Source organism: Nocardiopsis synnemataformans, from assembly GCF_965343085.1.
Lineage (GTDB): Bacteria > Actinomycetota > Actinomycetes > Streptosporangiales > Streptosporangiaceae > Nocardiopsis > Nocardiopsis alborubida.
In genome coordinates this window covers 1-43,892 of record NZ_CBDRFA010000070.1, presented here as the reverse complement: position 1 = coordinate 43,892, position 43,892 = coordinate 1, and the positions used below count along the sequence as shown (strand labels likewise).

Below are 43,892 nucleotides of genomic sequence, written 5' to 3'. Positions count from 1 at the left end.
CCTGCGCCGGACCGCGCCCTCCGGCGGAACGCGCTCCCGGCCGGACCGCGCCCACCAGGCGCACCGCCGCGACCGGGTGGCACACGGTCGCCGGGCACGCGCGGGGGCACCCGCGCGCCCGGCGCCGCCGCGCCTCACCAGTCGTGCATGGAGCCGTCGAGCCTGCGGTTGACCGGCAGGTACCGGGCCTCGTAGGGATAGCGGGCCGCGGCCTCCTCGTCGATCTCCACCCCCAGACCCGGCGCGTCGCCCGGGTGCATGTAACCGTCCGCGAAGGTGTAGGAGGTCCGGAACACCTCGCTCGCGGGCTCCAGATGCCCCATGTACTCCTGGATGCCGAAGTTGGGCACGGTCAGGTCCAGGTGCAGGGCCGCGGCGAACGACACCGGCGACAGGTCCCCCGCGCCGTGCGAGCCGGTGCGCACCCCGTACAGGTCGGCCAGGTCGAAGATCCGGCGCAGGTGCGTGATGCCCCCGCTGTGCGAGACCGACATGCGGATGTAGTCGATGAGCCGTTCGGTGATCAGGTGCTGGCAGTCCCAGATCGTGTTGAAGACCTCCCCCACCGCCAGCGGGGTCGTGGTGTGCTGGCGGATCGTGCGGAACGCCTCCTGGTCCTCGGCCGGGGTGGGGTCCTCGATCCAGAACATGCGGTAGGGCTCCAGCGCCCTGCCCAGCTGGGCGGCCTCCAGCGGGGAGAGCCGGTGGTGCACGTCGTGCAGCAGGTGGAAGCCGTAGCCGAACCTCTCCCGGACCGCCTCCATCATCCGGGGCGCGAAGTCCAGGTAGGCGGGGGTGTGCCAGGCGTTGTCGGTGGGCATGGCCGCGTCGGCGGGCTCGTAGGTGTGACCGGTGCCGGGGTGGTGCAGCCCGTAGGTGCTCTCCAGGCCCGGGACGGCGGCCTGCACGCGCACCGCCCGGTACCCCTGGTCCAGGAAACCGCCGACCGAGTCCAGGAGGGCGTCCACCGACTGGCCGCTGGCGTGGCCGTAGACCATGACGCCGTCGCGGGCGGCACCGCCGAGCAGCTGGTGGACGGGCTTGCCGACCTGTTTGCCGAGGATGTCCCACAGGGCGCAGTCCACGGCGGCGATCGCGGTCATGGTGACGGGGCCGCGCCGCCAGTAGGCGCCGCGGTACAGGTACTGCCAGATGTCGTTGATCCGGCCGGAGTCGCGGCCGACGAGCAGGGGGCAGACGTGGTCGCGCAGGTAGGAGGCGACGGAGAGTTCGCGGCCGTTCAGGGTGGCGTCGCCGAGGCCGGTGGTTCCGTCCTCGGTGGTGATCTTGAGGGTGACGTAGTTGCGTCCCGGACACGTCACGATGACGTCGGCGGAGGTGATCCTCATGGGTGCTTCCTCGTGGGTGGGTGTGTACCGCGACGCCCGGCGGAACCGGGCCGCGGAGGCGGCCGGACGGTGGCGCGCCCCCGCGGACCGGGGCAGTGGTGAGCCCGGCGGAGTCGCGCCGCGCTTCCGGCAACTCCCCGCGCTGTGCCTGACGTCGTAGGTATATCGTTTTCCCAGCCGGGTGTCGAGACCTGGAAAAACCGCTTCTTCTGCGGTATGGTCCGCCGACACACGAGATCCATCGTTTTCCTGAGGGCGTCCCGGACACGGACCGAGGAGCCCTCCACACACCCACGGGTACCCTGTCCGCGCCCCGGCCCCGCCCGGCCCGCAACACCCGGGAACGGCGGCGCGAGCGCGGGGGAACCCGCGACAGCGAAGGGAGCGGCACTGGTGCGCGAGCAAGCCCCCGGCGCCCCGTCCGGCCGGGAGGCGCCATGACGACCGTCCGCGGATCCACCGGCCGCCCCACGATCTCCGACGTCGCCGCGCTGGCGGGGGTGTCGGTCTCGGCCGTGTCGAAGGTGGTCAACAACAAGGGCCGCATCGCCGAACCCACCCGCCAGCGGGTCCTCGACGCGGTGCACAAGCTCCAGTGGTCGCCCTCGGCCGCGGCCGTGGCACTGCGCGGAGCGCGCACCCGGGCCATCGGCATGGTCTCGCGCCGTTCCCCCGACCTCCTGTCCTACGACCCGCACTTCGGCGTGCTGATCTCTGGCATCGAGCGCGAGCTCGCTCCCCTGGACTACGGCCTGCTGCTGCACATCGTGGGTGAGGAGGAGGACGCCGAACGGCGCGCCTACCGGCGTCTGGCCGAGGAGCGCCGGGTCGACGGCGTCATCCTCACCGAGAGCCTGGTCAACGACCCCCGGTTCGACCTGCTGCGGCGGCTCGGGCTCCCCTCGGTGCTGATCGGCATGCCCTGGCGCGACGACCCGGTTCCCGCGGTGCTGGCCCCCGACCAGGAACGGGGGCTGGTCGAGGCGGTCCGGCACCTGGCCTCGCTGGGGCATCGGCGCGTGGCCTACGTCTGCGGTCCCGAGGACCGCGTGCACACCGGCTTCCGCCGCCGGATCGTGGAGGAGCAGGTGCGGCGGCACGGACTGTCCGCCGTCGTGCTGGCGGTCCCCGACTTCACCACCGAGGGGGCGGCCGCGGCCACCGACGAGGCGCTGTCGGCGGCCGAGCGGCCCACCGCGATCCTGTTCGCCAACGACATGATGGCGATCGCCGGGATCAGCGCCGCGCGCAGGCGGGGGCTGGAGGTGCCCCGGGACCTGTCCGTCATCGGCCACGACGGCCTGCCCCTGGGCGCGCTCGTGCAGCCGCGGCTGACCACGGTCGGCCACGACCTGGTGGGGCTCGGGCGGGCCGCCGCGCTGACGCTCGTCGCCGCGCTGGACGGGGCACCGGACGACGTGCCCGCGATCGCCCCTCCCGGGCTCGTGGTGCGCGAGTCCACGGCACCGCCCGGAACCTGAGCGCGGACGGAGCCGACCCCCACCTGCCCCGGACTGCCTCGACCGCGCCTGGCGGGAGCGCTCGCATCCGCCTGGGGCGTGTGCCGGGGAGCCGGGCGGCTCCGGTCCACGGCGGGAGGGCCTTCCTCGCGGGCGGCCCCGGGGGCGAACCGCTCCGCGTGCCGCCTTCGACGGCGGGAGGTTGCTTTTCCCAGGCAGATGAGATTCAAACCACCAAAACCGTCCATGTTGTCCAAAACGTTACTTCTTCGCCTACTCTGATGCCCGACGTGACGTCAAACGGATGTCAACGCAGCTCAGAGGAGTTTCCTTGACCCCTGGACGACAAGCCGGCCTCACACCGCGCTGGCGCTCCCGGTGGGTGGCCGCGGCCGCCGCGTCGGGGCTCATGATCTCCGGATACGCCCTCGTCGGCGCCGCCCACTCCCCCTCCGGCACCTTCCCCGGTCCCGGTGCGGCCGGATGCGAGGCCGCCCAGGACAAGCGGCAGATGCGCGGGGCGTGGCTGACCACCGTCGGCAACATCGACTGGCCCTCCGAGCCGGGCCTGTCCGCCGAGGACCAGAAGGCGGAGATGGACCAGCGCCTGGACGAGGCGGTGGAGCTCGGCCTGAACACCGTGTTCCTGCACGTGCGCCCCACCGCCGACGCCGTCTACGAGTCGGACCTGGAGCCGTGGTCGAAGTACCTCACCGGAGAGCAGGGCGGCGACCCCGGCTACGACCCGCTGGAGTACGCGGTGGCCGAGGCGCACGAGCGCGGCCTGGAGCTGCACGCCTGGTTCAACCCCTACCGGGTCGGCATGGACTCCGACATCGAGGAGCTGTCCGAGGACCACCCGGTCAGGGAGCACCCCGACTGGCTGGTGCGCTACGGCGGCGAGGGCTTCCTCGACCCCGGCAGGCCCGAGGTCCAGGAGTGGGTGACCCGCGTGATCATGGACGTGGTGGAGCGCTACGACATCGACGGCGTGCACTTCGACGACTTCTTCTACCCCTACCCCAAGGACGGCGAGGAGTTCGACGACGACCAGACGTGGGAGGAGCACGGCGAGGGCTTCGACGACCGCGAGGACTGGCGGCGCGACAACGTCAACGAGTTCGTCAGCGGCGTGCACGAGCGCATCGAGGAGGCCAAGCCCTGGGTGCGCTTCGGGATCTCCCCGTTCGGCATCTGGCGCAACGCCGAGAACGACCCCGCCGGGTCCGACACCTCGGGCCTGGAGTCCTACGAGGCCCAGCACGCCGACACCCGCGCCTGGATCCAGGAGGGGATGGTCGACTACGTCGTCCCGCAGCTGTACTGGGAGCGGGGCTTCGACGCCGCCGACTACGAGGAGCTGGTGCCGTGGTGGGCCGAGCAGGTCGAGGGCACCGGCGTGGACCTGTACGTCGGCCAGGGCGCGTACCGGGCCGGTGACCGCCACTGGACCGACGAGGACGCGCTGAGCACCCAGCTGGACTACTCCTCCGACTACCCCGAGGTCGACGGCGACGTCTACTTCTCCTTCAAATCCCTCACGGGTGTGGCCGAGGACGCCTACGCGCACCTGGCCGACGAGCACTACGGCGACCCCGCCCTGCCGCCCCTGGCGGGAGGGGACCGCGGGGGCGAGTCCCTGGCGGGCGCCGTGGAGGACGTGAGCGCCGAGGTCACCGACGAGCACACCGCGGTGGAGTGGGAGCGGGTGGAGGACGCGCGCTTCTACGCCGTCTACCGCCTGGACCAGCAGGAGGCCGCGCGGGCGGACTCGGGCGACCCGGAGGAGTACTGCGACGCGCTCTCCTCCGACAACCTCGTGGGCGTGACCGGCGGGACCTCGCTGGAGGACTCCGGCCACACCGCCGAGGACGCCGCGAAGGCCGAGGACGGCGGCGAGGAGTCCGGTTCCGCGTACGTGGTCACCGCGCTGGACGACTACCGCGTGGAGGGCCCGGTCGGTGAGATCGCCGACCCGCGCGGCTGACCCCGGCGCGCGGAGGGCGGCTCACACCAGACGGGGTCAGCTCACACCAGGGGAGCCCGGTCAGCGTCCAGTACGTTGACGCCCTCCGCCTCCAGGACCTCCTCGAAGGCGTCGAGCGACTCGGCCGCGACGAAGGCGGCCTCGCTCCGGTGGACCGGGAGCAGCCACAGGAACCTCGCTCCCCCGGCCTCGGCGGGCGCCCACTCCAGCGCGGGGCCGTAGGGGTAGGGCAGGCTCACCAGGAGGTGGTCCATGCGCGAGCCCTCCGTCCACGGGCCGCCCACGTCGATCACCGAGCCCACGCCGAGCCGGTACTCCTCGAAGGAGTGCAGGTGGCTGACCATGGCCAGGGTCTCGGCGTGGGCCCGCGTCCCGGTGGGCGACATGAGGAAGAACTCGGTGCCGCCCCGCGCCTCGTGGACGGACGAGCCCACCGTGACGTGGACCCAGCCCTCGCCCTCGCTCCTGGGCGCCACCCGGTAGGTGGCGAAGCCCGGGACCCGGTCCAGGAGCGGGGCGTGCTCCCAGGTGGCGGGCTCCACGGCGTGCCCCTGCCAGAACTCCCGGACGTGGCGTTCGAGCGCGCGGATCCGCGCGTCCTCCCCGGTCGTCAACGAACCCGACCCCTCGCTGTGCCTTCGGCCGCCAGGGGGTGTCGCTCTCCCCGAAGCGCCCGGTATACGGACATCTGAAACGGCCAGACTACGGCTTCCCGACGCCGTCCGGGATGGAGGAGTCCGTCCCGTCCGCGTTCCGGTGCGCGTGCCGTTCGGGGCGCCCCGGCAGCGCCGCGTAGACGGGCCGGCGGGGACGCGGCCCACCCCGCGGCGCGCGACGGGGCGATCTCAGATCGTGACGGGGCCGTAGGAGTTCAGGGCCTCCACGATCTGGCGCTCCTCGTAGTCCAGGTGCGCCTCCACCTCGGTGGCCAGGCGCTCGACCTCGTCGCGGACCCCGACCGCGTCGTCGCCGTCCAGGAGCGCGCGGATGCGGTCCAGCGACCGGCTGACGACCACGTGTTCCCGGGTCAGGCGCTCCAGGACGGGCGCGAGCCCGGGATGACTCTTCGCCAGTCCGGGCAGCACGCCCTCGTCCTCGGCGGTGTGGTGGCCGTGCAGGAAGTCGCAGAAGGACAGGCACTTCTTGCGCAGCTGCTGGTCCAGGGGCGCCGGGACGCCCGAGGGGCCGCCTCCCTCGGCGAGGTCGCGGCGCAGCGAGGCGAGTTCGCCCCGCAGCATGTCGTGGATCTTGACGAGCTGGTCGCCCAACGCCTCGATGCGCTGTCCCTCGGGGACGGGGGCGGCGGTCTGGTCGCTCATGTGCTCTCTCTCGGTGGAGGGGCGGAGGTATCCGAAAAAATGCCAGTGATGGCATACTGCCAGTGACTGGCATATTTAGGCAACGGGTTTTTCCCGACCCCGACGGGCCCGCCGTATCCTGGCCCGATGACCGCCGAACCCTTCCGGAACGAGGAGTCCGCGCTCCCCCTGCGCGAGCGCAAGAAGCTGCGCACGCGGCGCGTGCTCGCCGACACCGCCCTGCGGATGTTCCTGGAACAGGGCTTCGACGAGACCACGCTGGACGACCTGGTGGCCACGGCCGAGGTGTCGGTGCGCACCTTCTTCCGCTACTACTCCTCCAAGGAGGAGGTGGCCATGGCCGCCGAGGGCGAGCTGTGGCAGGCCTACGCCGCCGAGGTGGAGCGCCTGAGCGTCACCGGCCCCGTTCTGCCCCACCTGCGCGACTGCTACGTGGACGCGGTCCGAAGCCTGTCCGAGGACTGGACCGACCGCTACCTGGGCACCCGGGGGCTGGCCGCGCGCACCCCGGCCCTGCGTGTGTACCACGCGGGCACCACCCAGGACCTCCAGGTGCGGCTGGTCGAACTGCTGGAGGCCAAGCTGGGCGTCGACAGCCGCGAGGACGTTCGGCTGCGGCTGATCGCGGAGATGGCCACGGCCGCGATCAGGTACGGCAGCAAGAACTGGATCCGCGCCTACCGCCACAGCGAGCGCACCGGCGACGCCGGGACGCTCATCGCCGAGGTCACCGCGGCCTTCGACGCCCTGCCCAGCGCGCTGACGCTGTCACCGGACACGCTCACGCGGCACGGCTGAACCACTGGCGCCGAGAGCCCCGCCCGCATACCCGAGGCCGTCCGGGGTAGGCGAGGATCCGTCCCACCAGGCGCCGTTCCGCCACGACCGGAGGAGGGTGTACGCGATGGCACGCCGTTTCGACGTCGGTGACCATGTGAGCTGGAACTCCGAGGCCGGACGGGTGTCCGGCACGATCACCAGGGTCCACACCAGCGACTTCTCCTTCAGGGGCCGTACGCGCCGCGCCTCCGAGGAGGAGCCGCAGTACGAGATCAAGAGCGACAGGACCGACCACGTCGCGGCGCACAAGGACGGGGCCCTGACCCGGATCTCCGGCGACAGCTAGCCGCGATGGCGCCGCCGTTCCTCACCGTCGGCCACTCCGACCGCACGTTCGAGGAGTTCGCCGCACTCTTGCACGAGAACGACGTGCACGTGGTGGTCGACGTGCGCAAGCTCCCGGGTTCGCGCCGCAACCCGCAGTTCGACGAGGACACCCTTTCCGGGGCCCTACGCAAAGTCGGCGTACGTTACCTGCGCGTCGCGGAACTCGGCGGACGGCGCCCAGTCGCCAAGGACGTCTCCCCGGAGGTCAACGGGTTCTGGCGGAACCGCAGCTTCCACAACTACGCCGACTACGCGCTTTCAGCCGGGTTCGGATCGGGGCTCGCCCGGTTGCGTGAGGCGGGCGCGGGGCACCGCGCCGCCGTGATGTGTTCGGAGGCGGTGTGGTGGCGGTGCCACCGGCGCATCATCGCCGACCACCTGCTCGCCCACGGCCACGAGGTCCTCCACGTCATGGCCGGCCACCGCGCCGACGCCGCCCGGCTCACACCGGGGGCCGTCGTGCACGCCGACCGCACCGTCACCTATCCGGCGCGATCGGCGGACGCGAACGGCGACGGGGCCACCCGGACGGACGCCTCTCCCCGGGTGTGACGCGTGCTCGAACCCCCGGACGGGTCGGGTCCACCGGGCCGGGGCGTCACCGGCGCACGCGCACGCGGACCGACCTGCTCAGGCACGCGGCTCCGCCCCGGTGCGAGGCCCCGGCGCACGCGGACCGGCCGCACCGGCGGTCGGCTCAGAGCAGGCGCGCGAAGGCCGCGTCCACGCAGCCGGGCAGGCGTCGGGGATCGTCTCCCGTCTCCGCGCGGCCCGCGTAGAAGCAGGCGAGTCCGATCTCGGCCGCCAGCACCGACGTCCCCCGGTCGGCTCCCCGCTCACCGAGCAGCCCGACCATCAGATCGACGTAGCGGCGCTGCTTGGCCACGCTGCGGTCCAGTAGCTCGGGGTTGCGCGCGACCAGGCGCTCGTGTGCGAGGTAGGCGTCGGGGTCCTGGACCAGCCCCTCGACCAGCAGGGACACCGCCCGGCGCAGGTAGGCCAGCGCGGCGGGCAGCGAGTCCCCGATCGGCGCGTCCGCGGGGATCCGTTCCGCCGCCTCCAGCAGCTCCGCCTCGCCGCGGGGATCGGCGCTGAAGACCACCTCGCGTTTGTCCCCGAAGTACCGGAAGAACGTGGCCCTGCCGACCTCCGCGCGCTCGGCGATGTCGGTCACGGTGACCCGGTCGAACCCCCGCTCCTCGAAGAGCGCGTGGGCGGCCTCGATGATCGCCTGGCGTGCTCGGCGCTGCTTGCGTTCGCGCAGGGAGTCCTGCGGCGGGAGCGGTCGTTCCATCCCGCCATCCTAGACATCCTGGACCCCATCTCGTACGATACAAAATATCCCTTGAGACCGAGTCTCAAGAACGGGAGAGAGGACTCCGATGACCGCCGCATCCGACCGCACCACCGCCCAGGACGCCACCCGGGACGGCACGCGCACACTCCTGTCGGCCCTGGAGGCCGGGGACCTGGCCGCCCTCACCGCCCTGGTCCACCCCGAGGCCGTCCTGGTCCAGCCCTTCTCCTTCTCCGGAGCCCAGGAACCCGAGGCCCGCCTGGAGGGCGCCGAGGAGGTGCTGGGGTACCTGAGGCAGGTGACGGAGAACTTCGCACACGTCAGGTTCCGCGAGGTGGACGTGAGCGTGACCGACGACGGCACCACCGCCTTCGTCCAGGCCGACGGCGACTTCACCACCGCGGACGGCCGCCCCTACCGCAACGTGTACGTGCTGCGCGTGGACTGGCGGGAGGGCTTGGTCGCCCACATCGACGAGTACGCCAACCCGGTCACGTTCTGCACGACCTTCGGGCTTCCCGTGGGCTGAACGGCGCCGGGGCGGCCCGCGAACGCCCGCCCGGAACGCGTGCGGGACCGCACCGGAGGTCGCGCACCGGTCGTGGACGGGAATCCGCCCCGCGCGACACGCGGGCGGCCCGCGAACGCCCGCCGGGAGCCGTACTCAGCGCGAAGGACGGCCCCGGTGGGTTCTACCGAACCCTCTTCTGGTTAACGTACGGGTGTTCCATCCGGCCGCGGGCCCCGGCGACGCTGCCGGTCCTTCCGCCCCGGCACCACGCCTGACCGACCAGGAGGAGTGCGCCATGTTCCGTAAAGTGCTCGTGGCCAACCGGGGCGAGATCGCCATCCGCGCGCTGCGCGCCGGTTACGAGTTGGGCGCCCGCACCGTCGCCGTCTTCCCCCACGAGGACCGCGGCTCCCTGCACCGGCTCAAGGCCGACGAGGCCTACCAGATCGGCGAACCCGGCCACCCGGTGCGCGCCTACCTGTCCGTGGACGAGATCGTGGGCGCCGCCCGCCGGGCCGGGGCCGACGCCGTCTACCCCGGCTACGGCTTCCTGTCGGAGAACCCCGAACTGGCCCGCGCGTGCGAGCGCGCCGGGATCACCTTCGTGGGCCCGCCCGCCGACGTGCTGGAACTGACCGGTAACAAGGCCAGCGCCGTGGCCGCCGCCAGGGAGGCGGGCGTGCCCGTCCTGGAGTCCAGCGAGCCCTCCGACGACGTGGAGGCCCTGGTGGCCGCCGCGGAGCGGATCGGCTTCCCGCTCTTCGTCAAGGCCGTGGCCGGAGGGGGCGGGCGGGGCATGCGCCGCGTCCAGGAGCCCGAGCGGCTGCGCGAGTCGGTGGAGGCCGCCATGCGCGAGGCCTCCGCCGCGTTCGGCGACGCCACCGTGTTCCTGGAACGCGCCGTGGTCGACCCCCGCCACATCGAGGTGCAGATCCTCGCCGACGGCGAGGGCGGCGTCGTGCACCTCTACGAGCGCGACTGCTCCCTCCAGCGGCGCCACCAGAAGGTCATCGAGCTGGCCCCCGCGCCCAACCTCGACCCGGACCTGCGCGACCGCATCTGCGCGGACGCGGTGCGCTTCGCCCGCCGGATCGGCTACCGCAACGCGGGCACGGTCGAGTTCCTGGTCGGCGCGGACGGCAGCCACGTCTTCATCGAGATGAACCCGCGCATCCAGGTCGAGCACACGGTGACCGAGGAGATCACCGACGTGGACCTGGTGCAGTCCCAGCTGCGGATCGCCTCCGGCGAGACCCTGTCCGACCTGGGCATCTCCCAGGAGGGCGTCTACGTGCGCGGCGCCGCGCTCCAGTGCCGCATCACCACCGAGGACCCCGCCAACGGCTTCCGCCCCGACACCGGGACCATCAGCGCCTACCGCTCCCCCGGCGGCTCGGGCATCCGCCTGGACGGCGGCACCTCCGCGGCGGGCACCGAGATCAGTCCGCACTTCGACTCGCTGCTGGTCAAGCTCACCTGCCGGGGCCGCGACCTGGCCACCGCGGTCAGCCGGGCGCGCCGGGCCGTGGCCGAGTTCCGCATCCGCAGCATCGCCACCAACATCCCCTTCCTCCAGGCGGTGCTGGACGACCCCGACTTCCAGGCCGGGCGGATCACCACCTCCTTCATCGAGGAGCGCCCGCACCTGCTGACCGCGCGGCCCTCCGCCGACCGCGGCACGCGCCTGCTCACCTACCTGGCCGACGTCACGGTGAACAAGCCGCACGGGGAGCGCCCCCAACTGGTGGACCCCGCCACCAAGCTGCCGCCGCTGCCCGAGGCCGCCGGGTCGCCGCCCCCGGGTTCGCGCCAGCGTCTGGCGGAACTGGGCCCGGAGGGGTTCGCGCGGTGGCTGCGCGAGTCACCGAACCTGGGCGTCACCGACACCACCTTCCGCGACGCCCACCAGTCCCTGCTGGCCACCCGGGTGCGCACCCGCGACCTGCTGGCCGCGGCGCCCGCGGTCGCGCACACACTGCCCGAGCTGCTGTCCCTGGAGTGCTGGGGCGGCGCCACCTACGACGTGGCGCTGCGCTTCCTGGCCGAGGACCCCTGGGAGCGGCTGGCCGCGCTGCGCGAGGCGGTGCCCAACATCTGCCTCCAGATGCTGCTGCGCGGGCGCAACACCGTGGGCTACACCCCCTACCCCACCGAGGTGACCGACGCGTTCGTGCGCGAGGCCGCCGAGACGGGCGTGGACGTCTTCCGGATCTTCGACGCGCTCAACGACGTCGAGCAGATGCGCCCGGCCATCGAGGCCGTGCGCGCGACCGGGACCTCGGTGGCCGAGGTGGCGCTGTGCTACACCTCGGACCTGTCCGACCCCGGCGAGAGGCTCTACACGCTGGACTACTACCTCAAGCTGGCCGAGCGGATCGTGGACGCGGGCGCGCACGTGCTCGCGATCAAGGACATGGCCGGTCTGCTGCGCGCTCCGGCCGCCGCGAAGCTGGTCACGGCGCTGCGCAGCGAGTTCGACCTGCCGGTGCACGTGCACACCCACGACACCCCGGGCGGGCAGTTGGCCACCTACCTGGCGGCGGTGAACGCCGGGGCGGACGCGGTGGACGGCGCGGTGGCGTCCATGGCGGGCACCACCTCCCAGCCGTCGCTGTCGGCGATCGTGGCCGCCTTCGACCACTCCGAGCACGCCACGGGCCTGAGCCTGGACGCGGTCAACGAACTGGAGCCGTACTGGGAGTCGGTGCGCCGGGTCTACGCGCCCTTCGAGGCCGGGCTGTCCTCCCCCACGGGCCGGGTGTACCACCACGAGATCCCGGGCGGGCAGCTGTCCAACCTGCGCACGCAGGCGGTCGCGCTGGGGCTGGGCGAGCACTTCGAGGAGGTCGAGGCGATGTACGGCGCCGCCGACCGGATGCTCGGGCGCCTGGTGAAGGTCACCCCCTCCTCCAAGGTCGTGGGCGACTTGGCGCTGCACCTGGTCGGCGCGGGGGTCTCCCCGGCCGACTTCGAGGCCGACCCCGGGCGCTTCGACGTCCCGGAGTCGGTGGTGGGGTTCCTGCGCGGTGAGCTGGGCGTCCCGCCGGGCGGGTGGCCCGAGCCCTTCCGCACGCGGGCGCTCCAGGGGCGGTCCGAGGCGCGGCCCGCGCAGGAGCTGGGCGAACAGGACCGCGCGGGGCTGGCCGAGGACCGGCGGGCCACGCTCAACCGGCTGCTCTTCCCCGGGCCGACGCGGGAGTTCGAGGAGCACCGGGCCGCCTACGGCGACACCAGCGTGCTCTCCAGCGCGGACTTCTTCTACGGCCTGCGCGCGGGCGAGGAGTACTCGGTGGACCTGTCGCCGGGTGTGCGGCTGCTCATCCAGCTGGAGGCGGTGGGCGAGGCCGACGAGCGCGGTGTGCGCACGGTGATGGCCACGCTCAACGACCAGCTGCGCCCGCTCCAGATCCGCGACCGGGCCCTGGCCTCGCAGGTGCGGGCCGCCGAGAAGGCGGACCGCAACGACCCCGGGCAGGTCGCGGCGCCCTTCGCGGGCGCGGTGACCCTGACGGTTGCCGAGGGCGACGCGGTGGAGGCCGGTGCGACGGTGGCCACCATCGAGGCGATGAAGATGGAGGCCGCGATCACCGCGTCCGTGTCGGGGACGGTCACGCGGGTGGCGGTCGACCGGGTGCAGAAGGTGGAGGGCGGCGACCTGCTGGTCTGCCTCGGCTGAGCCCGGCACCAGGACGGCGGGACGACCGTTCGTCCGGTGCGTTCGGGCCCGGCGGGCACCTGCGGGTGTCCGCCGGGCCCTTCCGCCGTCCGGCGGGCCCGGCTTCGGCCAGGGGAGGGCGGTTTCGGCGGGAGCGCGGCCGGGGGCTTCGGCAGGGGACTCGGCCGAAGGGGACGGGGGCTCGACCGGGTTCGGCCAGGGGAGAACGGGAACCTCACGTGTTCCGGCGGCGTCGGAACGTGTCGGTACACCGCTGACACGACGACGAAAGTTCCCCCTTTGGCTTCCCTGCACCGCCACGGCGCCCTGACCCTCCTCGCGGCCCTGGTCCTGACCACCGGCTGCGGCCCCCAGCTCGACCTCCGGAGCAGCTCACGCCTGGAGGCCCTGCTGCCGTCCTCGAACGCCTACCCCGACGGGTTCGACGTCGACGAGCTGGACGTCGAGGAGATCGAGGGGGTGGACTTCGGCGGAACGGACACCGACGACTTCGGCGACGTGGAACCGGCCGAGTGCGAAGCCGTCCTCAACGGGGGCACCGGGCGGTTGCCCGCGGGGGCCGTCGAGGGGGCGGCCCAGACCGCGACCCCGTCCGGTTCCTCTCCGGGGGCGGCAACCTACGGCTACGTCCTGGTCTCGGGGGACTTCGGCGACGCTCCGGTCGAGGGCACCGGGTTCGGGCACCTGCTGAACACCTGCTCCCGGATGAGCGTGTCCATGAACGGCGGAATCGAGGGCGCTCTCGTCTCCAGGGACTCGCCCGCCCTCCCCGAGGGCGGCGGCATGTTCTCCGTGACCCTGTACGGCGAGCGCTCGCACATGGCGGCGAGGACCGCGTGGGGCCAGGTCGGAGAGGTGTACTTCGTCCTCGTGGGGATGCGCACGAGCGGCTACTCGGACGTGTCGTCCATGGAGCTCATGGAGGCGTGCCGGGAAGACGACTTCAGTGAGGAGTGCCGGGACGCCCACCGGGCCCAGGTGGACAGGGAGAAGGACGCCCTGATGGAGGAGGAGTTCGAGGAGGTCCTGACCCGCGCCGTGGAGAAGCTGGAGCGCGCCGCCTGACCCTGCGGGCGGCTCCCCCGGGGCCGCCCCGCTCTCCGCCCCCAGCTCCGTTGACCGTCTACCCCGGGCTGCGGTCATAGCTCCAAGACCTGCCTGTCCCCCGGTACTCCTCCACAGGGATGGGCGCCACCCCCTCAGCCATCCGGGCCTTGTACGTCATGCCGTGTAGATGGTCCACCTCGTGCGCCACCAAGCGGGCCAGGGCGTCCGCGAACACAGTGATGGCGGTGGCCCCGTCGACCAGGGTGTGTTCGACCTCGATACGGCGTGAACGTGGAACGAGCCCCCGCACGTCGAAGAAGCTCAGACAGCCCTCGTACTGGGAATCGGCCTCGCCGGACTCACTGATGACCGTCGGGTTGAGCAGAACCACTGGAGCGGCGTCGGGGTCCGGTGGAAGCACGATGGCCACCGCCCGGTCGATGCCGATCTGCGGCGCTGCCAGTCCCATGCCCTTACCGAAGTGGTGGTGGTCGCGTACACGCTGCACAGCGCGGTGCAGTTGGTCGACGACCTCCACGGCCTGTTGCGCTTCCTCGGGAAGACAGAAAGGCCTCGCGGACCGTGTGAGTATCTCCTCGCCCTCTTGGACGATCCCCGCTGCCCGCATGCGGTCACTGGCGGTACGGAGCGAGGGACGCGTGTCGGTTTCCTGTGCGGTGCTGTCGCGCCAGCGCCATTCCAACCGGTACCGGGCTCCGATCGGCGGGTCGTTCGTGTGCCAGGTGAAGGACACCTCGTCCTCCTCTTCCCTGCGCTGCACGGCCGACCGCAGCGGTACGGCCGCGACCGTGGTCGAGGTCTCCGTGCCCCAGACGCCGGGTTCCAGCGAAGCCGGGAAGCGCAGTTCCACGCTCACCGCCCGGGTGGGCAGTCGGATGGCGCGCTGGAACCACTGCCCCCACTGGTCGGAGCCGACGACGTAGGAGTATTCGAGCAGGGCGGACTGCCCCGGGTAGAGGGGGAACATCGAGTGCTCGTTCTCGAAGCTCAGCCAGACTTCCTTGAAGGAGTCCCGGTCGTGCTTGGGTACCCACGTCATGGGGTCGCCGTCGCAGAAGGCGGTCAGGTTCAACCGCTCCCACGTGAGTGGATGGTTGCGGTAGAGCTCGTTCGACAGCTCAGGACGGCCCGGGTAGCGATCGACACTGATGCGTATCAGGTAACGGGTCACCGGTTCGTTGCCGCCGTTGACCACACGGCGCCGCATGGAAGCGGTGTAGGTCCCCTCGTGGTAACGCAGTTCGGCGTGGTCGAGGTCGACGAACAACTCACTGCTTCCGACGGAAGCGGGCTGCGCGTCGGGAGTCCCTTGCCAGAACCGCCAGAGATCTCCACCGGTGGACAGCTTCTGCTCCGCCAGACGCGCGAACTCCTCACTGGCGGGGTAGCGCCCGGACTCGACGTGGCTGATGTAGGAGGGGTCGAAGCCCATCGCACCGGCGAGGGCCTTCTTCGTCAGGCGACGCAGTTTGCGCCAGTGGGCGAGCGCGGTACGGAAATCGGCGGGGGGAGGGGTGGTCATGCTCCCGATTATCGCGCACACGGAGCGTGAGCGGCTGAGTGAATCATGACTGAGCCGGTCTCATTCTGGCCTCACGCCGTCAGTCCGAGGTCTCCTCGAAGTACCGTCGCCGCCCCGACCGGGCTCCGCCCTGCCGGAACACGGCGGGGTTCCCCGATCGAGGAGGTTTCCGTTGACCGTGTTCGCCACCGGGCACAAGTCCGCTCCCGGCTATCTGGACGTCGCAGCGAACACCCATGGTGAGGAGAAGGGGTTCCTCGTGCTGCGGGCGTTGGAACAGGTGGGAGCGCAGCCTCCCCACGTGGTCGAGATCGGCCCCGGCGGAGGAGCCGCGGTGAGCTTCCTGGCCTCCCGGCTGCGGCAGAACCGGAGTCGAGCGGGTTCCGTGGACCTGACCCTGATCGAGGTTCCCGGCGTCACCTCCCACGCGCTGTCACAGGCCGTCTCCGAGTTCAACGAGGTCGGCACCTGCGAACTCGCCCACGGCTTCGCCCGGGACTTGGAGTCGCTCCTGCCGCGTCCCGCCGACGTCGTCAGCGCCTCGGCGCTGGTGCACGAGGTCTACTCCTACGGGGGCGGTTACGGCGGGCTGCACGCGCTCATACGCGTGCTCGGCTCGGTGATCGAACCCTACGGGTACTTCGTCTACAGGGACCTGTTCTCCGTACGCGACAGGAGTCTGCACGAACGGGTCACACACGCCTATGACGCGCCTTCCTGGCTGCGGTTCCTGCGCATGTTCACTCCGCACTACCTCGACCACGGCAGGCACCCGTACCACCACATTCACGACCAAGCGGTGGCCCGCCAAAACTCACGTCTCGTGGACGTCGCGGATCTGAGCGTGGGGGCCTGCGCCGTGATCAGCGCCCCCATCGGTCTGTTCCGCGAGGTCCAGCGCCACTACATCACCTTCCGTGACCACGTGTGGCGTTCCGGAGCCCTGGGTTTCATCCCCGTGTTGGAGGGACAACTGTCTGCGGAATGGCTGGACACACGCACCGGACACAAGCTCGTGCACTACACGCTCGTCGGCACTGAGTGGCTGCCCAAGACCTACCAGGACATGTTGGACGCACTCAGCGAGCCCTACGCTGACCACCGCACCGTTGACGGGGACATCTTCGACACGTGCACCGATGTGGCCCTGAACGCCTTCCTGGCCGCCGTGGAAGAGGGCGACACGGAATGTTCCCAGGTTTGGAACGAGTGGAGCGCCCGCGAAGGGCGTGAGACCTACGCCTACCTGACGACCGACGAACTGCTCAGCGAGTTCGCGGTCCACTCCGCCCAGGCCGATCCTGATCGTCCAACCGTGCTCCTGCCCTCCGGAGCCGAGGACATCGTGGTCAGGCAGCGCCACTACTACAACCGGTATCTGACCAAACGACTCGCCAACCCTCTGTGGGACGCCAAACAGCTCGTGCTGTTCCGTAACATCCCGGTGTCGGATGCCCGGATGTTGGCCGATGCGCTGACCGGTGTAAGAGAGTCGTTGAGCAAACACAACCTCGCCCGCGTGTACGCGGCCCTCGCCCCTGGAAGGGAATGAGATCCTCGATGACCCTGGTCGAGATCGAACGCAAACGTGCGTTGGAAAGTCGAAAGCCCCTGGAGCGACGGCTGGTGGAGCTGGGATTCGCCGCCACGGGGCCGACGGTGGAGGTCGACACCTACTACAGCAGGCCCGACGTCGACTTCCTGGAGACGGTCGAGTGTCTGCGGGTCCGTGAACGGGACGGTGGATGCGAGGTCACCTACAAACCCGCTTCCGATGACACCACTCACAGCTCGGGCGGTGTCATCGCCAAGCAGGAAACGAACGTCGTGCTGGCGGACGCCGCCCAGGCCATGCACGCCCACGGTCTGTTGGGGGCGCTGGGCATGGTCCTACTGGTCCGTGTGGAGAAGTCGCGTGTCTGCTACCGCGATCCCAATCGGCCGGAGCTGTCGGTGGTGGTGGACACGATCGCGGACCTGGGAGCGTTCGTCGAGACCGAGATCGTCTCGGAACGGCCTCGCGAGGAGGTCATCGACCAGCTGAACGAGGTCGAACGGCTCCTGGACCTGATCCCCTGCCCGGTGGCTTCCCTTCCGTACCGGGATCTGGTCCTGAGGACAAAGCGAACCTTGACATCACCAACCCCTGGAGTATCGCAGTGACCGTGATGGCGATGCCCGACTTCCTCCGCACCTTCGACGACTTCCGAAGCCAGGTCTTCCGGATGGAGACCCTGGACTTCTACGACTCCAAGAGCGAACGTGCCCCTCTGAAGAACTTCCGGGAGGGCCGCCCCCAGGACCCGTCCTGGGTCGCCTCCTGGGCGGAACGGGTGCGCTCTGCCAGGGACAGGGGCGCCCTGTTCCGTCGCGTACACGTGGTGGACGAGCCCCTATCGGAATACCTCGTTTTCGAGATGACCTGCGCCTATCCCTCGAACCTCAGGGCGGGAGAAGAGATCGGAATCCTGCCCCGCGCGGTCGCGAAGGAGCTGGAGGTACCCGACGAGGACTACTGGCTCTTCGACGACGACCGTACGGGGACCATGGTCTACGACGACGACGGCGCGCTCAGGCATGTGGAGGTCAACACGGATCCTGTGACCGTCCGGGAGCACGTGCGCCGCCGCGAAGCCGTCTTGGGCCATGCGATCCCCCTGCACCAGTACATGTCCGAGGCAGGTCTCACGCCGCAGATCTGACATGGTCAGTGTGATTCAGGAGGCAGAAGTTCGTAAGGCGTTCGGCCCTGGCTGCTGGTTCACAACAGCCAGGGCCGAAAAGCGGTCTTCGTTGCTCTATCGGAGGTCGTCCCGAGCGGTACCGACGAAGGCGCGCCACTCGTCGGCACCGAAGAAGAGCGCGCCGAGATCTCGGTGCTTGGTGTCCCGCACTCCGGTGACCAGACCCTCCGAGACCTCCACGCAGTTAGCTGAACCAGTGCTGTAGCTGGCCTTGTGCCACGATCGGACGGGCGCGCGTGCGACCTCCACGCAGTTGTTGTCCCCTCCGCTGTAACTGGACTTGAACCACTGGATCACCGGAACTCCCTTGTCAACGAGTCGATGAAGTCCATCGTGTCAGATGGTGACAGAGCGGACTGACGCAGGCTTTCGAACGCGTCCCTGTAGCGGCTCACGCTCTCGGCACTCTCCAGATACAGGTCACCCATCATGCCCTCGACGTAGACCACATCGGGGTACAGCTTTGCCGGAAACGAGAAGACCGTGAAGGCGCCCTCCATGGCCGCGTGCGTACCAGCCTGGAAGGGAAGCAAGCGCAGGGTCGCTGCCTGGGTTCCCGCGATCTCGTGCAAAGTGCCGAGCTGTTCGGCCATCACCTCTTTGCCGCCCACGCTGCGCCTGATCACAGCTTCGTTGAGGATGAAGTCCAGGTGCAGGGGCTTTTCCCGTTCGAGGATCTTCTTACGGGCCATGCGAGCGGAGACTCGGCGTTCCACGCTCTGCATGTCGTAACCGGGGCGCAACGCCTGAATCACGGCACGTGCGTACGCCTCGGTTTGAAACAGGCCCGGAACCAGCTCTGAGGAGTAGTACCGGATGAAGTGGGTCTCGTCTTCCAAAGCGACGAATGAGCCGGTGAAGACGTCCTGGTAGGTGGTCCACCAGCCGCGCTTCTTGGAGTCCTTCGCCAACTGGATGAGGGCTTCTCGCTGAGGGCTGGCCACTCCGTACAGGTCGAGTAGCCCCTGGATGTCCAGCCAGTTCACGCGAGGGCTACGTGCGTTCTCCAAGCGAAAGAGCTTGGAGACGTGCCAGTCCATGCTGGCGGCGACCTGCTCCTGGGTCATCTTTGCTGCGGCGCGGAGCTCCCGCAGGTCTTGTGCGAGCCGATATTGCCGCACGGTGGGGATCGGATCAGCCATCGCATCCTTCGTTCATCAACGTCGTGGCTTTACTCTGCCATGGCCTTGAACTGCGCTTTCGCGCCCAAAGCGGATCTTCCTGGGTGATCTACACGCCTTTAACTTACACGCTTGTAAGTTACTGCCTGCTGGGTTTTACTGTAGTCGGCTTCACACACTCCGTGGCTCAGGAGGTGAGGCCGGAGTCTGCCCAGTCCCCGGCGGGGCACTGCTCACCGCCGGTACGGCCGCTTACCAAGAGGCGGCTGACACGAAAACGGGCTCTGGGGGCGATAGCAGCGCCTCCAGAGCCCACATCGACAACCCAGTTCATGCCTGAAGGAGTCTGCCGACATGTCCATTGTGCCGCGTCCCCGTACACCGATCCACACGCCCACGCCCCCTTTCGCGGGGCGGCGCTGGGCCTCACGCGTCTACCCCGGCGACCTCTCCCAGGCCACATGGGTCCGCGAGGACCTGCGCGCCGACCTGTTCCGCCTGGAGGGGCTGTGCCCTGACCTGGCCGACACGGTGGTGCTGTGCGCCAGCGAGTTGTTCGCCAACGCCGCCGACCATTCCCGTTCCGGCCAGGAGAACGGCCGGGTCATCCGAACCCTGTCCATGCCCACCGCCACCACCCTGCACCTGGGCATCACCGACGACGGCGTTCGAACCGAGAACCCTTCCCTCCCGCACATCCCGCACCAGCGCACCGCGTCCGAGTGGGAAGAGGCCGAACGCGGCCGGGGTCTGCTGCTCATCAACTCCCTGGCCACCCGGTGGGGCACCCGGGCCGTGGTGGATTTCCCCTTCTGCGCCGGGCTGGGCACGGTCGTGTGGGCCGAGTTCACCCTCACCCCCGCCACCAGCGCGGCCACCGCCACCGCGCCCACGTCCGGGGCCGACCGATGACCGCCGAGACGGTGTCCTCGGGGGTGCGCGCGGTGCTGGACTCGCCCCGGGGCCGCCGCTTCTCCCGGCCCGGCGCCTCCGCCCCACCCACCTCGCCCACCCGGGAACAGCGCCTTCTCACCCAGATGGAAGGCAACCCCCGCGTCGCCTACCGGCAGGCCCACGGTGAACTCCCGCCCTGGATGCACGTCCACGCCGCCCGACTGGCCGAACGCGACACCCCGACCCCCGAAGGCCCGAAGCGACCGCGCAAGCCCGCCACGACGCCGATACGCCCGCGACCACCCGCGATTCCGCGCCCCCGGTCCGCTCCTGACGACGGGACTCCCCCGCCCCGCCCGAAGATCCCGCCGCTGCCGCGCCGCCGTTCCCGTAAACCACACAACCAACATCCGCACAACCAACGCCCGCACGGCCACCGCAAGCCCCGACGCCTCGGACGCAACACCGCATGGCACCTGCTCGGCTACACCCTGGCCGCCCTTACCGGGGTGTTCGTCCACCACCTCACCGCAGGCCTGCCGTAGCCATCCCGCCTCCCGTACTCGAACCCTCTGGGAGGCCGCACCGGACCGAAGTCCGGCGCGGCCTCCCAGAGACACAGCCCATTCACCGACCACGGCCTTCCCCCGGTCGGAGCGAAATCGGCGAAGGCCGTGGAGAAGCTGGAGCGCGCGGGGGCGGTGACCAGCGGAACGGCCGCCTGACCCGGCGGGGTGGCGGCACCCACACCGGGGCGCCGCGTACCCTCGAAGGCGTGAGGAACACGCTCGACGACCCGGCCCTCCTGGCGGCCCGGATGCGCGAGGTCCTCGGCTCGGGCCCGGTGGTCGCGCTGACCGGCGCGGGCCTGTCCACGGACTCGGGCATCCCCGACTACCGCGGCCCGGACTCACCGCCGCGCAAGCCCATGACCTACCAGCAGTTCGTCGGCGACGCCGCGTTCCGCCGCCACTACTGGGCCCGCAACCACGTGGGCTGGCGCCACGTGCACCGGACCCGCCCCAACGACGGCCACCGCGCGCTGGCCGCGCTGGAGGCGGGCGGCGCCCTGGCGGGCGTCATCACCCAGAACGTGGACACCCTGCACGGGGCTGCGGGCAGCAGGCGGGTGATCGACCTGCACGGCCGCTACGACCGCGTCGTCTGCCTGGCCTGCGCGGCCGTGGTCTCCCGCGAGAGCCTGGCCGAACGCCTGAGCGCGCTCAACCCCGACTTCGCCGACGGGGTCCCCGACGTGGAGGTCGCCCCCGACGCCGACGCGGTCCTGGCCTCCACCGAGGGGTTCCGGGTGGCCGACTGCGAGGGCTGCGGCGGCGTGCTCAAGCCCGACATCGTCTACTTCGGCGAGAACGTGCCCAAGGCGCGCGTGCTGGAGGGCTACGCGATGGTGGACGGCGCGCGGGCGCTGCTGGTGGCGGGTTCGTCGCTGACCGTCTTCTCGGGGCGGCGCTACGTCAAGCGCGCCGTCGAGCAGGGCAAGCCGGTGGTGATCCTCAACCGGGGCGCCACCCGCGCCGACGACGTCGCCGCGCTCACCGTCGACGCGGGCTGCTCCCAGGTGCTGACCGCTCTGGTGGAGGCCTACGCCGCCGACGGAGCCCGCACCCCCTGATCCCAGGCCTTCCGTTTTCCCGGCCGCCGCGCCGCGACCCCTCGCGGCAAGGCGGATCTCACCCTTCCCTCTCCGGAAACTCTCAGCACTTTAGCCAATACCCTGAGTAGTCTTGGTTGCGTTGGCGCCGCTCCCCTCACGGGGCGCCGCGCCCTCCCTGACCGCGACATCCCTGTGGGAGGCCTGGCTGTGAGTGCGATGGAAGAGACGGCCGCGTGTGCGGAGCGCACGGACCTGCCGCTGGCGCGGCTGGTGTCGTCGGCGATGCTCATGCACGCGGCTTCCGCGTTGGTCGAACTGGAAGTGGTGGAGGAACTGGCGGAGGGACCGCGTCCGGTGGCGGACCTGGCCCGCTGCGCGGACGTGCGGGAGGAGGGCCTGACCTCGGTGCTTCGGGCCGGAGCGTCGGCCGGGCTGGTCGCCGAACCGGAGCCCGGTGTGTTCGCCCTGACCGCGGCGGGCCAGCACCTGCGCACCGGGGTCCCGGGGAGCCTGCGCGACCTCTTCCGCATGTGCACGTACGGCGACTTCCTCCAGGCGTGGACCTGCCTGCCGCAGGCGGTGCGCTCGGGCCGTACGGCCTTCGAGGTGCACACCGGCCGTCCGCTGTTCGCCTACCTGGAGGAGGAGCGGGAGGCGGCGTCGCTGTTCACCAGGGCGATGAACACGTCCGTGGCCGTCGACGCCCTCCTGGAGAACGTGGACCTGTCCGGCGCGGAGCGTGTGGCGGACCTCGGCGGCGGAGAGGGCGCGCTGCTGGCCGCCGTCCTCCGGCGCCACCCCCACCTGGAGGGAACGCTGTTCGACCTGCCGCACGTGGTGGACCAGGCCGGACCGCTGCTGCGGGAGCGGGGCGTGGCGGACCGGTGCTCCGTGGTGGGCGGCAGCTTCCTCGACAAGGTACCGACGGGGGCGGACGTCTACCTGATGGCGCGGGTGATGCAGAACTGGCCCCGGGAGGAGGCGGTGCGGATCCTGCGCAACGTCAGCGAAGCGATGGAGGGCTCCGCACGCCTGCTGATCGTGGGCCACCTTCCGGAACGGGAGAGCGCCACCCCCTTCCTCCAGGCGATGAGTCTGTACATGCTCGTGCTGTACGGCGCCCCGCTGCGCACGGCGGAGGAGTACCAGGGACTGTTCTCCGAGGCGGGTCTCGCGCTGCACGCCGTGCACCGGGTCGAGGACGAGGTGTCGGTCATGGACGTCCGCCGCGCGTAGCGGCCCCGACCCACCCCGCCCCACCCGGGGTCATCTCACCCGGAAGCGTTCCCTACGGGAGCACCCCGCCCGGAACACCACGGCACAGCGGTCACGAGGACACCACCGCCTCCGGGGAGGGCAGACACCGGCCGACCGGGCGGACGATGACGTGGCCCTGCTCCGGGTGGAAGCAGGAGGTGACGCCGCGCAGCCTGGACAGGATCGGCAGCAGATCGTGGTAGCAGCACACCGAGGACGGCACTCCCAACACCTTCGGGGTGCTGAGCAGGAACGGCAGTTCGGCGCGCAGGTAGGCCAGTCCGGCGCGCAGCCTGGCCCCGTCCGGGTCCGGCTGGGCTCCGAGGAGGTGCCGTACGTGCTCCTCGCACGCGCGGCGGACTCTGGGGTCGGTGGCGTGCTCCCGGTCGAGGCGGTGCTCGACCTCCCGGTAGCCGGGCAGTTCCGTGCACTGCGACAGGGCGAGCACGCGCACGTTCCCCGCGGCCGGGGCGGCCGACTCCACGGCGCGCCGGATGCGGCGCCGCACGTCCTTGAGCGCCCGGTTCGCCCGCGACGAGGCGTGCTCCCCGCTGCTGCCGGACGCCATGTACATGGTGTCCAGGTGCAGGTCGGCGTAGAGCACGTCGACCTCGGCGAAGTGCCGCTGCGCCCAGTGCAGGAGCCGTGCGAGCCGCTGCTGGCTGAAGTAGCTGTTGCCCGCACTGACCCCGATGAGCGCGTGCTCCCCCCGCGCGAACACGCGACGGCAGGAACCGGTGAAGGGCAGGACGTCGAAGCCGTCCGCGGACGCGTCGGACGGCCGCGGCTCAGTCGGAGATGACATCGGGATCCTCCAGGACGGCTGCCAGCCGCTCGCACAGCTGGTCGAGCAAGGTGTCCAGTTCGTGGTCGTCCATCGCCCCGCACATGACGTCGTCCATCCGACCGCGCAGGACGTCGAGGTCCGGGTGGTGCGGGCCGGTTCCGGCCGCGAGGGCCAGGACGCGCCGGGCGGCGTCCAGGCAGCGGAACGTGCCGTACTGGCGCGGTTCGTCCAGCAGGCCGCGGCCGCTGCTGAGCAGGTAGGCGGCGAGCAGGAGGAGCTCCTCGCCGACACGTCGGACGTCAGTCTCCCCAGCGCTCATGGCTGACCACCTCGGTCCGGTCTCGTCGGGGTGCGGGGGCGAGTGGTCGGGCGGGGTGCCCGACCGGAACCAGGAGCAGTGGTTCCAGGTGGTCGGGCAGGCCCAGGAGCCTGCGGACGGGGCCCGCGCGAAAGCTTCCGGACGGGCACCCGCCCAGCCCCAGGCAGTGGGCCGCCAGGAGGAGGTTCTCCACCGCCATCGCGACGCAGAGCATGCCCTCGTCCCAGGAGTCCCTTGAGCCCCCCACCGCACGCGAGCGGTCGAAGCAGGCCGCCACGACCAGCGGCGGGAGTTCGATGATGCCGGGGGAGAAGGCGCGCAGCAGCCTCAGTGTGCGCCGCTCGCGGACGGCGACGAAGGCCCACGCCTGCTTGTTGGACGCCGAGGGTGCCGCGAGCATGGCGTCCAGCATGGGTTCCAGGAGGGAGTCGTCCACCGGCCGGTCGGTGAAGGCACGCACGGCACGGCGGGTGGTCAGTGTCTGTAGGACGTGTGATGACCGCTGAGGGGACCGTCGGTTCGCGTCCGCCCCACTCGAACCTTTGTCCACACTATGCGATTTTTTGAGCACGCTCTGTAGTTTACCCTGTTATACGGCTCCATGGATGCCGCACCGGCGCATCTGGCCGCCCCTCTCCGCGACCTCGGGAGGGGAACCACCCGAAAGGACCGCGATGTCCGCCCCTGCACCCCTGAGTCCTTCCGCCACGAAACTGTTCGAGCTCATCACCGCCAGCTGGGTGGCGGCCGCCGTCAGCGCGGCGGCCGAACTCGGCGTCCCCGACGCCATGACCTTCGAGCCCCTGTCCGTCGACGAGATCGCCGGGAGGGTCGGTGCCGACACCGAGGCCCTCCACCGCCTGCTGCGCGCCTGCGCCGACCTCGACCTGGTCGGGGAGGGGCCGCCGCGGCACTTCGCCCTGACCGAACTCGGCCGCGCCCTGCGCAGCGACGCGGCCGACTCCATGCGCGGCTACGCCCGGTGGGTCGGCAGCCAGGCCGAGCGGTCCACCATGGCCCACCTGGCCCAGGCGGTGCGGACCGGGCGCTCGGTGTTCGAGGAGGTGCACGGCCGGACGGCCTGGGCCTACATGAGCGAGCGCCCCGAGAGCGCGGCCGTCTTCGACCAGGGCATGACCGACATCTCGGCCCAGCTCACCCGGGGCGTGGCGGACAGCTACGACTTCGGCGCGCACGGCACCCTCGTGGACGTCGGCGGGGGCCGGGGCAGGCTGCTGGCCATCGTGCTGTCGGCCCATCCCGGCCTGCGCGGCGTGCTCTTCGACCGGCCCGAGGTGGTCGCCCACGCCGGACCGGTGCTGGAGGACGTCCGTGAGCGGTGCCGCGTCGTCGGCGGGGACTTCCTCTCCTCCGTCCCCGAGGGCGGCGACGCCTACCTGTTGTCGAACGTCATCCACAACTGGGACGACCACGACGCCTCGCGGATCCTCTCCCACTGCCGTGAGGCGATGAACGGCGACGGGCGCGTCCTGCTCGCGGAGGTGGTGGTGCCCGACTCCCCCGGCCCGGCCCGGACCGCCAAGTTCATGGACCTGAGCATGCTCGCCCACTGCGACGGCAAGCAGCGCACCAGGACCCAGTTCGCCGACCTCTTCCGTCAGGCCGGGCTGAGGCTGACCCGCGTCCTGCCCAGCAACGAGACCAGCATCGTCGAGGCGGTACGCGCCTGAGCCCGCGCACCGGGCCCCGCGAACCCCGGTGCGCGGGGCCCGGTTCTCCCCCGGGCCCCGCGCGCCCGGGGTCGTGCGGACACCTCCCGGGCAGGAACACCAGACGCACCGCGCCCCACACCCGGGGCCGCGCCTCAGCCCTTGTGGACGGCGGCGAGGAAGTCCAGCAGGGCCGCGTTGACCTCCTCGGGCCGCTCCTGCTGGGTCCAGTGGCCGCAGCCGGGCAGGGTGACGCTGGCGTGCAGCCTCGGCGCGACCAGCGACAGGTTCTCCAGGAGCTCGGGGATGCCGCGCATGGCCCTGACCAGGTCCATGTCCCCGCCCACGTACAGGGCGGGCACGTCGATGACGCGCCCCTGGAAGGGCGACATGAGCCCCTGGTTGAGTTCGTTGTTGCGGTACCAGTTGAGCGGTCCGGTGAAGGCCTGCGGGTCGGAGTAGTCGGCCGTGAAAGCGGCCAGGTCCTCCTCGGTGAGCCAGGAGGGCAGCTCCTCCGGCTCGGGCAGCGTGTCCAGCAGGGTTCCGCCCTCCGCGGCGAACCACAGCCGGGGCTCGTCGAAGGGGGCGTCGCCCGAGGCGGTGACCAGGATGCGGCGCAGGGTCGAGGCGGGGTCGGCGGCCAGTTCGGCGTCGGCGACGCCGGGCTCCTGGAAGTAGACCTGGTAGAAGTTCTCGCCGTAGACGGCGCGGGCGGCCGAGGGCGGGGGCATCATGGCGGGCGGGAACGGCGGAACGCTCAGGCCCGCGACGCCGCGGACCAGGTCGGGACGCATCATGGCGGTGCTCCAGGCCACGGGCGCCCCCCAGTCGTGGCCGACCACGACCGCGCTCTCCTCCCCCAGCGCGGAGACGAGGGCGACGACGTCGCCGACCAGGTGGGGCAGGGTGTAGGCGTCCACCGCCTCGGGCCGGTCGCTGCGGGCGTAACCGCGCTGGTCGGGGGCGACCACGCGGTACCCGGCCTCGGCCAGCGGGGCGAACTGGTGGCGCCAGGCGTACCAGCTCTCGGGGAAGCCGTGCAGGAGCAGGACGAGCGGTCCGCTGCCCTGTTCGGCGACGTGCAGCCGGATCCCGTTGACCTCGACGTCCCTGTGTTCCACGTTCATGGCGTGCGCGCTCCTCGTTGCTGAGGGGTGGGGGGTCACGGTCACGCTATCCCAGCGGGGTCGGGGCCTCCCGTCTCCCCTGCGGTACGGATCGAACGTGTCCCCGGGCGCGGCTGGCGCGTCCGTCCCGGGAGGCGGCCGTACTCCCGGCGTCCCCGGAGGGCACCCCCTCCCACCTGCACCGCTTGAAGTGGAGCGCGCTCCAGTACCTAGGGTCAGGGCATGACCACACCACAGCGAAGGATCGGCTCGGGCTTCGGCGGGCGCAGCACCGCGCGCGAGGTCCTGGACGGAATCGACCTGACCGGACGGCTGGCCGTCGTCACCGGCGGGTACTCGGGCATCGGGCTGGAGACGACCCGGGCCCTGGCGGGGGCGGGCGCCCGCGTCGTCGTGCCCGCGCGGCGGCCCGAGGCGGCGGCCGAGGCCCTGGACGGCGTCGAGGGCGTGGAGGTCGACGGCCTGGAGCTGTCCGACCAGGACGACGTGCGCGCCTTCGCCGAACGCTTCCTCAGGACCGGACGCGCGATCGACGTCCTCGTCGACAACGCCGGGGTGATGGCCTGCCCGCAGGCCGTCGCCGGACCCGGCTGGGAGTACCAGTTCGCCACCAACCACCTGGGGCACTTCACCCTGGTCAACCGGCTCTGGCCCGCCCTGGCCGAGGGCGGGGCGCGGGTGGTGTCGGTGTCCTCCAGCGGGCACCATGCCTCACCGATCCGCTGGGAGGACCCGTGGTTCGCCCGGGGCTACGACCGGTGGCTGGCCTACGGGCAGTCCAAGACCGCCAACGCGCTGTTCGCCCTCCACCTGGACAGGCTGGGGGAACCCTTCGGCGTGCGGGCCTTCTCCCTGCACCCGGGCGCGATCCTCACCCCGTTGCAGCGGCACATGACACGGCGGGAGATGGTCGACGCGGGATGGGTCGACGAGAACGGTGAGCTGGCCGACCCCGGGTTCAAGACGCCGGAGCAGGGCGCGGCCACCCAGGTGTGGGCGGCCACCTCGCCGCGTCTGGCCGGGATGGGCGGGGTGTACTGCGAGGACTGCGACGTCGCCGTGCCCGCCGGAACCGAGGCCGGCGTGGAGGGCGTGCGCGACCACGCGGCCGACCCCGCGCAGGCCGAGCGCCTGTGGGCGTTCTCCGCCGAGCTGACCGGGGAGGACGCCTTCGTCTGAGCAGCGGCCCGCTCCCCGCCCCGGCCGCCTCTCGGACCGCACCCGGGGAGCGGGTTCGGAGTGCGAGGTGCCCCCGCGCACGCGGACGGCCCCGTGCCCTGGCCTGGAGTCCGCTTCCCCGTGTCGCGGTCTACGGATCCGCGGTGTCTCGGGGGCCGTCGCGCGCCTGTTCTTCGAGCATCCTCACGAAGGACGACGCGGTACGGGCCACGGCCCGGTCGTCGTCGTGGGCCAATCGCCGTAGAACGTCCAGTGCAACGGCCCCCGGCATCTCGACGAGTGCCTGGACCAGTCGCATCCGTACCGCGGAGTCCCCGCGAAAGGCGGCGAGCCCGTCAACCAGTGCGTTCCTGATCCGGCCCGCCCTTTCCGGGTCCCGCGCCAACGCCCCCAGGACCTCGGCCGCCTCGACGTCGTTCGCGCCGTCGACCACCATGCCGACGAGCGTTGGCACCGCTTCTGGCGTCCCACGCGCTCCCAACGCCAGAGCGGCGTGTCTGCGGACCGTCGTGTCGGGATCCCCGAGCGCGTCTGCGAGCACCGCGGCCGCCTCGCCACCGGGGATCTCGGTGAGCGCCAGCACCGCGCGCCGACGGACGTCGACGTTCTCCGATCCCAAGCCTGGTGCCAGGCTCGCCACGACGTCGTGGTCCGCCCGTGCGAGTGCCCATCGCAGGGCCCCGGCGACGTTCGGATCGGATTCGGCCAGAACCGTCTCGGCCAGCAGCTGGGCGGGTACGTCCGCGGTCGGGGCCAACACGGCCTGCTGTCGCCGCGCGGCGTTCGGCGAGTCGAGCCCGTGCAGGAGTTCGACGATGCGCAGGACTTCCTCCCAGCCGGAGGGTTCCGACGCGTCGACCGCGTGGAGCCTCTTCAGCAGCTCCTGCTCCCGGCTCAGCCGCCCTTCGGTTTCCCGGATGAGGTCGCCGATGAGCGCGGACGGTGTGAAGCCGGGATCCTCCAGAACGCGTCCTGCCTGGCGCAGTGACAGGCCCAGGCTTCGCAGGCTCTCCACGTGGAAGATCCGCCGGATGTCCTCGTCGGCGTATTCGCGATAACCGCCCACGGTACGGCCGGTCGGCCGCACCAGTCCGAGGGCGTCGTAGTGTCTGAGCATCCTGGTGCTCACGCCCGAGCGACGCGCCACCTCACCGATCAGCACGCTGTTCCGGCCCCCGTCCTCCGCCAAGCGCGACGAATCGTTTCGCCTCGTCGACGGCGAGTTCGAAACCGGCGTCGGGGTCGCGCAGGAGCCGCTCCGTGGCGCTCGCATGCGCGTGGACGCTCGGGTCATCGTCTCTCATCGCCGTCCGAAGCATCGGCTCGACCACCTCTCCGAGTGCGACGAGGGCGCGGCTCAGACTGAGCTGCACTTCCCGGTCGCCGCGGCCGAGCTGCGTGGCCAGTTCCTCGGCCAGGTCCCTCTCCCGCCCGTCAGGCACGAGGACGACGGCGGCACGCCATGCGCTCCGGGCGACCTCGTCGTCGGAGTCGCGCAGCAGGGACCGCGTGATCGCGGGCCATGCGCTGGCGTCCCCGATCTTGGACAGTGTATGCAAGGCCTGGCTCCGGGCCTGAGCGTTCTCCGCACGCAGCTGCGCGCGCAGTCTGGGCACGGTGATGTCCGGGGGGAGGCGGGTCAACGCCCACGTGAGCATGTCGCGCACGAAGAAGTCGGGTTCGACCGCGCACCGCGCCACGAGGGCGTCGACCAGAGTGGGGTCGGGGTGGGTGCCGACCTCGAGGGCGGCCTTGACGCGTGCCGACGAGGCGCTGGCGGCCAAGGCGTTGGTCAGCTGCGTGTCCAGTGGGTTCGTGTGTGACGTGTTGATGGGAACCACCTCCGGGACCCAGCCAAGACCTTGTCACAGTGTCAATGTCAAGCGTGTGGGCGATGCCACTGGTCGATATCTCCCACAAAAGGAATTCCTTCCGGAATCCTCTTCACATTCCATGTCCGTAAAACCATGTTTCCTCTGGACCTGGGCGGGAGGGAAAACCTACGGTGGAGACTCGCGCTTACCCCCAGCGGTGAGGAGAATCGGTCATGACCGTGGCTCCCGAGGTTCCGGACATCCTTTCCCCGGAATTCCTCGCCAACCCCTATCCCGCCTACCGCGCCATGCGCGAGCGGGCTCCCCTGTTCTGGCACGAGGCCACCCAGAGCTACGTCGTCTCCCGGTACGAGGACGTCAGGCGCGCCTTCCGGGACGAGGCTTTCACCACCCGCAACTACGACTGGCAGCTGGAACCGGTGCACGGGCGCACCATCCTGCAACTGGACGGGCGCGAACACGCGGTGCGCCGCGCGCTGGTCGCCCCGGCCTTCCGCGGCAGCGAACTGCGGGAGCGGTTCTGGCCCGTCATCGAGCGCAACAGCCGCGAACTGGTCGACGCCTTCCGGCACACGGGCCAGGTGGACCTGGTCGCGCAGTTCGCCACCCGCTTCCCCGTCAACGTCATCGCGGACATGCTCGGCCTGGAACGGGCCGACCACGACCGGTTCCACCACTGGTACACCTCGATCATCGCCTTCCTGGGCAACCTGTCGCAGGACCCGCGGGTCGCCGAGGAGGGGCTGCGCACCCGCGAGGAGTTCGCCGCGTACATGCTGCCGATCATCCGCGAGCGGCGGGCGAACCCGGGCGAGGACCTGCTGTCCACCCTGTGCACCGCCGAGGTCGACGGCACCCGGATGAGCGACGAGGACGTCAAGGCCTTCTGTAGTCTGCTGCTCGCCGCGGGCGGGGAGACCACCGACAAGGCCGTGTCCAGCATGTTCGCCAACCTGGTCACCCACCCCGAGCAGCTGGCGCGGGTGCGCGAGGACCGGAGCCTGATCCCGCGCGCGTTCGCCGAGACGTTGCGCTACACCCCGCCCGTGCAGATGATCATGCGCCAGCCCGCGCACGACGTGGAACTGGGCGGCGCGACCGTGCCCGCCGGGGCGACCGTCATCTGCCTGATCGGCTCGGCCAACCGCGACGGCGACCGCTTCGCCGATCCCGACTCCTTCGACGTCCACCGGCCCGAACTCGGGGACGCCACCTCCTTCTCCGCCGCGGCCGAGCACCTGGCCTTCGCCCTGGGACGCCACTTCTGCGTGGGCGCCCTGCTGGCCGAGGCGGAGGTGCGGGTGGCGACCAACCAGCTGCTGGACGCCATGCCCGACGTCCGCCTGGCCGAGGGCGCCGCCTTGGAGGAGACCGGGGTCTTCACCCGTGGGCTGACCCGGCTGCCGCTGCGGTTCACGCCGGTCCCGTCCCCGGGCTGACCCGGCGCCGCGGAACCCGCGGGTCCGCCCCCTGACCGGTCACGGCGGAGGGGGCGGACGGGCGCGCCTCACTCACCGGCTGGTCAGGGCACCTTGCGTCACGCCAGCAACACTTTCGGCCACCCCTACCGCCGGGGCGTGAAGCGCGCCGGGAGCTCGAAGAGTCCGCGCATCCACAGCGACGGCCGCCACTCCAGCCGGTCCGGGGGCACCGCCAGCCGCACGTCCGGCAGCCGGTCCAGCAGGCTCTCCACCGCCGTGCGGGCGATCATCTCCGCGATCTCCGGTGCCGGGAAGGGGCACCCGTGCTCGCCGTGGCCGAAGGACATCTGCGCGCGGTTGCTGCCGTAGATGTCGGGGAGCCCCGCGTGCAGGCGGGGGTCGGCGTTGGCCGCCGACAGTCCCAGCACCAGCATGTCGCCGCGGCGGATGCCGCGACCGCCCAGCTCGCAGGTCTGCACGGCCCACCGGCCGATGAAGTTCTGCGTGGGGGTGTTCTTCCACAGCACCTCGTTGAGGGCCTCGCCCGCGCTGCTGCGCCCGCTCTGGAGGGTGAGCGAGAACTGGTCGTCGGTGAGCATCAGGCGCAGGGTGTTGCCGATCCAGTTGCCGGTGGGCGCCTGGGCCGCGGCGAGGACCACCAGCAGGTCGATGACCACCTCGGCGTCGCTCAGGCCCGCCGGGTGCAGCAGCAGCCGTGAGGGGACGTCGTCGCGGGGCGCGGCGCGGCGGTCGGCGACCAGGGCGTCCAGGCGGGCGTGCAGGCGCTGGTGGGCGCCGCTCGCGTCGGCGGTCACGTCGAGCGAGAGCACGACGTCGCGCACCAGCGCCGGGACCTCCGCCTCCGGCAGGCCGTAGAGGCGGGCGACCACCATCGCGGGGATGTGGTGCGCGTACTGGGCGACCAGGTCGGCCTCACCCTCGGCGCAGAAGGCGTCGACGAGGCCGTCGGCGGCCTGTTGGCACAGGGCCTTGAGGTCGGTGCGGTCCACGGCGTCCAGGGCGTCGCCGATCGCGCCGGCGCGCCGCTGGTGCTCGGCCCCCTCGGCGAACATGACCGAGGGCGTCCACATCACGTAGGGCATGAGCGGCCAGTCGCGGCCGACGCGGTCCCACTGGTTCCAGCGGCGGCAGTCGCGGGCGAACCACTCGGGCCTGCTGGTGACGTGGTGCAGCTCCCGGTAGCCCATGACGAACCACGCGGGGACGTCCCCGTCGAGCAGCACGGGCGCGACCGGGCCGTAGCGCCCGCGCAGCTCCTCGTAGAGTCCGGCGGGGTCGCGGGCGATGTCGGGGCCGTAGAAGCGGGCGGCCCCCGCGTGGTCCGGAGAGGGTGGCGGCGGGCCGCTGCTGGCCGGTGCCGCGGCCTCCGGACCCGGGGTGCGGTTCACCAGACCCTCCCGGAGGATGCCCCGGCGTTCACGCCGGGGAAGAATCCGGAACATGACTTACTCATAAAGTTACCTCCTGTAACCTTGCGTGCATGCGGACGGCGTACAAGTGCCGGGCCTACCCGGACCCCGAACAAACGGCCCAACTGGGCCGCACGTTCGGATGCGTGCGCCTGGTATGGAACAAAACCCTCGCCGAACGCCACACCGCCTACCACCAGCGAGGCGAGAAAACTTCCTACAAACAGACCGACGCCGCGCTGACCGCGTGGAAACGCGGCGCGGACCTGGCGTTCCTGTCCGAGGTGTCCTCGGTCCCCCTGCAGCAGACGCTGCGCCACCAGCACACTGCGTTCTCCCACTTCTTCGCGGGTCGGGCCAAGTACCCCCGGTTCAAGTCCCGCGACTCCAAACAGTCGGCGCACTACACCCGGTCGGCGTTTCGGATGCGTGACGGGCACCTGACGCTGGCCAAGCAGACCGCACCCTTGCGTCTGGCGTGGTCGTTCGACGATGTCGACCTCGCATCGCTGAACCCGACCACGGTCATCGTCTCCCGTGAGGCGGACGGGCGCTGGTACGCCACCTTCGCCGTGGACATCGACGATCCCGCGCACCCGCCTGAGGCCGCCTCCGAGGTCGGTGTGGACCTGGGGGTGAAGGACTTCGCCACCCTGTCCACGGGTGAGAAGATCGCCAACCCCCGCCACCTGGAACGCAAAGCCAAGAATCTGGCCCGGTACCAGCGGCGGATGGCCCGCAAGCAGCGCGGGTCGGCCAACCGGCGCAAGGCCAGGGCCAAGGTCGCTGCGGCGCACCGCAAGGTCCGCCACGCCCGCCAGGACTTCCTGCACAAGACCACCACGCGTTTGGTGCGCGAGCACGATGTGATCGCGATCGAGGACCTCAACGTGCGCGGGATGACTTCCTCCGCACGCGGTACCGTCCAGGTCCCGGGCAGGCGGGTGCGGCAAAAGGCCGGGCTCAACCGGGCGGTGTTGGACGCTGGGCTGGGGGAGTTTCGCCGCCAGTTGGAGTACAAGGCCGCGCGTGCGGGACGCACCGTGGTCGTGGTGGACCGGTGGTTTCCCTCCTCCAAGACCTGTTCGGAGTGCGGGTACCTGCTGGCCACGCTTTCGCTGGGCACCCGGTTGTGGACGTGTCCTGCCTGCCGCACTCGACATGATCGGGATGTGAACGCGGCGAAGAACATCCTTGCGGCTGGTCGAGTCGCAGCCCGAGAGCACGTACCGGGTGATGCCGGGCCCCCGCTGTGCGATCCTGGCGAAGCCCGCGCAGTAGGGGCGGGAGCTGGTGTCAGTCGGCAAGGGTCCTCCCTTCCGCGGTCGGCGACGAAGCAGGAAACCGGGCCTGCGAGGGTCGGGCCGTAAGGCCCGTGCGCGCGCCAGCGCGTATCGGAATCCCCCTCCCTTCAGGAGGGGGAGGAAGTCAAGTCGTCTCCTCCTGGGTCGGTGCGGATGCGGGGCCGGATGCGAACCCGGGTGCGAACGCGGATGCCGGTGCCGGTCCGGGTGCGGAGCCGGATGTCGGTGCGGACGGGTACCCGGCCACGGGTCCGGACACGTGCTGGACGAGGGTGACCAGGACGTCGCGGCTGGACTCGCGGCTGCGGGCGTCGCAGTCCACCATGGGGACCCGCTCGGACACGTCCAGGGCGCGGCGCACCTCGGGCAGGGCGGGCCCGGGGACGAAGCGGTTCACCGCGACGACGAAGGGCGTGCGGTGGTGTTCGAGCCGGTCCACGGCGTACCAGGAGTCCTGGATGCGGTCGGTGTCGACGAGGACGACCGCGCCCAGGCTGCCCTCGAACAGCTGGTTCCACAGGAACCAGAACCGCTTCTGGCCGGGGGCGCCGAAGAGGTAGAGCACGCGCCGCTCGTCGACGGTGATGCGCCCGAAGTCGAAGGCCGCGGTGGTGGTGCGCTTGTCGCGGACGGCGCCGAGGTCGTCGATTCCGGCGCTGGCCTGGGTCATGACCTCCTCGGTGCTCACCGGGCGCATCTCGCTGACGGAGCCGACCAGGGTGGTCTTGCCGACGCCGAAGCCGCCGACGATGACGATCTTGAGTGCGTTGTCGGCCGTCGCGGCGAGCGGGGCCCGGCTCGGCTCGGCCAGCCGTTCAGAGGCGTTGGAGGGCAAGGAGCACCTGCTTCAGGGTCTCGGGGTCGTGTCCGGCCTCCTGCCGGGTGAGGGCCGCCGGGTGGCGGGCCGTCACCCGCCCCGTGTCCAGCAGGTCCAGCAGGAGGATCCGCACGACGCTGACGGGGAGCCCGAGCTCCGCGGACAGCTCCACCACGGCGGTCGGGTACGCGCACAGGCGAAGGATCGCGGCGTGCTCGGACTGCATGCCGGGCACGGGGTCGCACTCGGCGACGACGAGGGTGACCGAGTCGAACGCGCGGGTGTCCGCGTCGGAGCGCCCGCCGGTCACGGTGTACAGACGGTCGGGGGCCTCGCCGCTGAGGGCGTCGTGGTGGGTCACGGCTGCTCGGCGCCCGCTCGGGCCCGCTCGCCCCGGCGCGGGGCGGCCGTCAGGAAGCCGCCGATCCGTTCGACGAGTTCGTTCATGCTGTGGCCGACCACGCCGACGTCGGCGTCCCCGGAGGCGATCACCGCCAGGTGGGCGCCCTCTCCGGCGCGGATGATGAGCAGGACGCCTCCGCCGAACTCGGCCATGGCCTGGCCCGCGCCGCCTCGGTCGCCGAACTCGGCGGAGGCGCTCAGGGACAGGCTCTGGATGCCCGCGGCGATGGCTGCGAGCTGGTCGGCGCGGTCGGTGTGCAGCTCACGGGTGTGGCACATCCTGAGTCCGTCCCTGGACAGCACGAGCACGTGGCGGATGCCCGGTGTCCGGTGGCGCAGGTTCTCCAGAAGCCAGTCGAGACTGGTGTCCATGGTGTTCATCGGGGTCGCGGGGCAGCCGCGCGCGGGTCCGGTCGCGTGCCCCTCCCTCCGTTTCTCTTCTCTACTCTTCGGCTCGTTGGGGCTGGCGGGCGTTGCGGAAGGACGCGAACCTCGTGCCGGGGTCGCCGCCGGGCTCGGGCGTGGCCGGACCCGCGGAGAGCTGGTCGGGTTCCTCCCGCAGCGCCGCGGCGAGGGTCTGGCCGCGCCGCCGCCGGGGCAGCCCGGAGGCGGCGCGGGCGGGCGCGGTGGCGATGCCGGGGTCCGTCGCCGTGCCGGTCCCGGGGCCGGGTCCCGCGGTGGGCGCGGGCGCCGCGAAGCGCCGGGAGCGGTGTCCGGCGCGCGGCCCGCCGGGGGCGGGCTGGGGATCGGTGAGCAGGTGTGGCGGGACGAGGACGACGACGCCGATGCCGCCGCGCGCCGAGGGCCGGAAGCTGACGCCGAGCGCGTGCTTGTCGGCGAGGCGGCCCACGACCGCCAGGCCCGTGCGGGTGCCGCGCAGCGTGGACAGGTCGCGGGGCTCGGTGACCAGGCTCTCGGCGAGCCTGCGCTCGCGCACGCGCATGCCCAGCCCGCTGTCCTCGACGGTGACGGACAGGCCGGTGTCCTCCTCCTGGACGTAGACGTGCACCTCGGTGCCGTGGGCGGAGAAGTTGGCGGCGTTGTCCATGAGTTCGGCCAGGGCCTGCATGACGCCCTCGGCGGCGTGCCCGGCGATGGAGGCGGTGCTGGTGTTGTGCAGGCGCACGCGGCGGTAGGCGCTGATGCGGCCCATGGCGCCGCGCAGGATGCTCTCCATGACGATGGGCCGGGTCCAGCGGCGGCCCGATCGGCCCCCGGCCAGGACGACGAGGCCGTCGGCGAGGCGGCCGGTGCGGGAGACGCCGTGGTCGATGTCCAGGAGGTCGCCGAAGATGCCGGGGCTGTCGCCGTAGCGGTCCTGGAGCTCGCGGAGCTTGGCCAGCAGGGAGGTCAGGTGGGCCTGGATGCGGGCGCCGGATGCGGAGGCGGTCTCCATGGCCGAGGCGGAGCGGCGGGCGGCGGCCAGCAGCTCCTCCAGCGTGTGCGCGCGCAGGCGGGCGAGGGCGTCGTGGACGGGGGGCAGTTCCTCCCGGAGGGTTTCGGCGGCGTCGACGCGGTCCTCGCGGACGCGGGCGACCATGAGGGGCAGCCCGGCGCGGTCGAGGTCGGCGATCTGCTCCTCCAGCGCGGTGCGCCGGGCGAGGGCGTCGGCGGCGCGGGCGCGCGCGGTGTCGAGTTCGGCGGTGACGGCGTGGGTGAGCCGGTGCAGCGCGACGTGGCGGGGCTGGGGGTGCTCGGCGAGGACCTCGCGCGCGGTGCGACCCGTACGCAGGCCCTCGGTGAGGGCGGGCAGGAGCTGGTCGACCAGGTGCTCGGCCTCGCGTTCGAGGGCCTGGGCGGTGGCGTCGACCCGGGTGCCGTGCTCGCGCGCGGCGCGGGCCACCGCGGCCTGGTGTGCCGCCGCGGTGACGGCGGCGCACAGGGCGGCTCCGGCCACGCCGACGGCCAGTGCCACGCTCTGGCGGGCGTCGGGGTGGGCTGTGATGACCGCCCAGGACCAGGCGGGGGCCGCCAGCGCGGTCACGGTGAACAGGGCGACCAGGGCCTGCTGTCCGGGGCGCGGGGGCCGCCGTTGTCGGTCGGACTGGTGTACTGGCATGGGTGGGTTCCTCGCGGGGCAATCGTGCGAAGGGGGCGGGGCTGTGCCCGGCCCCGTCGCCCGGTCTCCGGGCAGGGGAGGTCCACCCGGTTTTCCCTCGGGGAATTCGAGGGCGGACGGAAATCACCGTAGACCACGGGCGAAAGGCACGTGGGCTTTCTCGCGAGGAACCCCGGATACACGGCGGAAAAGTGCGGCATCCCGCTTTTTTCCGCTCTTCTTAATTCTGACATACCCCTGCATTGCGCACTTTTCGCACGGCTGCTCGAGTCAGGCGAAAAGGAGGAAGACCGCGAGGACCCCCGCCAGAAGGGCCAACGTGCCGATCGCGGAGTGGCGCCGGGAGGCGGCGCCCGGGTCGTCAGCGCGCGCGGGCAGGCCGGGCCAGCGCAGCACCGCGGCCGCGGCGGCCCCCGCGCTCAGGGCCACGTCCAGGTACCACACCGCCACGGGGAAGAGCGCCCACGCGGTCAGCAGCAGCGAGAGCACCAGGAAGAAGAGCGTGTGGGCCGTCCGGTTCAGCGCGTCCCAGCGGTCCGCGAGGCGGAACCTGCCCCGGCCGCGGGCCCGCAGGAGGACGTCCGCCGCGCTCAGGGCGCAGAGGCCGTTGAGGAACACGCCTCCGGCGTAGGGCAACAGCTCCATCAGGGTCATCGGGCGTCCTCCCCCGTCAACAGCTCCAGGACGGGCGCTTCCAGTCCGGTGGTCGTGTTGCCGAAGGCCAGCACCGCCCGCTCGCCCTCCCGGTCCAGGGCGACCATGGAGGAGAAGCCGCCGGTGCCGCCGTTGTGCCAGGTGACCTCGGTGCCGCCGTGCTCCTCCGTGAACCAGGCGAACCCGATCCGGCCGCCGCTGCCGTCGTCCCAGCGCGGCTCCAGGGCCGCCGCGCCCGGGGCGGTGCCCTCCAGCAGCGCCTCGGCGAAGCGCGCCATGTCGGCGGGGGTGGAGCGCACGCCGCCCATGGGCGCGTAGGCGCGAGCCAGCCAGGGGTCGGCCGCGCGCCCCTTGTCGGTGTAGCCCAGGGTCGCGTCCTCGGGCAGGTCCTCCTCGGAGTCGGGCAGGGTCGTGTCGTCCATCCCCAGGGGGTCGAGCAGCCGCTCGCGCAGGAGGGTGGCGTAGTCGGTCCCGGCCGCGTTGGCCAGGGCGTGGCCCAGGATCGCGGTGCCCATGTTGGAGTAGTGGGACTCGCCGCGGTCGGACAGCTCGGCCGCGGCCACCTGCGCGACCAGGGTGTCGTGGTCGTAGGGGTAGGGGTCGCCGCCCAGGTAGACGGCCGCCAACGAGACCGCCATGTCGGACAGGCGGGTGGAGAGCCGGGGCAGGCCGGAGCGGTGGCTGGAGAGCTCGGCCAGGGTGACGTCGGCGGCCGGGGCGCCGTCCAGGTCGACCAGTTCCCCGAGCCGGGTGTCCGCGGCGACCTCGCCGCGTTCGATCGCGTCGGCCAGCAGCATCCCGGTCATGGCCTTGCTGACCGAGCCGGTCTCGTAGTCGGTGTCGTCGTCCGCGCCGAAGTGGGCGAAACTCACCCGGCCGCCGGCGACCTCGACGACGCTGACGCGGTCGCGCACGCCCTCGGACAGCAGCGGGCGCGCCCGGTCGAGGAGCCCGGGGTCCCCGGACTCCTCGGTGGACAGGGCGGGTGTGTGCGGCCGTGCGGCGATCCCGAGCACGACGACCAGGACGGCCACCGCACAGGCGACCGCGACGGTCCGCCCTCCGGCTCTCACAGAGCCCTCCTTACTGGGGCGCTCCCCCCGCCGCCGTGAGGATGGCGAGCAGGGGGACGACGCGTTCCGGTGGAATGACGTAGTGGCCGCGCCGGACGGTGGTGAGCCACCCGGCGGCGACGAGCAGGTTGACATGGTGGTAGATCTGGCCGGTCGTGCCGAAGTCGGAGCGCTCGGCCAGGGCGGCGACGGTCCCGGTGCCCCTCCAGACCGCGTGCAGCAGCTGGAGCCGGACGGGGTTGCCCAGGGCGTCGAGGCTGGCGGCGTGGCGGTCCCAGTCGGACTCCTCCAGGCGCTCGACCGACAGCCCCTGCTGCCACTCCAGCGCGTTCTCCTCCCCCTCGCCGTCGCGGACGATCCCGGCGAAGACCACGCCGCCGTGTCCGGTGACGTGCTCCCGCAGGGCGTTGAGCGCGAAGAACGCGTCCCCGAGCGCCTGCGCCCCGGGCGCCCCGGTTCCGTGTTCGCCGGCCGCCTCCAGCGCACTGACCCGCGCCTCCAGCTGGGCCAGCCGCTCCTCCGTCGTCCTGTCCACCACACCTCCACCTTACATACTTTTCCGTAATTACGTACTTGCGTGACTGGAACGGCGTCCCCGCGAGCTTTACCCGATCCGTAGGAACGGGTGGGGTGTCGCTGACCTCCAGGGTCGGATGATGAAGACAAGGCGCGCGGATCGCGCATCCGCAAGAGGGACACCCGAGCGGCCGTTCCCACGTCCCGGACCGCGCAGAGGCCAGCGGGGACGGCCGGGAAGGATCCGGACATGCGAACGCAGGCAGCCAACGGCTGGCAGTTCTTCGTCGCGACACTGCTGATCGTCCTCGGGGCGGTCAACGTCATCCAGGGGCTGGTGGCGCTCCTGACCCCCCAGTTCTACGCCGCGGCGAGCACGGAGGTGCTCCTGCTGGGATACACCTCCTGGGGCGTCCTGCTCGGCCTGTGGGGGGCGGTGCTGATCGTCGCCGGTCTGGCCGTGCTCTCCCGCAGCACGTGGGCCCGGGGCTTCGCCCTGATCCTCGCCTCGGTGAACGCCATCGCCCAACTGGGCTTCGTCATGGCGATGCCGCTGTGGTCGATGGTGGCCATCGCCGTGGACCTGCTGGTGATCTACGGCCTGACCGCTGGCTGGCCGGACCGCGAGCGCGAGTCCAGGCGCACCGAGCAGCACGAGGGCGCCTACCAGAGCGGGTACAACGCCGCCCACGCGGCACCCAGGCCCGCGCAGTCGCCGGAGGGGACCACCGGATCGCCGCAGAACGCGGGACCGCAGCAGACCACCGGACAGAACTACTAGAGAGCCCCTCCCGGGCCGCCCCCGTTCCCCAGGACGGGGGCGGTTTCACGCGCCCGGATGCGGGTCACGGGCCCTGGACGACTACCATGCCCGGTCCGGCGGCCGCGCGTCCACGTCCGTGCGGACCACGAACCTGTTCCAGCCAGGAAAAGGCCTGAGATCAGTCGCCGTACAGCTCCGCCAGGGCGTCGGCGTAGCGCTCCCGGACGATCCGGCGCCGGAGTTTGAGCGAGGGGGTCAGCTCACCGGTGGCCGGGCCCCACTCGCCCGGAAGCAGCCGGTGGCGCCTGACCCCTTCCGCACGGCTGAACCGGGCGTTGGCCGCCGCGACCGCGCGTTCGGCCTCCGCCGCCACCTCGGGGTGGGCGACCAGCGCCTCCCAGTCCCCGCCGGTGTCGATGCCCCGTGCGGCCGCCCACACCGGAAGCGTCTCGCGGTCGGGCACCAGCAGCGCCACCAGGTAGGGCCTGCGGTCACCGTGCACGTAGGCCTGGCCGACGATCGGGTGCTCCTTGAGGGCGTTCTCCAGCGGCGCGGGCGCGACGTTCTTGCCCTGGGAGGTGACGATGAGCTCCTTCTTGCGGTCGGTGATCCACAGGTAGCCGTCCTCGTCGAGGCGGCCGACGTCACCGGTGGCGAACCACCCCCCGGCGTCGGTGGCCGGGCGCACCGACCCGTCCGGCTGGAGGTAGCCGCCGAAGACCGACTCCCCGCGCAGCCACACCTCGCCGTCCTCGGCCACCCGCACCCGCACGCTTTCGATGGGGCGGCCGACCGAGCCCAGCCGGAACCCGGTGGCGGGACTGTTGACGGTGGCCACGCCCACGGACTCGGTGAGGCCCCAGGCGTCCATGACCACGACCCCGAACCCGGCCCAGAACCGCACCACGTCCAGCGGCATCGGCGCGGAGGCGCTGGAGGCCCAGCTCACCCGGTCCAGGCCGACCCCGGCCAGAAGGGGCAGCAGGACCTCGGCCCGGGCCCGCTCGAAGCGTTCCCCGAGTTCGGCGGGCACCCGCTCGCCGCGCTCGCGGTGGGCGACGTGCTCGGCGGCCACGGCCGTGGCCGCGTCCACCGCGGCGCGCGTCTCCTCGGGCATCCGGGCGAGCCCGGCGCGCAGGGCGGAGGCGAACTTCTCCCACACGCGCGGGACACCGAAGAACTGGGGCGGGCGCACGTGCCGCAGGACCCCGGGCAGGTCCTGGAGGCTCCCGCACATCCACACGCGGGAGGCGCGAAAGACCGGCAGGTAGAGGCCGAGCATGCGTTCGGCGATGTGGGCCAGGGGCAGGTAGCACACGTGGTCGGGGTGCTCGGGGAGGTCCACGGCCGCGTCCAGGGCGGTGGCGTTGGCGAGCATGTCGCGGTGGGTGATCGCCACGCCCTTGGGATCCCCGGTGGTTCCGGAGGTGTAGACGACGGTGAGCAGGTCGTCGGGGGCGAGGTCGCGCCAGCGGTCGAAGGCCGTGCCGACAGGGGTGTCCGCGAGAGTGCCGTAGTCGGTGTGGCCGCGGTCGGGGTCGGCGCCGTCCACGACGACCAGCGCGGCGAGGGGGACCTCGGGGTCGGCGAGCAGGCCCTCCCACGCGGCGGCGGTCCCGGAGTCCTCGACCACGGCGAGGCGGGCGCGGCTGTGCCGGGCGATGTGGGCGACCTGCTCGGAAGCGGCCGTGCCGTAGACGGTGGTGGGAACGGCGCCCGCGTGGACGAGCGCGAGGTCGGACAGCCAGTGCTCGGGACGGTTGCCCATCATCAGCAGGACGTGGTCGCCGGGCTCGACTCCCAGGGCGGTGTAGCCCTCGGCGAGCGCGGCGACGCGGTCGCGCACCCGCGACCAGGTCAGGGTGGCCCAGTCGCCGCCGTCCGGCGCGCGCCAGGACAGGGCGGGCGCGTCCGGGTGGTCGGCGGCGTTGCGGGCGAGCAGGCTCGGAAGGGTCCGTCCGGTGGGGGGCATGGGCGCTCCTGGGTCCGGGACCTCCGTGCGCGGCCGACGGGGGTCGGGCGCACTCATCCCTACCCAGGAAACGGGTGCCCCGCTCCGAGGCAGGGATCCCTCCCCCGGAGCGGGGCCAGGCTCAGCGCTTGCGCGGGTGCAGGTGGCTGGTGACGGCCAGCCGGTTGTAGAGGTTCATCATCGCGATGCCAGCGATGAGCGCGGACAGCTCCTGGTCGTCGAAGTGCTCGGCGGCGCCGTCGTAGGCCTCGTCGGACACCCCGTGCTCGCCCAGGCGGGTGATCTCGTCGGTGAGTGCCAGGGCGGCCCGCTCGGCGTCGGTGAAGATCTCGCCGGCCTCGTACCAGGCGGACACCAGGAAGAGCCGCTGCTGGGACTCCCCCGCCTCCAGGGCGCGCTGAGTGTGCAGGTCGATGCAGAAGGAGCACCCGTTGAGCACCGAGGCGCGCAGCTTGACCAGTTCCAGCAGGGTGCCGTCCAGGTGTCCGGAGATGACCTTGTCGATCTCGTCCAGTTTGCTGTAGACCTCGGGAAGCTTCTTCGCCCAGATCACGCGTTCTTTCGCCACGGGGGCCGCCCTCCTCGTCGAACACTTTCACCGTCCCGGCCGGGACCCGAACCACAACGCTACCAACGGGGTCCGGGCGCTGCGGGGCCAAGGTCGGAACCGGACGCAAGAAGCTGGACTCGATCGGTTTTTCGATGCGATACGGGACATTCCACGCACCCGAAAAAACCAACTATTTCCTTTTTTCATTTTCTGCGACTTTTATTATTTTTCCGATTCCCACGTAGATCCACAGGCAGGGCACACCGCAGGAGGTAGGACCCCAAGCGGGACCGACGGCCGACCCAGATCTCTGGGAGGAGGGCCCGGGGCCGGTCGGGGGCCCGGGGCCGGTCGGGGGCGCGGGAGGCGGTCGGGGGCGCGGGAGGCGGTCGGGGGCGCGGGAGGCGGTCGGGGGCGCGGGAGGGCGGTGAACGGCAGGGGCTCGGAGATGGTTACTCGTTCCTGCGTCGGCAGCTGCCGCGAAGTGCTCCGGGCCGCGACCAACGCCCGGGGTCGGGAGATGGTCGGTCTCTGCTGCGTTGGCACCAAAGGCAGCGGGTGTTTGGGGTTCCCGTTCAACGCCCTGGTCGCGGGTGGTGGCGGTGGCGGCGTCGGCACCAAAGGCAGCGAGACTGGCGGGCCTCGGGCAGCGGTGCCGACCCCCGTGGTGGGGGCGAGCGACGGTGGCAGCGACGACGGTGAGCGCGGGGCCCGGGCTGCTTGCCGGGCACGGGCACGGGCATGCCGGGGCACGGCCTGACCGGGGTGTCATTCCCGGGACGGTGGATCCGGATCCCCGTCGGGTGGGTGTCCTCGCCCTGGGCTGCCTTGGCGGAGCGGGTGGGTTTGATGGCCGTTGCGTGACCGGTGGTGTTGCTGGTGTGCGCGCAGTTCGCGCTGGTACTTGGCCCGGTTGTGCGGGCCGCACAGCGGTTGCAGGTTCGCGACCTCGGTGCGCCCTCCCCGGGAGAAGGAGGTGACGTGGTCGGCCTGGCAGAACGCGACCGGTACTTCGCATCCGCCCGGG

At 71.6% G+C, this 43,892-nt stretch carries 44 protein-coding genes; 20 read left to right on the top strand and 24 right to left on the bottom strand.

The window, feature by feature from the left end:
* Nucleotides 1-134: 134 nt before the first annotated feature.
* Complete coding sequence (gene manD / locus ACSIH6_RS30525; protein WP_435111792.1) at nucleotides 135-1,349, bottom strand: D-mannonate dehydratase ManD; 1,215 nt, start codon at nucleotides 1,347-1,349, stop codon at nucleotides 135-137.
* Nucleotides 1,350-1,786: 437 nt separating this feature from the next.
* Between manD and ACSIH6_RS30520 the strand changes: the two genes are divergently transcribed.
* Nucleotides 1,787-2,830 carry a LacI family DNA-binding transcriptional regulator gene (locus ACSIH6_RS30520; RefSeq protein WP_435111791.1) on the top strand — a complete coding sequence of 348 codons (1,044 nt, stop codon included), beginning with the start codon at nucleotides 1,787-1,789 and terminating at the stop codon, nucleotides 2,828-2,830.
* A 310-nt stretch (nucleotides 2,831-3,140) separates the two neighbouring features.
* Nucleotides 3,141-4,796, top strand: coding sequence for a glycoside hydrolase family 10-like protein (locus tag ACSIH6_RS30515; RefSeq protein ID WP_488186042.1), 1,656 nt, complete (start codon nucleotides 3,141-3,143; stop codon nucleotides 4,794-4,796).
* Nucleotides 4,797-4,837: 41 nt separating this feature from the next.
* Here the strand turns inward: ACSIH6_RS30515 and ACSIH6_RS30510 are convergent, their stop codons facing one another.
* Nucleotides 4,838-5,410, bottom strand: a complete 573-nt coding sequence (locus ACSIH6_RS30510; RefSeq protein WP_435111790.1) for a suppressor of fused domain protein — start codon at nucleotides 5,408-5,410, stop codon at nucleotides 4,838-4,840.
* A gap of 231 nt (nucleotides 5,411-5,641) precedes the next feature.
* Nucleotides 5,642-6,115, bottom strand: coding sequence for a hemerythrin domain-containing protein (locus ACSIH6_RS30505; protein ID WP_435111789.1), 474 nt, complete (start codon nucleotides 6,113-6,115; stop codon nucleotides 5,642-5,644).
* A 126-nt stretch (nucleotides 6,116-6,241) separates the two neighbouring features.
* Here ACSIH6_RS30505 and ACSIH6_RS30500 point away from each other — a divergent pair, with 126 nt between their 5' ends.
* The 3 genes from ACSIH6_RS30500 to ACSIH6_RS30490 all read left to right on the top strand — a co-directional run bounded on the left by ACSIH6_RS30500 (nucleotide 6,242) and on the right by ACSIH6_RS30490 (nucleotide 7,834).
* On the top strand, nucleotides 6,242-6,913 hold the full coding sequence (locus ACSIH6_RS30500) for a TetR/AcrR family transcriptional regulator (RefSeq protein ID WP_435111788.1): 672 nt from the start codon (nucleotides 6,242-6,244) through the stop codon (nucleotides 6,911-6,913).
* A 106-nt stretch (nucleotides 6,914-7,019) separates the two neighbouring features.
* On the top strand, nucleotides 7,020-7,241 hold the full coding sequence (locus ACSIH6_RS30495) for a hypervirulence associated TUDOR domain-containing protein (protein ID WP_435111787.1): 222 nt from the start codon (nucleotides 7,020-7,022) through the stop codon (nucleotides 7,239-7,241).
* Between the two features lie 5 nt (nucleotides 7,242-7,246).
* Nucleotides 7,247-7,834 (top strand): DUF488 domain-containing protein, encoded by a 588-nt coding sequence (locus tag ACSIH6_RS30490; protein WP_435111786.1) that lies wholly within the window; start codon nucleotides 7,247-7,249, stop codon nucleotides 7,832-7,834.
* 145 nt (nucleotides 7,835-7,979) lie between these two features.
* Here the strand turns inward: ACSIH6_RS30490 and ACSIH6_RS30485 are convergent, their stop codons facing one another.
* Nucleotides 7,980-8,576: a TetR/AcrR family transcriptional regulator gene (locus ACSIH6_RS30485; RefSeq protein ID WP_435111785.1), complete on the bottom strand. Its 597-nt coding sequence runs from the start codon at nucleotides 8,574-8,576 to the stop codon at nucleotides 7,980-7,982.
* A gap of 88 nt (nucleotides 8,577-8,664) precedes the next feature.
* On the opposite strand from ACSIH6_RS30485, the gene ACSIH6_RS30480 reads away from it, so the two are divergent.
* The 3 genes from ACSIH6_RS30480 (at nucleotide 8,665) to ACSIH6_RS30470 (ending at nucleotide 13,831) form a co-directional block, all read left to right on the top strand.
* Complete coding sequence (locus ACSIH6_RS30480; RefSeq protein ID WP_435111784.1) at nucleotides 8,665-9,108, top strand: nuclear transport factor 2 family protein; 444 nt, start codon at nucleotides 8,665-8,667, stop codon at nucleotides 9,106-9,108.
* 277 nt (nucleotides 9,109-9,385) lie between these two features.
* Nucleotides 9,386-12,766 (top strand): pyruvate carboxylase, encoded by a 3,381-nt coding sequence (locus tag ACSIH6_RS30475; RefSeq protein WP_435111783.1) that lies wholly within the window; start codon nucleotides 9,386-9,388, stop codon nucleotides 12,764-12,766.
* Between the two features lie 279 nt (nucleotides 12,767-13,045).
* The gene (locus tag ACSIH6_RS30470; RefSeq protein WP_435111782.1) at nucleotides 13,046-13,831 is read left to right on the top strand and encodes a hypothetical protein; all 786 of its coding nucleotides are present in this window, start codon (nucleotides 13,046-13,048) and stop codon (nucleotides 13,829-13,831) included.
* A gap of 58 nt (nucleotides 13,832-13,889) precedes the next feature.
* On the opposite strand, the gene ACSIH6_RS30465 is transcribed toward ACSIH6_RS30470, so the two are convergent.
* Complete coding sequence (locus ACSIH6_RS30465; RefSeq protein WP_435111781.1) at nucleotides 13,890-15,356, bottom strand: peptide deformylase; 1,467 nt, start codon at nucleotides 15,354-15,356, stop codon at nucleotides 13,890-13,892.
* A gap of 172 nt (nucleotides 15,357-15,528) precedes the next feature.
* Here ACSIH6_RS30465 and ACSIH6_RS30460 point away from each other — a divergent pair, with 172 nt between their 5' ends.
* From ACSIH6_RS30460 to ACSIH6_RS30450, 3 genes are read left to right on the top strand one after another with little or no spacing between them, the layout of a single operon-like run.
* Entirely contained in the window at nucleotides 15,529-16,908 is a 1,380-nt protein-coding gene (locus ACSIH6_RS30460; protein ID WP_435111780.1) for a hypothetical protein, read from the top strand.
* Nucleotides 16,909-16,916: 8 nt separating this feature from the next.
* Nucleotides 16,917-17,519, top strand: a complete 603-nt coding sequence (gene cyaB / locus ACSIH6_RS30455) for a class IV adenylate cyclase (protein WP_435111779.1) — start codon at nucleotides 16,917-16,919, stop codon at nucleotides 17,517-17,519.
* Nucleotides 17,520-17,530: 11 nt separating this feature from the next.
* Nucleotides 17,531-18,058: a DUF6879 family protein gene (locus ACSIH6_RS30450; RefSeq protein WP_435111778.1), complete on the top strand. Its 528-nt coding sequence runs from the start codon at nucleotides 17,531-17,533 to the stop codon at nucleotides 18,056-18,058.
* A 96-nt stretch (nucleotides 18,059-18,154) separates the two neighbouring features.
* Here ACSIH6_RS30450 and ACSIH6_RS30445 read toward each other — a convergent pair whose 3' ends face one another.
* Nucleotides 18,155-18,397 carry a DUF397 domain-containing protein gene (locus ACSIH6_RS30445; RefSeq protein ID WP_435111777.1) on the bottom strand — a complete coding sequence of 81 codons (243 nt, stop codon included), beginning with the start codon at nucleotides 18,395-18,397 and terminating at the stop codon, nucleotides 18,155-18,157.
* Entirely contained in the window at nucleotides 18,394-19,242 is an 849-nt protein-coding gene (locus ACSIH6_RS30440) for a helix-turn-helix domain-containing protein (RefSeq protein WP_435111776.1), read from the bottom strand. The genes ACSIH6_RS30445 and ACSIH6_RS30440 overlap by 4 nt, the downstream gene beginning before the upstream one ends.
* A gap of 333 nt (nucleotides 19,243-19,575) precedes the next feature.
* Between ACSIH6_RS30440 and ACSIH6_RS30435 the strand changes: the two genes are divergently transcribed.
* From ACSIH6_RS30435 to ACSIH6_RS30420, 4 genes are all read left to right on the top strand, one after another.
* Nucleotides 19,576-20,133, top strand: coding sequence for an ATP-binding protein (locus tag ACSIH6_RS30435; protein ID WP_435111775.1), 558 nt, complete (start codon nucleotides 19,576-19,578; stop codon nucleotides 20,131-20,133).
* Nucleotides 20,130-20,660 carry a hypothetical protein gene (locus ACSIH6_RS30430; RefSeq protein ID WP_435111774.1) on the top strand — a complete coding sequence of 177 codons (531 nt, stop codon included), beginning with the start codon at nucleotides 20,130-20,132 and terminating at the stop codon, nucleotides 20,658-20,660. Before ACSIH6_RS30435 ends, ACSIH6_RS30430 begins: the two co-directional genes overlap by 4 nt.
* Before the next feature lie 230 nt (nucleotides 20,661-20,890).
* Nucleotides 20,891-21,748, top strand: coding sequence for an NAD-dependent protein deacetylase (locus tag ACSIH6_RS30425; protein WP_435111773.1), 858 nt, complete (start codon nucleotides 20,891-20,893; stop codon nucleotides 21,746-21,748).
* Between the two features lie 198 nt (nucleotides 21,749-21,946).
* Complete coding sequence (locus tag ACSIH6_RS30420; protein WP_435111794.1) at nucleotides 21,947-22,966, top strand: methyltransferase; 1,020 nt, start codon at nucleotides 21,947-21,949, stop codon at nucleotides 22,964-22,966.
* A 91-nt stretch (nucleotides 22,967-23,057) separates the two neighbouring features.
* Here the strand turns inward: ACSIH6_RS30420 and ACSIH6_RS30415 are convergent, their stop codons facing one another.
* From ACSIH6_RS30415 to ACSIH6_RS30405, 3 genes are read right to left on the bottom strand one after another with little or no spacing between them, the layout of a single operon-like run.
* A complete protein-coding gene (locus tag ACSIH6_RS30415; RefSeq protein WP_435111772.1) occupies nucleotides 23,058-23,792 on the bottom strand; it encodes a tRNA-dependent cyclodipeptide synthase in 735 nt (244 codons plus the stop codon).
* Entirely contained in the window at nucleotides 23,776-24,093 is a 318-nt protein-coding gene (locus ACSIH6_RS30410; RefSeq protein WP_435111771.1) for a DUF6092 family protein, read from the bottom strand. Before ACSIH6_RS30410 ends, ACSIH6_RS30415 begins: the two co-directional genes overlap by 17 nt.
* Entirely contained in the window at nucleotides 24,074-24,571 is a 498-nt protein-coding gene (locus ACSIH6_RS30405; protein WP_435111793.1) for a nitroreductase family protein, read from the bottom strand. The genes ACSIH6_RS30410 and ACSIH6_RS30405 overlap by 20 nt, the downstream gene beginning before the upstream one ends.
* A 196-nt stretch (nucleotides 24,572-24,767) precedes the next feature.
* Between ACSIH6_RS30405 and ACSIH6_RS30400 the strand changes: the two genes are divergently transcribed.
* Nucleotides 24,768-25,784 carry a methyltransferase gene (locus tag ACSIH6_RS30400; RefSeq protein WP_435111770.1) on the top strand — a complete coding sequence of 339 codons (1,017 nt, stop codon included), beginning with the start codon at nucleotides 24,768-24,770 and terminating at the stop codon, nucleotides 25,782-25,784.
* A 134-nt stretch (nucleotides 25,785-25,918) separates the two neighbouring features.
* On the opposite strand, the gene ACSIH6_RS30395 is transcribed toward ACSIH6_RS30400, so the two are convergent.
* On the bottom strand, nucleotides 25,919-26,890 hold the full coding sequence (locus tag ACSIH6_RS30395; protein WP_435111769.1) for an alpha/beta fold hydrolase: 972 nt from the start codon (nucleotides 26,888-26,890) through the stop codon (nucleotides 25,919-25,921).
* Nucleotides 26,891-27,112: 222 nt separating this feature from the next.
* On the opposite strand from ACSIH6_RS30395, the gene ACSIH6_RS30390 reads away from it, so the two are divergent.
* The gene (locus ACSIH6_RS30390; RefSeq protein ID WP_435111768.1) at nucleotides 27,113-28,069 is read left to right on the top strand and encodes an SDR family NAD(P)-dependent oxidoreductase; all 957 of its coding nucleotides are present in this window, start codon (nucleotides 27,113-27,115) and stop codon (nucleotides 28,067-28,069) included.
* Nucleotides 28,070-28,199: 130 nt separating this feature from the next.
* On the opposite strand, the gene ACSIH6_RS30385 is transcribed toward ACSIH6_RS30390, so the two are convergent.
* Together ACSIH6_RS30385 and ACSIH6_RS30380 are read right to left on the bottom strand one after the other, a co-directional pair.
* Nucleotides 28,200-29,231: a HEAT repeat domain-containing protein gene (locus ACSIH6_RS30385; RefSeq protein ID WP_435111767.1), complete on the bottom strand. Its 1,032-nt coding sequence runs from the start codon at nucleotides 29,229-29,231 to the stop codon at nucleotides 28,200-28,202.
* Nucleotides 29,218-29,910: a HEAT repeat domain-containing protein gene (locus tag ACSIH6_RS30380; RefSeq protein ID WP_435111766.1), complete on the bottom strand. Its 693-nt coding sequence runs from the start codon at nucleotides 29,908-29,910 to the stop codon at nucleotides 29,218-29,220. The genes ACSIH6_RS30385 and ACSIH6_RS30380 overlap by 14 nt, the downstream gene beginning before the upstream one ends.
* A 206-nt stretch (nucleotides 29,911-30,116) precedes the next feature.
* Here ACSIH6_RS30380 and ACSIH6_RS30375 point away from each other — a divergent pair, with 206 nt between their 5' ends.
* Nucleotides 30,117-31,343 (top strand): cytochrome P450, encoded by a 1,227-nt coding sequence (locus tag ACSIH6_RS30375; protein ID WP_435111765.1) that lies wholly within the window; start codon nucleotides 30,117-30,119, stop codon nucleotides 31,341-31,343.
* A 125-nt stretch (nucleotides 31,344-31,468) separates the two neighbouring features.
* On the opposite strand, the gene ACSIH6_RS30370 is transcribed toward ACSIH6_RS30375, so the two are convergent.
* Nucleotides 31,469-32,734, bottom strand: coding sequence for a cytochrome P450 (locus tag ACSIH6_RS30370; RefSeq protein WP_435111764.1), 1,266 nt, complete (start codon nucleotides 32,732-32,734; stop codon nucleotides 31,469-31,471).
* A gap of 92 nt (nucleotides 32,735-32,826) precedes the next feature.
* Here ACSIH6_RS30370 and ACSIH6_RS30365 point away from each other — a divergent pair, with 92 nt between their 5' ends.
* Nucleotides 32,827-34,125 carry an RNA-guided endonuclease InsQ/TnpB family protein gene (locus ACSIH6_RS30365; protein ID WP_435111763.1) on the top strand — a complete coding sequence of 433 codons (1,299 nt, stop codon included), beginning with the start codon at nucleotides 32,827-32,829 and terminating at the stop codon, nucleotides 34,123-34,125.
* 58 nt (nucleotides 34,126-34,183) lie between these two features.
* On the opposite strand, the gene ACSIH6_RS30360 is transcribed toward ACSIH6_RS30365, so the two are convergent.
* The 7 genes from ACSIH6_RS30360 to ACSIH6_RS30330 all read right to left on the bottom strand — a co-directional run bounded on the left by ACSIH6_RS30360 (nucleotide 34,184) and on the right by ACSIH6_RS30330 (nucleotide 39,599).
* A complete protein-coding gene (locus ACSIH6_RS30360; protein WP_435111762.1) occupies nucleotides 34,184-34,894 on the bottom strand; it encodes a GTP-binding protein in 711 nt (236 codons plus the stop codon).
* Entirely contained in the window at nucleotides 34,875-35,237 is a 363-nt protein-coding gene (locus ACSIH6_RS30355) for a DUF742 domain-containing protein (RefSeq protein ID WP_435111761.1), read from the bottom strand. The genes ACSIH6_RS30360 and ACSIH6_RS30355 overlap by 20 nt, the downstream gene beginning before the upstream one ends.
* Nucleotides 35,234-35,659, bottom strand: coding sequence for a roadblock/LC7 domain-containing protein (locus ACSIH6_RS30350; RefSeq protein ID WP_435111760.1), 426 nt, complete (start codon nucleotides 35,657-35,659; stop codon nucleotides 35,234-35,236). Before ACSIH6_RS30350 ends, ACSIH6_RS30355 begins: the two co-directional genes overlap by 4 nt.
* Nucleotides 35,660-35,720: 61 nt before the next feature.
* Nucleotides 35,721-37,337: a sensor histidine kinase gene (locus ACSIH6_RS30345; RefSeq protein ID WP_435111759.1), complete on the bottom strand. Its 1,617-nt coding sequence runs from the start codon at nucleotides 37,335-37,337 to the stop codon at nucleotides 35,721-35,723.
* Between the two features lie 270 nt (nucleotides 37,338-37,607).
* Nucleotides 37,608-37,991: a hypothetical protein gene (locus ACSIH6_RS30340; protein ID WP_435111758.1), complete on the bottom strand. Its 384-nt coding sequence runs from the start codon at nucleotides 37,989-37,991 to the stop codon at nucleotides 37,608-37,610.
* On the bottom strand, nucleotides 37,988-39,064 hold the full coding sequence (locus tag ACSIH6_RS30335; protein ID WP_435111757.1) for a serine hydrolase domain-containing protein: 1,077 nt from the start codon (nucleotides 39,062-39,064) through the stop codon (nucleotides 37,988-37,990). Before ACSIH6_RS30335 ends, ACSIH6_RS30340 begins: the two co-directional genes overlap by 4 nt.
* A gap of 10 nt (nucleotides 39,065-39,074) precedes the next feature.
* The gene (locus ACSIH6_RS30330) at nucleotides 39,075-39,599 is read right to left on the bottom strand and encodes an ArsR/SmtB family transcription factor (RefSeq protein WP_435111756.1); all 525 of its coding nucleotides are present in this window, start codon (nucleotides 39,597-39,599) and stop codon (nucleotides 39,075-39,077) included.
* Between the two features lie 231 nt (nucleotides 39,600-39,830).
* Between ACSIH6_RS30330 and ACSIH6_RS30325 the strand changes: the two genes are divergently transcribed.
* Nucleotides 39,831-40,361, top strand: a complete 531-nt coding sequence (locus ACSIH6_RS30325; RefSeq protein WP_488186041.1) for a DUF7144 family membrane protein — start codon at nucleotides 39,831-39,833, stop codon at nucleotides 40,359-40,361.
* 160 nt (nucleotides 40,362-40,521) lie between these two features.
* On the opposite strand, the gene ACSIH6_RS30320 is transcribed toward ACSIH6_RS30325, so the two are convergent.
* The 3 genes from ACSIH6_RS30320 to ACSIH6_RS30310 form a co-directional block, all read right to left on the bottom strand.
* Nucleotides 40,522-42,315 carry an AMP-dependent synthetase/ligase gene (locus tag ACSIH6_RS30320; RefSeq protein ID WP_435111755.1) on the bottom strand — a complete coding sequence of 598 codons (1,794 nt, stop codon included), beginning with the start codon at nucleotides 42,313-42,315 and terminating at the stop codon, nucleotides 40,522-40,524.
* A gap of 121 nt (nucleotides 42,316-42,436) precedes the next feature.
* Entirely contained in the window at nucleotides 42,437-42,883 is a 447-nt protein-coding gene (locus tag ACSIH6_RS30315; protein WP_435111754.1) for a carboxymuconolactone decarboxylase family protein, read from the bottom strand.
* Nucleotides 42,884-43,633: 750 nt separating this feature from the next.
* Nucleotides 43,634-43,892: HNH endonuclease (locus ACSIH6_RS30310; protein WP_435111753.1), on the bottom strand; the 259-nt coding region annotated here is incomplete at its 5' end.

What these genes read in the sequence shown, in the direction of transcription:
- ACSIH6_RS30430 (WP_435111774.1), top strand. Translation starts at nt 20,130, where the DNA reads ATGACCGCCGAGACGGTGTCCTCGGGGGTGCGCGCGGTGCTGGACTCG.
- cyaB (WP_435111779.1), top strand. Translation starts at nt 16,917, where the DNA reads ATGACCCTGGTCGAGATCGAACGCAAACGTGCGTTGGAAAGTCGAAAG.
- ACSIH6_RS30505 (WP_435111789.1), bottom strand. Translation starts at nt 6,115, where the DNA reads ATGAGCGACCAGACCGCCGCCCCCGTCCCCGAGGGACAGCGCATCGAG.
- ACSIH6_RS30435 (WP_435111775.1), top strand. Translation starts at nt 19,576, where the DNA reads ATGTCCATTGTGCCGCGTCCCCGTACACCGATCCACACGCCCACGCCC.
- ACSIH6_RS30480 (WP_435111784.1), top strand. Translation starts at nt 8,665, where the DNA reads ATGACCGCCGCATCCGACCGCACCACCGCCCAGGACGCCACCCGGGAC.
- ACSIH6_RS30475 (WP_435111783.1), top strand. Translation starts at nt 9,386, where the DNA reads ATGTTCCGTAAAGTGCTCGTGGCCAACCGGGGCGAGATCGCCATCCGC.
- ACSIH6_RS30490 (WP_435111786.1), top strand. Translation starts at nt 7,247, where the DNA reads ATGGCGCCGCCGTTCCTCACCGTCGGCCACTCCGACCGCACGTTCGAG.
- ACSIH6_RS30450 (WP_435111778.1), top strand. Translation starts at nt 17,531, where the DNA reads ATGCCCGACTTCCTCCGCACCTTCGACGACTTCCGAAGCCAGGTCTTC.
- ACSIH6_RS30390 (WP_435111768.1), top strand. Translation starts at nt 27,113, where the DNA reads ATGACCACACCACAGCGAAGGATCGGCTCGGGCTTCGGCGGGCGCAGC.
- ACSIH6_RS30520 (WP_435111791.1), top strand. Translation starts at nt 1,787, where the DNA reads ATGACGACCGTCCGCGGATCCACCGGCCGCCCCACGATCTCCGACGTC.
- manD (WP_435111792.1), bottom strand. Translation starts at nt 1,349, where the DNA reads ATGAGGATCACCTCCGCCGACGTCATCGTGACGTGTCCGGGACGCAAC.
- ACSIH6_RS30495 (WP_435111787.1), top strand. Translation starts at nt 7,020, where the DNA reads ATGGCACGCCGTTTCGACGTCGGTGACCATGTGAGCTGGAACTCCGAG.
- ACSIH6_RS30325 (WP_488186041.1), top strand. Translation starts at nt 39,831, where the DNA reads ATGCGAACGCAGGCAGCCAACGGCTGGCAGTTCTTCGTCGCGACACTG.
- ACSIH6_RS30440 (WP_435111776.1), bottom strand. Translation starts at nt 19,242, where the DNA reads ATGGCTGATCCGATCCCCACCGTGCGGCAATATCGGCTCGCACAAGAC.
- ACSIH6_RS30395 (WP_435111769.1), bottom strand. Translation starts at nt 26,890, where the DNA reads ATGAACGTGGAACACAGGGACGTCGAGGTCAACGGGATCCGGCTGCAC.
- ACSIH6_RS30345 (WP_435111759.1), bottom strand. Translation starts at nt 37,337, where the DNA reads ATGCCAGTACACCAGTCCGACCGACAACGGCGGCCCCCGCGCCCCGGA.
- ACSIH6_RS30400 (WP_435111770.1), top strand. Translation starts at nt 24,768, where the DNA reads ATGTCCGCCCCTGCACCCCTGAGTCCTTCCGCCACGAAACTGTTCGAG.
- ACSIH6_RS30485 (WP_435111785.1), bottom strand. Translation starts at nt 8,576, where the DNA reads ATGGAACGACCGCTCCCGCCGCAGGACTCCCTGCGCGAACGCAAGCAG.
- ACSIH6_RS30500 (WP_435111788.1), top strand. Translation starts at nt 6,242, where the DNA reads ATGACCGCCGAACCCTTCCGGAACGAGGAGTCCGCGCTCCCCCTGCGC.
- ACSIH6_RS30320 (WP_435111755.1), bottom strand. Translation starts at nt 42,315, where the DNA reads ATGCCCCCCACCGGACGGACCCTTCCGAGCCTGCTCGCCCGCAACGCC.
- ACSIH6_RS30375 (WP_435111765.1), top strand. Translation starts at nt 30,117, where the DNA reads ATGACCGTGGCTCCCGAGGTTCCGGACATCCTTTCCCCGGAATTCCTC.
- ACSIH6_RS30365 (WP_435111763.1), top strand. Translation starts at nt 32,827, where the DNA reads ATGCGGACGGCGTACAAGTGCCGGGCCTACCCGGACCCCGAACAAACG.
- ACSIH6_RS30350 (WP_435111760.1), bottom strand. Translation starts at nt 35,659, where the DNA reads ATGAACACCATGGACACCAGTCTCGACTGGCTTCTGGAGAACCTGCGC.
- ACSIH6_RS30415 (WP_435111772.1), bottom strand. Translation starts at nt 23,792, where the DNA reads ATGTCATCTCCGACTGAGCCGCGGCCGTCCGACGCGTCCGCGGACGGC.
- ACSIH6_RS30340 (WP_435111758.1), bottom strand. Translation starts at nt 37,991, where the DNA reads ATGACCCTGATGGAGCTGTTGCCCTACGCCGGAGGCGTGTTCCTCAAC.
- ACSIH6_RS30410 (WP_435111771.1), bottom strand. Translation starts at nt 24,093, where the DNA reads ATGAGCGCTGGGGAGACTGACGTCCGACGTGTCGGCGAGGAGCTCCTC.
- ACSIH6_RS30420 (WP_435111794.1), top strand. Translation starts at nt 21,947, where the DNA reads ATGGAAGAGACGGCCGCGTGTGCGGAGCGCACGGACCTGCCGCTGGCG.
- ACSIH6_RS30465 (WP_435111781.1), bottom strand. Translation starts at nt 15,356, where the DNA reads ATGACCACCCCTCCCCCCGCCGATTTCCGTACCGCGCTCGCCCACTGG.